This window comes from Streptococcus suis (assembly GCF_019794615.1).
Classification (GTDB): Bacteria; Bacillota; Bacilli; order Lactobacillales; family Streptococcaceae; genus Streptococcus; species Streptococcus suis_AI.
The window spans coordinates 1-46786 of the sequence record NZ_JAIMDU010000018.1; the positions used below are offsets into that span (position 1 = coordinate 1).

Annotated in this window: 53 protein-coding genes and 1 riboswitch; of the genes, 46 read left to right on the plus strand and 7 right to left on the minus strand. The window is 40.6% G+C overall.

The annotated features are described in order from the left end of the window. Positions 1-476: 476 nt before the first annotated feature. Positions 477-1559, minus strand: coding sequence for a DEAD/DEAH box helicase (locus tag K6V43_RS06260; protein WP_222382279.1), 1083 nt, complete (start codon positions 1557-1559; stop codon positions 477-479). Further along, complete coding sequence (locus tag K6V43_RS06265; protein ID WP_222382280.1) at positions 1549-2535, minus strand: Gfo/Idh/MocA family protein; 987 nt, start codon at positions 2533-2535, stop codon at positions 1549-1551. The genes K6V43_RS06260 and K6V43_RS06265 overlap by 11 nt, the downstream gene beginning before the upstream one ends. A 101-nt stretch (positions 2536-2636) precedes the next feature. Between K6V43_RS06265 and udk the strand changes: the two genes are divergently transcribed. From udk to K6V43_RS06300, 7 genes are all read left to right on the plus strand, one after another. After that, positions 2637-3266, plus strand: a complete 630-nt coding sequence (gene udk / locus K6V43_RS06270; protein ID WP_024403701.1) for a uridine kinase — start codon at positions 2637-2639, stop codon at positions 3264-3266. 1 nt (position 3267) lies between these two features. Further along, positions 3268-3807, plus strand: a complete 540-nt coding sequence (locus K6V43_RS06275; protein WP_222382281.1) for a PadR family transcriptional regulator — start codon at positions 3268-3270, stop codon at positions 3805-3807. A gap of 89 nt (positions 3808-3896) precedes the next feature. After that, positions 3897-4166, plus strand: coding sequence for a DUF1294 domain-containing protein (locus K6V43_RS06280; protein WP_222382282.1), 270 nt, complete (start codon positions 3897-3899; stop codon positions 4164-4166). Between the two features lie 179 nt (positions 4167-4345). Further along, entirely contained in the window at positions 4346-6214 is a 1869-nt protein-coding gene (locus tag K6V43_RS06285; RefSeq protein ID WP_222382283.1) for a hypothetical protein, read from the plus strand. Positions 6215-6353: 139 nt separating this feature from the next. Beyond that, on the plus strand, positions 6354-6851 hold the full coding sequence (locus tag K6V43_RS06290; RefSeq protein WP_222382284.1) for a GAF domain-containing protein: 498 nt from the start codon (positions 6354-6356) through the stop codon (positions 6849-6851). Beyond that, complete coding sequence (gene dnaX, locus K6V43_RS06295) at positions 6851-8518, plus strand: DNA polymerase III subunit gamma/tau (protein WP_222382285.1); 1668 nt, start codon at positions 6851-6853, stop codon at positions 8516-8518. Before K6V43_RS06290 ends, dnaX begins: the two co-directional genes overlap by 1 nt. Positions 8519-8792: 274 nt before the next feature. Further along, positions 8793-8924, plus strand: a complete 132-nt coding sequence (locus K6V43_RS06300; protein WP_238596740.1) for a DUF3272 family protein — start codon at positions 8793-8795, stop codon at positions 8922-8924. Here K6V43_RS06300 and birA read toward each other — a convergent pair. Beyond that, positions 8890-9846 carry a bifunctional biotin--[acetyl-CoA-carboxylase] ligase/biotin operon repressor BirA gene (birA, locus tag K6V43_RS06305; RefSeq protein ID WP_105126183.1) on the minus strand — a complete coding sequence of 319 codons (957 nt, stop codon included), beginning with the start codon at positions 9844-9846 and terminating at the stop codon, positions 8890-8892. The two genes, K6V43_RS06300 and birA, sit on opposite strands and share 35 nt — an antisense overlap. A 65-nt stretch (positions 9847-9911) precedes the next feature. On the opposite strand from birA, the gene K6V43_RS06310 reads away from it, so the two are divergent. From K6V43_RS06310 to K6V43_RS06350, 9 genes are all read left to right on the plus strand, one after another. Then, positions 9912-10946: a M42 family metallopeptidase gene (locus K6V43_RS06310; RefSeq protein WP_222382286.1), complete on the plus strand. Its 1035-nt coding sequence runs from the start codon at positions 9912-9914 to the stop codon at positions 10944-10946. A 1-nt stretch (position 10947) separates the two neighbouring features. Beyond that, on the plus strand, positions 10948-11685 hold the full coding sequence (locus K6V43_RS06315; RefSeq protein ID WP_222382287.1) for a hypothetical protein: 738 nt from the start codon (positions 10948-10950) through the stop codon (positions 11683-11685). An 8-nt stretch (positions 11686-11693) separates the two neighbouring features. Beyond that, positions 11694-12161, plus strand: coding sequence for a deoxycytidylate deaminase (locus K6V43_RS06320; RefSeq protein WP_024403694.1), 468 nt, complete (start codon positions 11694-11696; stop codon positions 12159-12161). A 524-nt stretch (positions 12162-12685) separates the two neighbouring features. Then, entirely contained in the window at positions 12686-13876 is a 1191-nt protein-coding gene (metK, locus tag K6V43_RS06325) for a methionine adenosyltransferase (RefSeq protein WP_222382288.1), read from the plus strand. 31 nt (positions 13877-13907) lie between these two features. After that, complete coding sequence (locus tag K6V43_RS06330; protein WP_222382289.1) at positions 13908-14519, plus strand: NAD(P)H-dependent oxidoreductase; 612 nt, start codon at positions 13908-13910, stop codon at positions 14517-14519. Positions 14520-14767: 248 nt separating this feature from the next. After that, entirely contained in the window at positions 14768-16027 is a 1260-nt protein-coding gene (murA, locus tag K6V43_RS06335; protein ID WP_172019002.1) for a UDP-N-acetylglucosamine 1-carboxyvinyltransferase, read from the plus strand. Positions 16028-16116: 89 nt separating this feature from the next. Continuing rightward, complete coding sequence (locus K6V43_RS06340; RefSeq protein ID WP_222382290.1) at positions 16117-16689, plus strand: GNAT family N-acetyltransferase; 573 nt, start codon at positions 16117-16119, stop codon at positions 16687-16689. Further along, the gene (locus K6V43_RS06345) at positions 16686-17546 is read left to right on the plus strand and encodes a methionyl aminopeptidase (protein ID WP_222382291.1); all 861 of its coding nucleotides are present in this window, start codon (positions 16686-16688) and stop codon (positions 17544-17546) included. Before K6V43_RS06340 ends, K6V43_RS06345 begins: the two co-directional genes overlap by 4 nt. A 242-nt stretch (positions 17547-17788) precedes the next feature. Further along, positions 17789-18712 carry a YihY/virulence factor BrkB family protein gene (locus tag K6V43_RS06350; RefSeq protein WP_222382292.1) on the plus strand — a complete coding sequence of 308 codons (924 nt, stop codon included), beginning with the start codon at positions 17789-17791 and terminating at the stop codon, positions 18710-18712. Positions 18713-18764: 52 nt separating this feature from the next. Here the strand turns inward: K6V43_RS06350 and K6V43_RS06355 are convergent, their stop codons facing one another. Then, positions 18765-19202, minus strand: a complete 438-nt coding sequence (locus K6V43_RS06355) for a GtrA family protein (RefSeq protein WP_222382293.1) — start codon at positions 19200-19202, stop codon at positions 18765-18767. A 28-nt stretch (positions 19203-19230) separates the two neighbouring features. Then, a riboswitch (PreQ1 riboswitch) is annotated at positions 19231-19337 on the plus strand. Between K6V43_RS06355 and K6V43_RS06360 the strand changes: the two genes are divergently transcribed. Next, a complete protein-coding gene (locus tag K6V43_RS06360) occupies positions 19335-19856 on the plus strand; it encodes a QueT transporter family protein (RefSeq protein ID WP_024392496.1) in 522 nt (173 codons plus the stop codon). It overlaps the preceding riboswitch by 3 nt. A gap of 51 nt (positions 19857-19907) precedes the next feature. On the opposite strand, the gene K6V43_RS06365 is transcribed toward K6V43_RS06360, so the two are convergent. Continuing rightward, positions 19908-20555: a deoxynucleoside kinase gene (locus K6V43_RS06365; RefSeq protein ID WP_024392497.1), complete on the minus strand. Its 648-nt coding sequence runs from the start codon at positions 20553-20555 to the stop codon at positions 19908-19910. Between the two features lie 194 nt (positions 20556-20749). On the opposite strand from K6V43_RS06365, the gene K6V43_RS06370 reads away from it, so the two are divergent. From K6V43_RS06370 to K6V43_RS06385, 4 genes are all read left to right on the plus strand, one after another. Continuing rightward, complete coding sequence (locus K6V43_RS06370) at positions 20750-22879, plus strand: Tex family protein (RefSeq protein ID WP_222382294.1); 2130 nt, start codon at positions 20750-20752, stop codon at positions 22877-22879. Then, positions 22866-23300 (plus strand): SprT family protein, encoded by a 435-nt coding sequence (locus tag K6V43_RS06375; RefSeq protein WP_222382295.1) that lies wholly within the window; start codon positions 22866-22868, stop codon positions 23298-23300. Before K6V43_RS06370 ends, K6V43_RS06375 begins: the two co-directional genes overlap by 14 nt. Before the next feature lie 69 nt (positions 23301-23369). Further along, positions 23370-24131, plus strand: coding sequence for a hypothetical protein (locus K6V43_RS06380; protein WP_172090026.1), 762 nt, complete (start codon positions 23370-23372; stop codon positions 24129-24131). Beyond that, entirely contained in the window at positions 24121-24393 is a 273-nt protein-coding gene (locus K6V43_RS06385; RefSeq protein ID WP_172071542.1) for a PspC domain-containing protein, read from the plus strand. The genes K6V43_RS06380 and K6V43_RS06385 overlap by 11 nt, the downstream gene beginning before the upstream one ends. Positions 24394-24439: 46 nt before the next feature. Here K6V43_RS06385 and manA read toward each other — a convergent pair whose 3' ends face one another. Further along, positions 24440-25381, minus strand: coding sequence for a mannose-6-phosphate isomerase, class I (gene manA, locus K6V43_RS06390; RefSeq protein ID WP_172019019.1), 942 nt, complete (start codon positions 25379-25381; stop codon positions 24440-24442). Between the two features lie 217 nt (positions 25382-25598). Between manA and hprK the strand changes: the two genes are divergently transcribed. The 5 genes from hprK (at position 25599) to K6V43_RS06415 (ending at position 29563) form a co-directional block, all read left to right on the plus strand. Then, positions 25599-26531 carry an HPr(Ser) kinase/phosphatase gene (hprK, locus tag K6V43_RS06395; RefSeq protein WP_172130312.1) on the plus strand — a complete coding sequence of 311 codons (933 nt, stop codon included), beginning with the start codon at positions 25599-25601 and terminating at the stop codon, positions 26529-26531. Between the two features lies 1 nt (position 26532). After that, positions 26533-27309, plus strand: coding sequence for a prolipoprotein diacylglyceryl transferase (gene lgt, locus K6V43_RS06400; protein WP_172130313.1), 777 nt, complete (start codon positions 26533-26535; stop codon positions 27307-27309). A 13-nt stretch (positions 27310-27322) separates the two neighbouring features. Further along, entirely contained in the window at positions 27323-27736 is a 414-nt protein-coding gene (locus K6V43_RS06405) for a DUF948 domain-containing protein (protein ID WP_172130318.1), read from the plus strand. Continuing rightward, the gene (locus K6V43_RS06410) at positions 27717-28253 is read left to right on the plus strand and encodes a YtxH domain-containing protein (protein WP_172130314.1); all 537 of its coding nucleotides are present in this window, start codon (positions 27717-27719) and stop codon (positions 28251-28253) included. The genes K6V43_RS06405 and K6V43_RS06410 overlap by 20 nt, the downstream gene beginning before the upstream one ends. A 185-nt stretch (positions 28254-28438) precedes the next feature. Further along, positions 28439-29563: an aminotransferase gene (locus K6V43_RS06415; RefSeq protein ID WP_172130315.1), complete on the plus strand. Its 1125-nt coding sequence runs from the start codon at positions 28439-28441 to the stop codon at positions 29561-29563. A 214-nt stretch (positions 29564-29777) separates the two neighbouring features. Here K6V43_RS06415 and K6V43_RS06420 read toward each other — a convergent pair whose 3' ends face one another. Then, on the minus strand, positions 29778-30959 hold the full coding sequence (locus K6V43_RS06420) for a DUF2974 domain-containing protein (RefSeq protein WP_172130316.1): 1182 nt from the start codon (positions 30957-30959) through the stop codon (positions 29778-29780). Positions 30960-31134: 175 nt separating this feature from the next. Between K6V43_RS06420 and K6V43_RS06425 the strand changes: the two genes are divergently transcribed. The 20 genes from K6V43_RS06425 (at position 31135) to K6V43_RS06520 (ending at position 46597) form a co-directional block, all read left to right on the plus strand. Further along, positions 31135-31794 carry a response regulator transcription factor gene (locus K6V43_RS06425; RefSeq protein WP_222382296.1) on the plus strand — a complete coding sequence of 220 codons (660 nt, stop codon included), beginning with the start codon at positions 31135-31137 and terminating at the stop codon, positions 31792-31794. Between the two features lie 16 nt (positions 31795-31810). After that, on the plus strand, positions 31811-32803 hold the full coding sequence (locus K6V43_RS06430) for a sensor histidine kinase (RefSeq protein WP_222382297.1): 993 nt from the start codon (positions 31811-31813) through the stop codon (positions 32801-32803). A gap of 95 nt (positions 32804-32898) precedes the next feature. After that, complete coding sequence (locus K6V43_RS06435; protein WP_222382298.1) at positions 32899-33657, plus strand: ABC transporter ATP-binding protein; 759 nt, start codon at positions 32899-32901, stop codon at positions 33655-33657. A gap of 1 nt (position 33658) precedes the next feature. Then, a complete protein-coding gene (locus K6V43_RS06440; protein ID WP_222382299.1) occupies positions 33659-35659 on the plus strand; it encodes an FtsX-like permease family protein in 2001 nt (666 codons plus the stop codon). A gap of 234 nt (positions 35660-35893) precedes the next feature. Next, entirely contained in the window at positions 35894-37129 is a 1236-nt protein-coding gene (locus K6V43_RS06445; protein ID WP_222382315.1) for an ammonium transporter, read from the plus strand. A 14-nt stretch (positions 37130-37143) separates the two neighbouring features. Next, entirely contained in the window at positions 37144-37485 is a 342-nt protein-coding gene (locus tag K6V43_RS06450; RefSeq protein WP_024391727.1) for a P-II family nitrogen regulator, read from the plus strand. Positions 37486-38071: 586 nt separating this feature from the next. After that, entirely contained in the window at positions 38072-38236 is a 165-nt protein-coding gene (locus K6V43_RS06455; RefSeq protein ID WP_222382300.1) for a hypothetical protein, read from the plus strand. After that, positions 38233-38550, plus strand: coding sequence for a PadR family transcriptional regulator (locus K6V43_RS06460; protein WP_024391725.1), 318 nt, complete (start codon positions 38233-38235; stop codon positions 38548-38550). The genes K6V43_RS06455 and K6V43_RS06460 overlap by 4 nt, the downstream gene beginning before the upstream one ends. 1 nt (position 38551) lies before the next feature. Then, positions 38552-39346, plus strand: coding sequence for a DUF1129 domain-containing protein (locus tag K6V43_RS06465; RefSeq protein ID WP_024396847.1), 795 nt, complete (start codon positions 38552-38554; stop codon positions 39344-39346). 48 nt (positions 39347-39394) lie between these two features. After that, on the plus strand, positions 39395-39631 hold the full coding sequence (locus K6V43_RS06470) for a DUF2829 domain-containing protein (RefSeq protein ID WP_004194840.1): 237 nt from the start codon (positions 39395-39397) through the stop codon (positions 39629-39631). Then, the gene (locus tag K6V43_RS06475) at positions 39624-40322 is read left to right on the plus strand and encodes a 3-oxoacyl-ACP reductase (RefSeq protein ID WP_024391723.1); all 699 of its coding nucleotides are present in this window, start codon (positions 39624-39626) and stop codon (positions 40320-40322) included. Before K6V43_RS06470 ends, K6V43_RS06475 begins: the two co-directional genes overlap by 8 nt. Before the next feature lie 11 nt (positions 40323-40333). Beyond that, entirely contained in the window at positions 40334-40885 is a 552-nt protein-coding gene (locus tag K6V43_RS06480; protein ID WP_222382301.1) for a GNAT family N-acetyltransferase, read from the plus strand. Continuing rightward, positions 40882-41355: an ASCH domain-containing protein gene (locus K6V43_RS06485; RefSeq protein ID WP_222382303.1), complete on the plus strand. Its 474-nt coding sequence runs from the start codon at positions 40882-40884 to the stop codon at positions 41353-41355. The genes K6V43_RS06480 and K6V43_RS06485 overlap by 4 nt, the downstream gene beginning before the upstream one ends. 64 nt (positions 41356-41419) lie before the next feature. Continuing rightward, complete coding sequence (locus K6V43_RS06490) at positions 41420-41734, plus strand: hypothetical protein (protein WP_222382305.1); 315 nt, start codon at positions 41420-41422, stop codon at positions 41732-41734. Positions 41735-42047: 313 nt separating this feature from the next. After that, complete coding sequence (gene glmU, locus K6V43_RS06495; protein ID WP_222382307.1) at positions 42048-43430, plus strand: bifunctional UDP-N-acetylglucosamine diphosphorylase/glucosamine-1-phosphate N-acetyltransferase GlmU; 1383 nt, start codon at positions 42048-42050, stop codon at positions 43428-43430. Between the two features lie 8 nt (positions 43431-43438). Further along, a complete protein-coding gene (locus K6V43_RS06500; protein WP_222382309.1) occupies positions 43439-43984 on the plus strand; it encodes an NUDIX hydrolase in 546 nt (181 codons plus the stop codon). A gap of 8 nt (positions 43985-43992) precedes the next feature. After that, positions 43993-44313 carry a cell wall synthase accessory phosphoprotein MacP gene (macP, locus tag K6V43_RS06505; protein WP_024391718.1) on the plus strand — a complete coding sequence of 107 codons (321 nt, stop codon included), beginning with the start codon at positions 43993-43995 and terminating at the stop codon, positions 44311-44313. A gap of 8 nt (positions 44314-44321) precedes the next feature. Continuing rightward, a complete protein-coding gene (locus K6V43_RS06510; RefSeq protein WP_222382311.1) occupies positions 44322-45011 on the plus strand; it encodes a 5'-methylthioadenosine/adenosylhomocysteine nucleosidase in 690 nt (229 codons plus the stop codon). 198 nt (positions 45012-45209) lie between these two features. Then, complete coding sequence (locus tag K6V43_RS06515) at positions 45210-46055, plus strand: pyridoxamine kinase (protein WP_222382313.1); 846 nt, start codon at positions 45210-45212, stop codon at positions 46053-46055. Further along, a complete protein-coding gene (locus K6V43_RS06520) occupies positions 46052-46597 on the plus strand; it encodes an ECF transporter S component (RefSeq protein WP_024403660.1) in 546 nt (181 codons plus the stop codon). Before K6V43_RS06515 ends, K6V43_RS06520 begins: the two co-directional genes overlap by 4 nt. The last annotated feature ends 189 nt before the right edge of the window (positions 46598-46786 follow it).

Sequence of the window (46786 nt, forward strand, 5' to 3'; positions counted from 1 at the left end):
ACAGGACTTTGGAGCCTTTTTCAATATACTTTGTTATTGGGCGCTTACTCTTCATACTCTTCGAAAATCAAAATTATCCGTCGTCAAGAGCCTTGATGAGTGAAAAGCTCCGGTGGAGCTTTTCAGCCTGTTAACTTGAATCAAGATGGTAACAGAGTTCTATCTTCGACTTCGTTTCCTAGGCTAGTTTTGATTTTCATTGAGTATCACTCTTCGAAAATCAAAATTATCCGTCGTCAAGAGCCTTGATGAGTGAAAAGTTCGAGTGGAGCTTTTCAGTCTATTGCCTTGAAATAAGAAAGTAACAGTGTAATATCATCGCAGGTTTAATGATACAACCACAGTTAGTTCGCAATATTTGCAGCCTTCAAGATCTCCAAGATAGCTGAAACTAGGCTACTTTTGATTTTCATTGTGTAATACATTGATAGTTATCCTGTTGATAAATAGCCTCGCACTAATAGAAAGTGAAAAGATTATACTTTATAGAGCTCTTGATTTTTTAAGATGACTTCTTGGACAGAAGTATATTTTTTTAGTTGTTTGAGTTCATTTGAATTTGAAACAAGGGTAATAACCACTCCATCCTTACCCATTCGACCGGTTCGACCAGCCCGATGTGTATAGGCTTCTTGGTCAAAAGGAACCTCAAAATTGAGGACGCATTCTAAATTATCGATATCAATCCCACGAGCTACTAAATCTGTGGCTAGTAAGAGCTGGATCTGGTGGTCTTTAAATCGATCAATAATGACCTTTCTAAACTTGACATTGACATCAGAAGCGAGAGAAATTGCATTGGCTCCGTTGTAGTTTAGTCGTTCTTCAGTTGCACCAAGATCAGATAAGCTATTAAAGAAGACCAATGCTCGAAAATCTGGCACATTTGCAAATTTTCTCAACAAGTTTTGTCGATCACGTTTTTCAACCATCAGGTAATAGTGCTGAATATTGTCTAATTTTTGCTCCGATAAATCAATTGTTTCAACAGTAGGTGAAATCTTTTGCCGATCAAATTTAGCAGTTGCACTCATATAGATCAATTGATGATTGCGAGGAACATAGTTGATAATTTTTTCTACAAAATGATATTGAGAATCAGAGAATAGCTGATCAAATTCATCTAAGATGATGGTATTGACATTCATCATCTTTATTTTTTTTAATTTAATCAATTCAAAGACGCGACCAGGTGTACCAATTAAGATTTCTGGTCCTTTTTTTAATCGTTCAATTTGTCGTTTTTGACTGGATCCTGATAAAAATAACTGTGCTTGTAATCCGATAGTTTCGGACCAGCCTTTACACACTTCAAAAATCTGCCCAGCTAATTCTGTATTTGGAGCCAGAATCAATAATTGCTGGGATTTCTTTGGGGTAAGAGCAAGTAGGCTTGGCCAGAGGTAGGCTAGTGTCTTTCCTGTTCCAGTTGGACTGATTGCAAGTAAGTCTTTTCCTGTAAAAATCGGCTCAAATGCTTGTTGTTGAATATCAGTCAAGCTATCAAAGCCAGCTTTTTCCAGCATTTCTTGCCAAACAGAAGGGAAATTAGTTTTCATGAGTATCCGCCTTAAATGTAATTCCTGCGTCTTGACGCATCAGATAGAGGGTCCGGTGAACATCTGAAGCAACATCTAACCACTGATCTGCCAATGGGTGATTTGCCTCTTCGATGACTTGTGCAAAATGCATGGCTTCTTCAATCATGGATTGGTCCTTCGAAGCCAGAGGGAGTTGGTATTGCTCCCCATTATTTTTTGTAAAAATAGCAGAGCTGATATGCTGACAAGCGTTCAAGGTCAAAGTACCCTCGCTAGTATAGATTTCGCTAGGTAGATGACTGGTCATATTTTTTCCTGCTTGAATACCCACAGTAAAGTTTTCATAGACTAGCTGTCCAACCCCATTTAAATCAACACTAGATGGTAATTGTTGGGCGACGTAGCGAGCTGTATGTGGGGCACCGATAAGACCTATGGCGGCATAAACAGCATAGACGCCAAGATCCATGAGTGCGCCACCTGAAAAATCAGCTGAAAAGATATTCGGAGTATTTCCAGCTAGCAATTCAGGCATTTTTGAAGAATATTTGGCATAAGAAAAATGCCCACCGATAATGGATTTATCTGCCAAGAATTGTCGAATCGTCTGAAAGGATTCTTCTTGGAAGTTTCGTGCTGCTTCAAACAAGAATAGCCCTTTCTCAGAGGCAATTTGGCGTAAATCTTTAAATTCTGCTGGAGTTGATACCATTGGCTTTTCAACAATAGCGTGTTTTCCAGCCAAGAGTACGGCCTTTGCCTGCTGGTAGTGCAAGGAATTTGGACTAGCAATGTAGACAAGTTCAATTTCAGAAGATAAAAATGATGAAAAATCAGTAAATAAGTCTACCTTCTCATATGGTTTTGCAAAGGATTCAGCTGTATCATAGTTTCGAGAAAAAACAGCTCTAAATTGATATTTATTCGTTTGAAGGGCTGCTTTAATAAACTGGTGAGTGATAGGAGAAGTGCCAATTATTCCAAAATCTATCATAAAGTCTCATTTCTGTTGTGTTATTTTTTCCATTATAGCACGTTTCATGATAAAATAGTATTGAAAAAAGGGTGATAAACATGAAAAAGAAGGAGATGATAATGACTCAAAAACCAATAATTATTGGCGTAACCGGAGGATCTGGTGGGGGTAAAACAAGTGTCTCTCGTGCTATTTTGAATAATTTTCCAAATGCACGAATCTCAATGATTGAGCATGACTCTTACTATAAAAATCAGTCCCACTTAACCTTTGAAGAACGGATATTGACCAATTATGACCATCCACTAGCCTTTGATACAGACTTGATGATCTATCATTTGAGTGAATTACTGGCTGGGCGTTCAGTGGATATTCCGATATATGATTATACTCAGCATACACGGTCAGAAAGGACTTATCGTCAAGAACCTCAGGATGTATTTATTGTAGAGGGAATTTTAGTACTGGAAGACAAACGTCTTCGGGATTTAATGGACATCAAAGTATTTGTGGATACTGATGATGACATTCGTATTATCCGCCGTATCAAACGTGATATGGAGGAGCGTGGCCGTAGCTTAGATAGTATCATAGAGCAATATACATCTGTTGTAAAACCGATGTACCACCAGTTTATTGAGCCGACTAAGCGTTACGCGGATATCGTGATACCTGAAGGTGTATCTAATGTGGTAGCTATCGACTTGATTAATACTAAGGTGGAGAGTATATTAAGAGAGCGTGGTTAGAATGCCGAAGGATAGAATTTTACCTCATATTATATTAGGTATCTTGGAAACTAGTGATCAAAGAATCACTGGAAAACAGATTACGGATTTTGTTCAAAGAGACTTAGGAGAATTTTGGCAAGTGGCTCACAGCCAAGTTTACCCTGAACTCAAACGGATGACTGATGATGGGTGGATTACGTGTCATGCGGTTCCTGGTAATGAAAAAGAGAAACAGTATGAGATGACTGATAAGGGACGGGAAGTATTGGAGCAATGGTTATCCGTTCCGAATGAAACTACTCCACAACAAAAAGATGTTTTCTCATTAAAAATGTTTTTCATAGAGGATCGTGATGATCCAAGGGTGTCTGAACTTTTGACCTACCAGATTGAAGTGATTGAGAAGCACTTGAAACATTTGGAAAGTCGTAAAATGGAGTTGTTCGCTCAAAAAGATAATGAGCTTAGTCATTATGGACGATATATCATTATGACACGGGCGATTGAGCGCAATCGGACCCAATTGCAATGGTTGCAGGAAACGTTGCAAAGTCTATAAAGCGATTCATTTTTTGAGTCGTTTTTTTCTTGCTCTTCGATTTTAAATGTGATAAAGTTAGGAATAAATGTTACTGATATGGAGGGAATATGTCTGTAAAGCAGGGATTTGCATTGTTCCTAATGATTTGGAACCTGGTCGTTTTTTTGGTCTATGGACTTGACAAGGGAAAGGCTCGAAAGGGTTCTTACCGAATTTCAGAAAAGACCTTGTTGTTGATGACCTATGTTGGTGGTGGTCTAGGTGCTTGGGCTGGGGGTACCCATTTTCGTCATAAAACTCAGAAAAAGTATTTTCAACTAGCCTGGGCCGTAGGTGTCTTGATTGATGCAGTGATTATGTACTGGATGTGGAAATAGGCGAAAGCCTTTTTCTTTTACTGAAAATATGAAAGAACCCAGGAAATCGATGAAAATCACGAATCTTCCACTAAATTACCGACTATTTCTTGACAATATACTTTTTTTTTTTTTAGTATAATGATAAACGTGCCTTTTGGCATAAAAAAGAAATGTAGGCATTTCAAATGGAGGTTTATATGATGAAACGCAAAGAACGGATTAACCGAGCAAGGTTGCACAAATTAGCCAGACTAGGAATTGGATTGGCCGCTGTTACAGTTTTAGGAGGTGTAGCCTCTCCTATAGGCGACGATCTATTTAGTAACTCTTCTGTTGTCTATGCTCAACAGACCGAAGCTGTCATTCGTATAACCAATTACGATGATGCTAACAATGTAAATTTAGGTAACTATGAAAAAGTTCTCAGTCCGGGTGAGGTAGTGGTTTTGACGCCGCCATCAATTCCTGGATACACTTATGTTGGAGATAATTATTCCTTTGAGATTAGTTATGACGACCTAGTTAATACATATGGTGGACATACGCTTACAGTTAATCACTATGTTAAAGATGAAACTCCAAAACAGCCAGAACAACAAAGTCTCCCCTATACAGTTGAATGGTATTTAGATGGTCAATACTATCGTGGCTACACAATGAATATCGAGCCTGGAGAGTTACATGACCGTGGTGTTGCTGATAAAGGTAGTATTCCAATATGGAGTGATTTCGCAGATGTGGCAGAAAATAGTCCGGGGAACTATAAAATTACTTATGAGAAAGTAGCGGCTGGTGAAAACTATTATCGCTTTGACTTGGTGAGTAAGGACAAAGCAACGGTTCCGTATACCATTGAGTTAGTAGACCAAGACGGTCAAGTTCTCCAAACCATTCAACAGAGCGGAGTTGAAGGAACGGAAGTGACATTTGATTTTCCAGTAATATCAGGTTATAGAATAGGTAAGACTGAAGGATTTGAATCAGGGACGGTTGGGAAAAATGGGTCTTTTAGACTAGTTGCTAACAAGACTGTTAAGGTATACTATGACAAAGCTCCTTCTATTGACTCGTTAATTAGACCTGAACAACGTGTGGAATATCAGAATGTTTTTGATGCTTTCCATAGGACTGTCTTGAAAGCTTTTGAAGTCTATAAGAAGGAGTTGGGAGTTGATGATATTACGTATGAAGCGAATGATTTAGAGAAAATATTTGCAGACAGTAATTTATCTGTACTCCATTCGGAATTAGTATTGGTGAAACCTTTATTTGATAAACCAGTAGGCCTAGTATTGACAGATCAAGATATTATCAATGCTGTTGGTTGGACTCCTGAATACTGGGATTATCAAATCGCCTACCATAAAGAAATTACTCAGAAACTTGAAGAAGCATTGGCTAACATTGCTGCATCAAAGGCAACTACGACAGATCCAGTAGATCAACCGATTACGATTAAGGCTGTCTATACTGAGGAACAAATTGAGCCTGGTCAAAAGGTTGATGTCTTGAAAGAAATCAAGTATACACTCAAACCAGGGGAGAGTGTTGTTCTAGAACCTCTAACATTTGAAGGTTGGACATCACGAGTAGTTCAAGAAAGTCAAACAGTTACTTACGAAGGAGCTAAGGCAAGACCTAACAAAGAATACTACTTCTATTACATAGAAGAGGGGATAACACCGACAGACAAGCCAGTTACCCCTCCAACTGAAACTCCTTCAGTCGAGTCACCAGTTACCCCACCTGCTGACAGCAAGCCGACAGAGACAAGTCCAGTTACCAATCAGTCAACACAAAATCAACCAGCCCAAACAGGTGATCTTGTTTCCCAAACTGATAAGAAACCAGTCAGTCAGACTGCTCAAGAAAGTCAGTTGGTACAGCCTCAAGCCAAACAGGCAAGTGTCAAACCTCAACAAGAGACAGCACAACAGGCTAAGAGTTTACCGGCAACAGGTGAGGCAGGCTCAATTTTGGGCTTGGCTGGCCTAGGATTTACAGGGCTATCTGGTATTCACTATGCTCTTCGACCACGGAAACGTGAACGTTCTACTAGAAAATAAATAAGTTATTGATTGAAAGAACCACTTATAACGAACAGTATAAAACGTATATACTGCTCAGCTAAGGCGGTTCTTTTTCGCAAGCCTTATTTTTGACTTCCTTCTGTTACCTGCTCTCAATCTGTGCTATAATAATTCCATGAATACAAAAGAAAAAATTTCAAACTATCAATTATTGTTGGCCCAATTGGAGGCTCTTTTAGAGGGAGAAACCAATGCTTTAGCCAATCTATCAAATGCTTCTGCGTTGCTCAATCAAGCTCTACCAAACTCTGTCTTTACAGGATTTTACTTGTATGATGGTAGTGAATTGATTTTGGGGCCTTTTCAGGGTGGCGTTTCCTGTGTTCATATTGCACTTGGAAAAGGAGTCTGCGGTGAGTCAGCTTCTAAGCGCCAGACGATTATCGTAGAGGATGTTCGTTTGCATGACAATTATATTTCCTGCGATGCGACAGCTCTTTCGGAAATTGTGGTGCCAATGGTGAAAAACGACCAATTATTGGGTGTTTTGGATTTGGATTCGAGGTTGGTCGCTGATTACGATACCATTGACCAGGAATACCTTGAGCAGTTCGTTGCGCTCTTAGTGGAGAAGACGGACTGGAATTTTGCTATGTTTGGAGAAAAACGCTAATGTACCAAGCTTTATATAGGAAGTACCGAAGCCAGACCTTTGGGGAGATGGTGGGGCAGGAGGTGGTTGCGACCACGCTCAAACAGGCCATTGAACAGGGGAAAATCAGTCATGCCTATCTCTTTTCAGGTCCTCGTGGTACGGGTAAGACATCGGCAGCTAAGATTTTTGCCAAGGCCATGAACTGTCCTAATCAGGTTGGAGGCGAGCCTTGTAACGATTGTTATATCTGTCAGGCTATTACGGAAGGTAGCCTGGAAGATGTGATTGAGATTGATGCTGCTTCCAACAATGGTGTGGATGAAATTCGTGATATTCGTGATAAATCGACCTATGCACCTAGTCTTGCGACCTATAAGGTCTATATCATCGACGAGGTCCACATGCTGTCTACTGGTGCCTTCAACGCCCTCTTGAAGACCTTGGAAGAGCCAACTGAAAATGTGGTCTTTATTCTAGCAACGACGGAATTGCACAAAATTCCTGCCACCATTCTGTCAAGGGTGCAACGATTTGAATTTAAGTCCATCAAGGTGACGGACATTCAGGAGCACTTGGCTGCAATTTTGACCAAGGAAGGGCTAATCTTTGACGAGCAGGCTCTGACGATCATTGCGCGCCGGGCAGAAGGGGGGATGCGGGATGCCCTATCCATTTTGGATCAGGCTCTCAGCCTTAGTCAGGACCAGCAAGTGACCTTGGAAATTGCTGAGGAAATTACGGGTTCTATCAGCTTGCGTGCCTTGGATGACTATGTGGCAAGTCTGCGTCAAGGGGATAGTGTCACAGCTCTCCAGCATCTACAAACCTTGTTTGACCAAGGAAAGAGTATGAGCCGTTTTGCGACAGATCTTTTGCACTATTTGAGAGATGTCCTTATCGTGCAGACGGGTGGTGAGGATACGCATTTAACAACAGGTTTTTCAGAAAATCTAGCTCTTGAGCAGGCACGGATTTTTACCATGATTGAGATGGTGACCAGGGCTTTGGCGGACATCAAGTCCAGTCCTCAACCGAAGATTTACGCTGAAATGATGACCATTCGTTTGGTTGAAGATAGTTCTCCTTCGGGGGCAATGGCAGAGCTGCCAGCTGATTTACTGGGTCAACTAGCCAGTCTGCAACAACAAGTTGCGGATTTACAGAAACAACTAGGTCAATTATCTAGTCAACCAAGTGCTGTTAAGCCAGTTTCACGCAAGCCGCAGGCTCCGAAGAAGTACCGATTGGATACCAGCAAGGTTCATGCTATTTTGCAGGAAGCTATGGAAAATCCAACCTTGGCGCGTGAAAATTTGACGCGTTTACAAAATGCATGGGGGGAAATCATCGAGAGCTTATCTGGAGCAGATCAGGCTTTGCTAGTCGGTTCACAACCTGTAGCTGCCAATGAAAACCATGCCATATTAGCTTTTGATTCCCCGCTGAATGCTGAACAGACCATGAAGCGTGACAATCTCAATACCATGTTTGGAAATATTCTCAGCAAGGCAGCTGGTTTTTCACCACAGATTTTAGCCATTGCTCAAGAGGATTGGATTAGCATTCGAGCAGAATTTTCGGCTAAGGCAAAAGGGCAAAAAACACAAGAAATCGAAACAGAAAACAGCCCAGTTCCAGAAAAATTTGGATTTCTGGCCGACGCAGTTGAAATTCGAAATGATTGAGCGCTTGGTTTGACCACTTCTACAGCAATATCGGTCTCTGGACGGATGCGCAATCTGTTTGGATGATTTATACTATGACTAATCCTAAATATTTTTCATAATCTCCTTACAAAAGCACCAGACATTCTGGTGTTTTTGTTTTTGCAGCGCCATAATTTTACATAGAAAGCATATAAAAAATCAGCCGAAGGACTGATTTTTTGGTATAATCTATCTTATGAAACTTTCTCAATTTCTTTTTTTAGCCATTACGACAATATTAGCAGTATACTTTATGAATGCCTCTATTTTGACAGGCGATTATTTAATAGCTGGAATTTATGCTTATATTGGCTATCGAAACCTCCATTTTGCTTATAAAGTAACGAAATTTATTCAACTGGTTGAGAAGCAGTCCAGGAAGTAAGACTGATTTCCCCGCTAGAGATTGTCTTTGCTTTTCCATTCTCTAGTTGAATCACTAAATTTCCTGTATCGGTAACGGCGATTGCTCTGCCTTTAAATTCAATCTGATTTTCTACAAAGCTCACTTGTTGACCGACAACAAGTGATTTTTCTTTGTAAAGTGTGATTAATTCATGTTCATCTGTTTCAAGAAATGCTTTCCAGATGGCTATGATGAGTTGATTGCGGGTAAAGGGTGGTTGTTCCTCAAATAGGTTGCCTGCAGTATGGTGTAGTTCTTTTGGAAAATCGTCAATATGAACATTGATGCCGACACCGATAATGACGTCAGTTACTGTTTGACTTTCCATCGAAGAAATTGCTTCGGTTAATATTCCAGCCACTTTTTTGCGTCCAAGATAGATGTCGTTGACCCATTTGATTTGAACATCCAAGTCGCAGAGGGACTGGATGGCTTTTACCACAGCAGCCGCAGCTAATATAGTGTAGGGTTTGAATGCAAGAAATGGGACATTGGGCGATAGACGAAGTGACATATAAATACCACCAGATTTTGAGGCGTAAAATGGTCGACCGAATCGTCCTTTGGCTTTGTTTTGGTGTGGTGCAAGGTAGAGGGCTGGGCTACTATGTCCTAGTTCAATCCCTTGCTTAGCATCCAGTTGGGTGGAGTCACTGCTTCCATTGAGATGGACTGGTAGGTTAAGTTCCTGTGCAATCAATTCAGGTAAGAGTAAGTCACCTTCAGCCAGTTTATAGCCACGGTTTCGGGCTGCTTCAATGGTTAAACCGAGGGTTTCTAATTGGCGAATAGCCTTCCATATGGATGTTCGTGAAATGCCTAGCTCCTGAGCCATGTCTTCACCGCTGATGTAGTCCTCTTTTTCTTTCAAAAGAAGATAGATTTTTTGATAGGTTTTCATAACTTCATTATAGCAAAAAAATCGCTTAAAACGTGATATAATAGATTACAAATAAGGAGGTTTTCATGAAGACACTTGATTACATTGTGACATTGACTCAAACTCCGTCACCAACTGGCTATACGACGGATATTATGAACTACATCAAATCAGAGGTTGAAGGTTTCGGTTATGAGGCGACTAAAACACCAAAAGGTGGTGTTTTGGTAACGGTACCGGGGAATAATGATGAGGAGCACCGTATTTTGACAGCTCACCTGGATACATTGGGTGCTATGGTTCGGGCAATCAAACCAGATGGTCGTCTAAAAATGGATTTGGTGGGTGGTTTTGGTTATCCTTCCATTGAAGGTGAAAACTGCTTGATACATTGTGCTAAAAATGGTAAGACCTTCACAGGTACCATCCTTATGCATCAAACGTCTGTCCATGTCTATCGTGATGCTAGTACAGCAGAGCGCAACCAGACCAATATGGAAATACGGTTGGACGAAAAAGTGACCACTGCAGATGAAGTGCGTGCCTTGGGTATTGAAGTTGGTGATTTTATTTCCTTCGATCCAAGAACAATTGTGACAGAAACTGGGTTTATTAAGAGCCGCCATTTGGATGATAAGGTTTCTGCAGCTATTTTGATTCATTTGTTGAAGGTTTATAAAGAAGATGGGATTGTTTTACCTTATACCACTCATTTTTATTTTTCAAATAACGAAGAGATTGGTTATGGTGCTAATTCAAGTTTACCAGATCGGGTTGTGGAGTATCTGGCTGTGGATATGGGAGCGATGGGTGATGACCAGCAGACGGACGAGTACACGGTTTCGATTTGTGTAAAAGATGCTTCAGGTCCTTATCACTATGAACTTCGTCAGCATTTAGTTTCTCTTGCTGAGAGAGAGGCAATTCCATATAAGCTGGATATCTATCCTTACTATGGTTCGGATGCATCGGCTGCTATGCATGCGGGTGCAGATGTTAAGCATGCCTTACTGGGAGCAGGCATTGAGTCTAGTCACTCATATGAACGAACTCATTTGGATTCAGTTGATGCGACTGAGCGGATGGTAGATGCTTATTTGAAATCGTCAATGGTAGACTAATATGAATGAAACCCGTTTTTTAGAGTTATTTAATGACCTGGATAAGGTTTTAAGGAAGGTCTGTGGTTTAGCAGATGGAGACTATGCGGACGTTGGTTCGATGTTAACAAAAGCTAAAGAATTAAGCCCCCATAATCCCATTGAGGCAAACTGGGACAAACTGTATGTTGCCCGTCAGTTACGGAATTTAATGGTTCATGAAAAACGAACAGGACTGAAAGAGGTGGCTCAGCCGTCACAAGAATTGATTGATGTGTTGGAAAAAGTTATTTCCCAATACCAAGAGCCAGTTACCATTGCTCGTTATCTACAAAGGACACAAAAAATCAAACCAATTGTTTTTGATGGTCAGGATAAATTAATAAAGGCTTTAGAAATTGTAGATCGTCAGCATTTTTCTAAGTTTCCGATTTTTTCGGGAAGAGCCTATCAAGGTTTGGTTTCTGACAAGGGCCTGACCAATTGGTTAGCCAAAGCCAGTAAAGAGGCTGGTTCTATTCGTGAGAAATTGGTGGAAGCCAGTTTAGCAGATGTTCTTGTTTTTGAAGAAGATAGCATCCAGGTTATCGTTCTCCCTTCCTCAGAAACACTTTATCGAGTGATCAATTATTTTGAGGGCCGTAAGCGTACGACCATTCTTGTGAGTCGTCAAAAGAGTGGGAAAATAGATTCTCCAGAGGATGTCATTGGTATCATTACAGCCCAAGATTTAGCTGAAATTTATGGAATGGTGGATTAGGAGGTCTTATGTCAACAAATCGTTTAGCTTGGGATGAGTATTTTGCGGCACAAGCACTTTTGATTGCAAATCGGGCGACCTGTAAGAGAGCCAAGGTCGGTGCAGTTTTGGTTAAGGACAATAAGGTTATCGCAACAGGCTATAATGGGTCTGTTTCAGGAACTGAACATTGTTTGGATCAGGAATGTCTCATGATTGATGGTCATTGCGCTAGAACCCTGCATGCGGAAGTCAATGCCATTTTACAAGGAGCGGAGCGGGGGATTCCAAAAGGTTTTACTGCCTATGTGACCCATTTTCCATGTCTCAACTGTTCCAAACAATTGCTTCAAGTAGGTTGCAAGCGGGTGGTCTACATTAATGAATACCGTATGGATGACTATGCGCGGTATTTATATAATGAAAAAGGGTGTGAGCTTGTTCATCTACCGTTAGAGGTGGTGAAACAGGCGATTGCTGATGCAGAGTTTATTTAGACATTAGGGTGATTGTTTGTACAATCACCTCTTTATTTTTTAGAAAATGCTAGGATAGATACTGAATGTATGCTATACTAGAAACGTTATTAAGTCCCGAAAAGGTAGTTATCAGACTAGTTAATTTTCGCAGACATAATTGGAAATTATTGCTTTCTCGTTATGTATCTGGAAATTTTCCTTTGCTCAAGACAAAAGTCTTTCGCAAATAACTAGTCTCCGACTAGTTATTGATTGCTATTTTAAAAAAGGAGGAAGTTATCAGAGTATGGTAACTTCTTTTTTATTTTTCAATAAAGAACTGCACATACAGGAAGAACTATGATATACTAGAAACGTTATTAAGTCCCGAAAAGGTAGTTATCAGACTAGTTAATTTTCGTAGATATACTTGGAAGTTATTGCTTTCTCGTTATGTATCTGGAAATTTTCCTTTGCTCAAGACAAAAGTCTTTCGCAAAGAACTAGTCGGAGACTAGTTCTTTGTAACCTTGATAACAATTTATTTTAAGGGGGACATTTTTATGTCAGAACGTAAATTGTTTACGTCTGAATCTGTTTCGGAAGGTCATCCGGATAAGATTGCAGACCAGATTTCAGATGCGATTTTGGATGCTATTTTAGCACAAGATCCTGAGGCGCACGTGGCGGCTGAGACGGCTGTTTACACTGGTAGTGTTCATGTGTTTGGAGAAATTTCTACCACTGCCTATGTAGATATTAATCGTGTAGTACGTGATACGATTGCGGAGATTGGCTACACCAAAGGGGAATACGGTTTCGCTGCAGAATCAGTAGGAGTTCATCCTTCACTTGTAGAGCAGTCTCCAGATATTGCGCAAGGTGTTAATGAAGCCTTGGAGGCTCGTCAAGATGCTAGTCTAGATCCATTAGATTTAATTGGTGCAGGTGACCAGGGGCTCATGTTTGGTTTTGCGGTTGATGAAACTCCTGAACTTATGCCATTGCCAATTTCACTTAGTCACAAATTGGTGCGTCGTTTGGCCGAGTTGAGAAAATCTGGTGAAATTGCTTATCTCCGTCCAGATGCTAAGTCACAGGTAACAGTTGAATACGATGAAGACAATCAACCTGTTCGTGTGGATACAGTCGTTATTTCGACCCAGCATGATCCAGAAGTTAGCCAGGAGCAAATTCGTCAGGATGTCATTGAACGTGTGATCAAGGAAATCATTCCAGCTCAATATTTGGATGACCAAACCAACTACTTTATAAACCCAACTGGCCGTTTTGTTATTGGTGGACCTCAAGGGGACTCTGGTTTGACAGGTCGTAAGATTATCGTTGATACCTATGGTGGTTATTCTCGTCATGGCGGTGGTGCCTTCTCTGGTAAGGATGCGACAAAAGTGGACCGTTCTGCATCTTATGCGGCACGCTACATCGCAAAAAATATCGTCGCAGCTGGTTTGGCTAAAAAGGCGGAAGTTCAATTGGCTTACGCTATCGGTGTTGCTCATCCAGTTTCTGTTCGTATTGATACATTTGGTACAAGTACAGTGGCTGAGAGCAAATTAGAAGCAGCTGTTCGTCAGATTTTCGACTTGCGCCCAGCAGGTATTATTCAAATGTTGGACCTCAAACGTCCGATTTACAAGCAAACTGCAGCCTATGGTCACATGGGACGTACGGATATTGATGTTCCATGGGAGAGATTGGATAAGGTAGAAGAGTTGAAAGCAGCTGTTTTGTAGGTACATATTTATTGTTTGGATGAGGAAATTTATGAAAGCCTTACTTGTTTTTGCACATCCGAGAAAAGAAAGTTTTACCCACGCCCTCGTTCATAGAGTAACAGAGGCTTTGGTAGCAAATGGAGCAGAAGTAACTGTCCGAGATTTGTATGAATTGGCTTTTGATCCAGTTCTTCGAGGAGAAGATACTATTCACATTGAAAATGGAAAATTTGTACGAGAAGCAACTAGTTTTCCGCCAGATGTCCAAACAGAAATGGATCTGATTGCAGAGAGTGATTTGCTTGTTTATATTTTTCCAAGTTGGTGGAATGGTATGCCTGCGATAATGAAGGGTTATGTAGACCGTGTATTTCAGCACGGATTTGCTTATAGTTTTGAATCCGATGAGCCTCGCAAGCTCTTCTCAACAAAGAAAGCTATTTTCTTTACTCCTACAGGGCAACCACAAAATGCGGATGGAAGTCTGACACCGATAGATCAGGCAATGAAATTTCTAACTTCAGATTGGCTCTTCAACAGTAATGATGCACAAGTCATTGATCATGTTTTTTATGGTCGAGTGCCTTATTTGACGAGTGAGGAATTAGAAGTTTATCTGAAGGATGCAGAAGAGAGGATACATAATGTGTTTTTGAAATAAACAGGTATTCTTATCAAATAGTATATAAATATAAAGGACTTGTCTAGAAGGCAAGCCTTTTTAAACACTCAATAACTAGCTTTTTCATAAACTTTGTGTTAGAATGAAACGTATGCCTTTTTATACGTATAACAATCAATTGTAGCTACAACTTTCTTTCAGTGAATATTGAATTTTATAGGAAGTTTGAAATCTTAACTGAATTGATTCTGTTGGTCAGTAGGCAAATTAAGAAAGTGAATATTAGTATGAGAAAAATTGTAATTAATGGTGGAAAAGTACTGAAAGGCTCAGTTACTGTTAGTGGAGCAAAAAATTCAGTAGTTGCCTTAATTCCAGCCATAATTCTTGCGGACGATATTGTTACTTTGGATGGAGTACCTGCCATTTCCGATGTAGATAGTCTAGTCGATATTATGGAAACAATGGGTGCGATTGTAAAGCGCGATGGTGAGACACTTGAGATTGACCCTCGTGGTGTAAAAGACATGCCTATGCCGTTTGGCAAAATTAATAGTTTGCGTGCATCCTACTATTTTTACGGTTCCCTCCTTGGTCGCTTTGGTCAAGCTGTTGTTGGCTTGCCAGGTGGTTGTGATCTGGGACCGCGTCCGATTGATTTGCACTTGAAAGCATTCGCGGCGATGGGTGCTGAGACTACGTATGAAGGTGACTACATGCGTTTGGCAACTAATGGTCAGCGTATTCAAGGGGCACATATCTTCATGGATGTTGTCAGCGTCGGTGCGACAATTAATACTATCTTAGCAGCTGTCAAAGCAGAAGGCCGTACAGTTATTGAAAATGCGGCGCGTGAACCTGAAATCATTGACGTGGCAACCTTATTGAATAATATGGGAGCTCGAATTCGTGGTGCAGGTACGGATATCATCACAATTGATGGTGTAGAGTATCTAAAAGGAACTCGTCACCAAGTCATTCCAGACCGTATTGAAGCAGGGACTTATATCGCCTTAGCTGCTGCAGTTGGTGAAGGAATTACAGTAGATAATGTCCTTTACGAACATTTGGAGAGCTATATCGCTAAGTTGGAAGAAATGGGTGTTCGCATGACCATTTCTGAAGACAGTATTTTTGTTGAAAAGCAAGAGAAATTGAAGGCGGTAAGTGTGAAAACTTCACCTTATCCAGGTTTTGCGACAGACTTGCAGCAACCCATCACACCTTTATTGCTTAAGGCAGAAGGGACTGGTACGATTGTTGATACGATTTATGAAAAACGTGTTGGACATGTGCAGGAATTGGCTAATCTTGGAGCAAGAATTTCAACGCGCAGTAATCATATCGCCTTTGAAGGACCAAACCAATTGACAGGTACCTCAGTCAAAGCCACAGATTTACGCGCTGGTGCCGCAATGGTTATCGCTGGTTTAATGGCTCAAGGGCGTACAGAAATTACAAACATTGAGTTTATTCTACGGGGATATTCAAATATTATTGAAAAATTAACAGAACTTGGTGCAGACATTCAGTTGATTGAGGACTAGTTGATTTAGTAGGGAGTTATATCCTTAAATAGTAACTAATAATAAAACAAACTGGGGCTGGGAGCAATTCTTAGCCCCTTGGGTACACTATGACACTTTGGATACAGTTAGCTAAATTTGCATGTTTTGAAACGGATCGTTTGTATTTAAGACCATTTTCTTTTGAAGATGGAGAAAGTTTCTATGAAATTGTATCAAATCCCGAAAATCTTCCTTTTATCTTTCCAGCTTTGGAGGACAGAAATATTGCTTTTTCGACAATGGTTGAAAAATTTATCCGTTCGCCGTTAGGAAATTGGGCAATAGTGGATAAAATTTCTGGTCGAATGATTGGTGCGCTTTGTTTTGAGAAGTTGGAGGAACGTCAACTTTCTGCGGAGCTCAGCTATTTCCTAAAAAAAGACTACTGGGGTCAAGGACTCATGACGGAAGCGGTGCGGACTTTAGTCTATCTAGCTTTTTACGAGTTTGGCATGAGAGAATTGACGATTGTCACCCATGAGGAAAATGTGGCCAGTCAAAGGGTGGCTAGAAAAGCTGGTTTTGTGCAAATTAACCACTATCGTGGAAGTGACCGTTATAGTCATAGAATGAGAAATTACTTGAAATTTAGCTTGAAGAAGGCAGATTTTAATTTAGAAATGTATGAGGACAATCAATGATTACAATTAAATCACAACGTGAAATTGATGCGATGAGCCGAGCCGGGGAAGTTTTGTCTGGTATTCATATCGGTTTGCGTGAGATAATCAAGCCTGGCGTGGACATGTGGGAAGTCGAAGAATATGTCCGTAAAACGTGTAAGGAAAAGAATGTCTTGCCACTCCAAATTGGTGTTGATGGAGAATTGATGGATTATCCTTATGCGACTTGTTGTGGATTGAATGATGAAGTGGCTCATGCTTTCCCACGTCACTATAAGCTTAGAGAAGGTGACTTGTTGAAAGTTGACATGGTTCTTAGTGAGCCTCTGGACAAGTCTGTTATGGATGTGTCTAAACTCAATTTTAATGATGTTAAGGCCATGAAGAAAATCACTCAGACCTACCGTGGTGGATGTGCAGATTCCTGCTGGGCGTACGCTGTTGGTCAAGTCTCAGAAGAAGTTCAAAACTTGATGGACGTGACCAAGGAGTGTTTGTATCGTGGGATAGAGCAAGCAGTTGTTGGTAATCGTATCGGTGATATTGGTGCCGCTATTCAAGAATATGCTGAAGGTCTTGGATATGGTGTTGTTCGTGACTTAGTGGGTCACGGCGTTGGACCAACCTTCCATGAAGAGCCAATGGTTCCTCATTATGGGACCAAAGGTCGTGGACTTCGTTTGCGTGAGGGCATGGTCTTGACAATCGAGCCCATGATTAATACCGGAACTTGGGAAATTGATACAGATATGAAGACTGGCTGGGCTCATAAAACACTTGATGGTGGTTTGTCTTGTCAATATGAGCACCAATTTGTGATTACAAAAGATGGTCCACTTATCTTGACTAGTCAAGGTGAAGAAGGAACTTATTAATACTCTTTGAAAATCAAAAGCCGACGTTGTTGACTTGATGTGATGAGTGAAAGTCTCCAGTGTAGCCTTTCAGCCTGTTACCTTGAAATTCAATAGTAACAGGGTTCTGTCTGCATCAGAGCGAAACGAACTACGTTCGCCTATTTCCAACCTCCAAAGGTTCAGGGAACCTTTGGAGCAAGTCTGATTTTGATTTTCATTGAGTATAAATCAATTATAGAAGGAAGTATGAGGTTGAATGAATGAGGAAAGTCAAAAAACTAGAAGGACTGAAAACATTCTTTTCAACCTTTTTTTCCTATTATAAATCGGCGGAAATTGAGATAACGAGTGTGGCGGTAGCTTATTATCTTCTGATTTCCATTTTTCCGATTCTGTTGACCTTAGCCAATTTATTGCCTTATTTTCCTTTTGATGTTGATGCGATTCTATCAGTATTAGCAGAATTTATTCCTGAAAAAATCTATCCGACTGTTTCAAATTTTGTGACCAATATTCTAACTAAACCCTCAAGTTCTTGGTTAGGTATTGCTATTCTTACGACTTTATGGACCCTTTCAAATAGTATGATGATTTTACAAAAGGCTGTTAACAAGGCATATGGTATGGAAAATCATCGTGATGTCATTGTTGGTCGGCTAGTAGGTATCTTTTTGGGGATTGGTTTGCAAATAATCATAGGATTGAGCATAGTGAGTGTGACATTTGGTCAAGCCATTTTTTCTTATTTAGATAAATATTTTAATCTTGAAAATGGTTGGTTGGATATTTTTTTAGGACAAACACAACCGATTGCCTACCTAGCACTGTTTGCGGCACTGATTATGTTCTATTATTTTTTGCCAAATGTTCGAATACCTAAAATTTGGTATGTTTTCCCTGGGGCTGGTTTTGTTCTATTTATTATGGCAACAACTGGGAAGTTGTTTTCGCTATATTTGGATAACTATGCAAATAAATTATTAGATTTTCGTTCGGCAACAGCAGTAATATTTCTTGTATTTATGGTCTGGTTTATTTTTATGGCCCAGATTCTAATCATAGGTGCAGTCGTTAATGCAAGTGTTCATAAATTAAAATTAGGTGATATCCAGTCAAGAGACGGAGATATTGTTTCAATCTTTAAGCGAGCTAAAGCAAAATATAAAAAAACGAGTAACCCCTAGTTGGAGGGTACTCGTTTTTTATAGGTAGTTTGACAGTCGCATATTCTTTTCTTCATTTCTTACTGTTAAATACAAACAGTTTACTCAAAACATAATTGAGTACAATCACTAAGACTTGTGAGAAGAGTGTTGCGATGGCATTGACAAGGGAAAGGTCATTGTTTACAAATTGACCGATAATACCTGGGAAAGCCTGTACTAAGAAAAATGCCAAAAGCATATCTAGTCCCATAGTAACAAGTCTGGCAGATACAAACTTAAGAAGTCTTTTTTCCCATCCCCTAGATTCTTGCCGAAAGACGATTTGGTCATTTGTAATAAATGCAAATAATATGGCGATAACATTGGCAAGAAAAGCAACGACGACCACTTGATTGAGAAAGGCAAATAATAGGATACGGGCGACCATATACACTAAGGTTGTAGTGACACCAAAAATTAAATAAAGGATAACTTCGTTCTGGAGTGTTTTTTTCATTATATTTTTCATACGTCAAGTCTATCATTTTTTAATAAAATATGCTATACTTATCAACGTTGTTGACAGTTATGTGCAACAACCCTTGGGGCTTACTCACTTTACCCAAGCATATTACAAGCATTTTGCTAAAGGAGAATCAGGATGAATACATCTAAATGGTCCGCCCGTGATTTGGCGGAAGTTGCTCTTGTTGCTGCAATTTATATTGCACTAACTGTTACCCCACCTTTAAATGCCATTTCGTTTGGTGCTGTACAGTTCCGAATTTCAGAAATGTTGAATTTTTTAGGTTTTTATCATAAAAAATATATTCTTGCTGTGACGATTGGATGTATGATTTCCAATCTGATGGTATATGGGGTTGTAGATCTACTGGTTGGTGGACTCTCTACCTTACTCTTTGTAAGTATCGGTGTCCTTTTGTTTGAACGCTATAAAAAAGAATATCTTTTTAATGGCTGGATGAACAAAGCATTTTTCTATTTTTCATTTTTCTTTGCTGCAACGATGTTTACTATTGCATTAGAACTAAACATCATGTATCAAGCACCGTTCTTCTTGACTTGGCTAACAACAGGTTTAGGTGAATTGTTATCCCTGTTAATTGGGGCAGTTGTTATTGAATCAGTGATGAAACGTATTCCAGGATACACACGCTTATAATAAAAAAACAATCCGAGCTATGATTGCTTGGATTGTTTTCTATTTAGAGAATTATTTTTCTAAAAGCCCCAATCGGTTTAATTCATGATCAATAGTCATAAGCACAGTTTCTAAATCTTCTGGATTGTTTACAAAATCGAACTGGTTTCCATCAATTCGGATTTTAGGAGAAGCTTTATAATCTTGGTACCAACTTGGATAGGCAGAATGGACCTGTTTATAATACTCAAGAAGTTCAGGATTTGCCGTTACCTGTTCATAGGAGCGACCACGCAGCTGGATTCGACTCAACATGGTTTCAAGAGATACATCGATGTAAACCAATAAATCTGGAGATTTCTTAGGCATCCCTTCTAGTTCCTCTAGCATATTTGCTAATAATTCTTTATAGATTTCTAGCTCCATTTTTGTGACATTACCATTTTGATAATTAAGAGTTAGAAACAACTCATCCTCAAAAATAGAACGATCTAGAATATTATTATCTGCTCGGTAGGCCTCTTTAATGGATTGGAATCGTTTGTTTAAAAAATATATCTGTAATAAAAATGCGTATTTCTCAGGATCTTGGTAGTACAAGTCCAAAACAGGATTTTGATCAACGGCTTCATAAAAAACATCGGTTCCAAGATGTTCTCCGAGAGCTGTAGCTAATGAGCTTTTTCCTGCTCCAATCGTTCCGGCTAATACAATCAACATAATGCTCCTCTCTTTTTCTAACGTTCTCATTGTATAAAAATATGGTATGGTTTTCAAGAATTAGACACGAATCCATTCAAAAAAAATTCCCCCCAAAATTTCTAGTAGGTGTCATAAACCTGAGGTAAAAGAGAATTTTAAAGCTCCTTTTTTCTGTTGTCAACCAAGGCCGATTTCGTGCTATAATAGTGTTTATGGAAGAAAAATATTTGAAAATTGCCCAAGAATTGGGCGTTAGTTTAAAACAAATTGATACAGTCTTGACGCTCACTGCAGAGGGAAATACCATTCCTTTTATTGCCCGCTATCGTAAGGAAGCAACAGGAAATCTCGACGAAGTGGTCATCAAATCGATTATTGATCGTGACAAGGCATTAACGGCTCTGGCTGAGCGTAAGGCAACGGTTCTAGCAAAGATTGAAGAACAAGGGAAATTAACCGATCAGCTCCGTCAAGCGATTGAAGAAGCAGAAAAGTTAGCGGATGTGGAAGAACTGTATTTACCTTATAAAGAAAAACGTCGCACAAAGGCTACAATAGCTCGTGAAGCTGGATTATTCCCACTAGCACGTCTTATTTTACAGAACGTAGCAGATCTGGAAAATCAAGCAGCTCATTTTGTTTGTGAAGGTTTTGATACGGCTGAAGCTTGTCTTGTAGGTGCGGTTGATATTCTTGTAGAAGCCATTTCGGAAGATCCAAAGCTCCGTGCATGGACCTATCATGAAATTCAAACAAATTCGAGTCTCTATTCTGAATTAAAAGACCAAGCTGCTGATGAAAAGTTTGTGTTCCAAATGTATTACGATTTTTCTGAAAAAGTTGCGAAAATGCAGGGTTATCGTACCTTAGCTTTGAATCGTGGAGAAAAAGTGGGCGTTCTTAAAGTTCATTTTGAACACAATTTGGATAAGATAATTCGTTTCTTTGAAGTTCGTTTTCCGCAGAAAAATGCTTATATAGCAGATGCAATCAATCAGGCAGTTAAGAAAAAAATTATCCCAGCAATGGAGCGTCGCGTTCGGACAGAGTTGACAGAAAGTGCAGAAGAAGGGGCGATTGCTCTCTTTTCAGACAATCTTCGGAACTTGCTTCTCGTTCCACCATTAAAAGGAAAAATGGTCTTGGGTTTCGACCCTGCCTTTCGTACTGGTGCTAAGTTAGCTGTCGTAGATCAGACTGGTAAGCTACTGACGACACAAGTGATTCATCCAGTCAAGCCAGCTTCTCAGGCCCAGATTGCTCAGGCAAAGGAAGAGTTGGCCAACTTAATTGGTCAATACCAGGTGGAAATTATTGCTATCGGGAATGGGACGGCTAGCCGAGAATCGGAAGCCTTCGTTGCTGATTTGTTGAAAGATTTTCCGACGGTTTCTTACGTGATTGTTAATGAAAGTGGAGCTTCTGTCTACTCCGCATCTGAACTGGCTCGAACTGAATTTCCAGACCTAACGGTAGAAAAACGCTCTGCTATTTCCATCGCACGCCGTCTGCAAGACCCATTGGCTGAGTTGGTTAAAATTGATCCAAAATCGATTGGTGTTGGACAGTATCAACATGATGTCAATCAAAAACTTTTGTCTGACAGTCTAGATTTTGTCGTTGATACAGTTGTTAACCAGGTCGGGGTCAATGTCAATACTGCAAGTCCTGCCCTCCTTTCGCATGTGGCTGGTCTCAATAAAACTATTTCAGAAAATATTGTCAAGTATCGTGAAGAAAATGGTGCTCTGGCTTCTCGTCAACAGCTTAAAAAAGTTCCTCGCTTGGGAGATAAGGCTTTTGAACAGGCAGCTGGTTTCTTGCGTATTCCAGATGGAACAAACTTTTTAGACAATACTGGTGTGCACCCAGAGTCATATAAGGCTGTAGAGATGTTGTTGAAACTGCTAGAAATTGACCACTTAGATGTTGCTTCGCAGGAAAAATTAAAACAAATTTCTATTGCAGGGATGGCGGAGGAAATTGGTGTCGGTCAGGAAACGTTGAAAGATATTATCGCTGACTTGCTCAAGCCTGGGCGTGATTTACGTGATGAATTTGCAGCGCCAGTTCTTCGTCAAGATGTTCTTGATTTTAAGGATTTGCAAATTGGTCAGAAGTTGGAAGGTGTGGTCCGGAATGTGGTAGACTTTGGTGCTTTCGTGGACATTGGTATTCACGAAGATGGGCTGATTCATATATCAAACATGAGTAAGAATTTCATCAAGCATCCAAGTCAAGTTGTATCTGTTGGTGATTTGGTGACAGTTTGGGTTCATAAACTTGATCAGCAACGTGAGAAGGTTAATTTGACCTTGGTGGCTCCCCGTGAATCTCACTGAGTATGTTCAGCAGGTATCTCTAGAGGACTTTGGTAAAGAATTTCGACATGTAGCTCTTTGGAATAGCCGATTACGGTCGACAGGTGGTCGTTTTTTTCCTAAAGATGGCCACTTGGACTTTAATCCCAAGCATTTGGAGGAGCAAGGTTTAGAAGTCTTTCGGAAGATTGTCCGCCATGAGCTCTGCCATTACCATCTTTACTATGAGAAGAAAGGTTATCGGCATGGAGATACGGATTTCAAGAAACTGCTGGCTGCGGTGGACGGCCTGCGCTATGCTCCTAAACTGGAACAAGCTACCAAGCCTAGTCTGCTTTATATCTGTCAGTCCTGTGGACAAGTCTACCAGCGCAAGCGCCGCATTGACCTAAAAAAATACCGATGTGGGAAGTGTCACGGAAAGCTCGTTTTGAAACAATAGAGAATCAGTCCTTGGGCTGATTTTTTTGTTGGGAAATATGGTATACTAGTATGGAATTGAGGTGAGTCTATGGCGCAAAAGAGAGAAGAACGCTTAATTGAGTTATATGAAAAAGGTGTCCTGACCAAGGAAGAGGCTCGCGCCTGTTTTAAGGAAATGAATCAAGAACCAGACTTTCTTTTTGTGGAAGAAAAAGCAAAATTGAATTTTACCTTACCAAGTTTTAAGGTCTTTGCTTCCTCAAAGCTGAAACAGGCTTATTCATTTGATGGAATTGAATCACTCTTTCTAAAATTATCCGAGGGGCGGCTGACTCTAACCAAGTCTAAGAATGAACAGATCACCTTAGAAATTGTTTATAATCAAGATGCGCCAGAAGACAAGCTCCCCCGTCTTTATGTTGAAAAGAAAGGACTATATTTCAACAGTAGTTTGGCCTGTCGCTTGACCATTAGCTTACCCCAGGAATGGATGTCAGTACTAGATGTAGAACTTGGTCAAGCAGATGCCCGGTTAGACTACTTGCCGTTTGAAGATATTTCTATCCGCAGCTCAAGAGATAAAAAACAACAGGATATTCGCTTGACAACCTGCGGTGGCTACCCACAACATTTGTATGTGCAATTAGCACACGCGCCCTTCACCTTACAAACAGGGAAGGGGCAGGGAATTCGAGGTCAGATTGAGTCTCAATCAGGTCAGGTTTTAGTCAATCGGAAAAAGAAAAATAGTCCTTATCAATTTGAAAAATCAGGAAATGATTTACTCTTTATAAAAGCACAGACTGGTCAAGGTGCTTTTTATGTGAAAGGAATAAAAGATGTCAATTGATTTGTATAGAGTAAGAAAGGGAAAAGTTGTGTCTGGCGTTCTTGCTGGCATTGCTCATAAATTAGGATGGGAAGCATGGCTTGTTCGAGCCCTCTTTATAGCAGGTCTTCTATTTGGAAAATCTTTTATCTTGTTAGTCGCCCTTTACGCAGCAGCAGTTTACTTCTTACCATATAAGGAAGATAAGGATGCCGAGAAATATGGAACTGGCCCGCGTAAGATAAAAGATGCTGAGAAAATACATAAATCTTGGTTTGAATAATGCAAAAAAACTTGAGTTTAAAATGAAGCTCAAGTTTTTTGTATGCTTAGTTTGCGTGACTAGCTATTAATTCTAGTTGTCCGGTAAAGGTCCAGTCTGTCACATCGGCTGGTAAGATAAAGTGGGTTCCTTTTTGAAGTGGGTAGCTGGTTTCACCGACTTGGATGGCACCTTCCCCTTCGATGACACTGACAAGCAGGTAAGGAACGGTCTGTTCCATTTTGATTTTTTGCTGGATATTCCATTTATATACGGTAAAGAAGGGATTGGCAACAAGGACTGTCGAATCAAGATGATCGATTTTAAGCTTGGCAGGTGTTGAGTTAGCAACAGGTCCGATGGTCAGCACGTCAATCGATTTCTCAATGTGTAGTTCACGGAGGTTGCCTGCATCGTCTCGGCGGTCAAAGTCATAGACACGGTAGGTTGTATCGCTAGATTGTTGGGTTTCTAGTATCATGATACCTTTACCGATGGCGTGCATGGTGCCGCTTGGTACAAAGAAGAAATCACCCTTTTTGACGGGTACATGGGTCAATAGCTTGTCCCAATCTCCAGCTTCGATTTGCTGGCGGAGTTCTTCTTTGGATTGGGCATTGTGGCCATAAATGATTTCAGCCCCGTCCTCAGCTTCTAAAATGTACCAACATTCTGTTTTGCCAAGCTCCCCTTCGTGAGCCAAGCCATAGCTATCATCGGGATGGACTTGAACGCTAAGCCAATCATCTGCATCAAGGATTTTGGTTAATAATGGAAAGACATTATCTGTGGGATTGCCAAATAAATGTTTTTCATTCTGATAGAGGTCATCCAGTCCTCTTCCTTTATATTGACCATTTGAGACAGTTGTTACGCCGTTTGGGTGGGCTGAGATGGCCCAACACTCACCAGTCTTTTCACTAGGAATATCGTAGTGGTAGTTGGTTTTCAGGCGTTGACCACCCCAAATTTTTTCGTGCATTACCGGTGTGAGAAACAAGGGTTCCATGATTTTCTCCTTCATAATAAGAATTCTACTATATAAAGTATAACAGATTTGTTAGAAATATGTAGCAATGGGAGGGAAGCGTATTTAATCTGTGGAAGTTTTGCAAATTTTGTGAGAAAAAGAAAGAAACTCATTCTTTTTACCAAATCAGCCACTTGTTTTTCCCCCAACCCCTAGCTTATGGTATAATATAATAAAACTGAAAGTGAGGGAACAAATGACCGTTTATGTAAAAGATCTGGTCGATAATCTGCGGATTGAATGTGCTTACAGTACGGAAGAGCTCCTGAAAAAGCCTATTACAACGGCAGACATTACCCGTCCAGGATTGGAAATGACTGGCTACTTTGATTACTATGCTCCAGAACGGATTCAGCTGATAGGGATGAAGGAGTGGTCTTACTTGATGGCTATGACTGCACATAACCGTTATCAGGTCCTTTCTCAAATGTTCCAACCAGAGACGCCTGTAGTCATTGTTGCGCGTGGATTAGCTATCCCTGAGGAGATGTATAAGGCGGCGAAAGAAAAGCAAATTGCGATCTGTAGCAGTAAAACAGCTACCAGTCGTCTCTCAGGCGAATTGTCCTCTTACTTGGATAGCCGTTTAGCACAACGAACCAGTGTACATGGTGTCTTGATGGATATCTATGGGATGGGGGTTCTTATTCAAGGGGATTCTGGTATTGGTAAGAGTGAGACAGGTCTAGAGTTGGTTAAACGAGGACACCGATTGGTGGCTGATGACCGAGTTGATGTCTTTGCCAAAGATGATGTTACCCTTTGGGGTGAGCCTGCAGAAATTCTTCGTCATTTATTGGAAATTAGAGGAGTTGGGATTATTGATGTGATGAGTCTATATGGTGCAAGTGCCGTTAAAGATTCATCAGAAGTGCAATTAGCTGTCTACCTTGAAAATTTTGAAACTGGCAAGGTGTTTGACCGATTGGGAAATTCTGGTGATACGATTGAGATTGCTGGGATAGCGATTCCTCAAATTCGTATACCTGTAAAAACAGGACGAAATATTTCTGTAGTGATTGAAGCAGCTGCAATGAATTACCGAGCAAAACAAATGGGATTTGATGCGACAAAATTATTTGAGGAGCGTCTTTCTAATTTAATTGAACACAATAGGAGTGAAAACTAAGATGGATCCAGTTGCAATTACATTAGGCCCCCTAGAGATTCGTTGGTATGCCGTCTGTATTTTACTTGGTTTAATGCTCGGAGTTTATTTAGCAGTAAAAGAGGCTCCGCGCAAGAAAATCCTTCAAGATGATATTTTGGATTTTATCTTGATTGCCTTTCCACTTTCCATTGTTGGAGCGAGAATATATTACGTTGCCTTTTCTTGGAGCGACTATAAAGACAATATCTTATCCGTTTTTGCGATTTGGAATGGCGGAATTGCTATCTATGGTGGTTTGATTACGGGAGCCATCATCTTGTATTTCTTTACACAGTACCGCTTTATCAAAACACTAGATTTTCTAGATGTCGTTGCGCCATCGGTCATGTTGGCTCAGGCGATTGGTCGTTGGGGAAATTTCTTCAACCAAGAAGCTTATGGTAAAGCTGTTGATAGCCTTAATTATTTACCAGGATTCATACGTGATCAGATGTATATAGACGGTGCTTATCGTCAACCAACCTTCCTATTTGAATCGTTGTGGAACTTATTGGGATTTGTAGTGATTTGTATATTACGCAGACGTCCTAAACTTCTCAAACAGGGAGAAATCACAGCTTTCTATCTCATTTGGTATGGTATCGGTCGATTACTGATAGAAGGAATGCGGACAGATAGTCTCATGTTCTTGGGCGTACGCGTCTCACAATGGTTGTCTGGAATTCTGATCCTCGTTGGTATTATCATGGTTGTGCTACGGAGAAGAAAGTCAACAGTTCCGTACTATCTATCGTAAAGGAGAAAATATGATTATTGAAATTTCAGTGTTGATTATTGCCTTGTCCATCGCGTCTGTGGCAGTATATATTGTATTATTGTTAAAAAAATTGGGGACAGTAACGGACGAAGCGCAACAGACCCTAAAGGTCTTGACTAGCGATGTGAATGTAACACTCTACCAGACCAATGAGCTATTAGCTAAAACCAATGTCTTGGTAGAAGATGTCAATGGAAAAGTTTCTACTCTTGATCCGCTATTTGTAGCAGTAGCAGACTTGTCAACTTCTGTATCTGATTTAAATGCGTCAGCTAGAGATTTAACAGTAAAAGCTAAATCTGCTGGTGCAAATACTGTTAAGGCAGGCGGAGCACTCTCCGCCCTGTCAACGATCTCATCACTCTTAGGTAAGAAAGGAGAAAAAAATGGTAAGAAAATCAAGTAGTGTACTAACCAGTCTCTTATTGGGAGCAGCGGGAGGTGCAGCGGCTGCTGCATTTCTAGCAAGCAAAACTGGTAAAGCGGTCAAAGAAAAGGTAGTCAATTTTGCAAATGATTACAAGGAAAATCATGATGAAATCAATGCTGATTTCGTGAACAAAGCCCAAGATCTAGGAAAACAAGCATCTGAACGGTTCACTGAAGTGAAAACACAACTTGAAACTGGTGAACTGACAGTTGAAGACTTGGTCAAATCTGGCAAGGAAAAATCTTTGGAAACCTTTGAACAAATCAAAGAAAAAATTGCAGAACAAAATCTTTCTACAGCAGATATTCTGGATGCAATTAAAGCTAAAACCGCTAAAGCACCAACAGTTGATGTAACGGCTGATGATATTGAAGATGCTGTGGTAGTTTCAGAGGATATTGAAATTGATATTGATTCTGTTGTTGTTGAACCTACTGTGGAGGAAGTAACTGAAGCACCAACAAATGATAGCGAAGAGTCTCACAACCTCTAAAATAATAGTCAAAGAATCAATTTAGCATTGCTAAATTGGTTCTTTCTTTTGACAAGAAATTGGTTCATTTGTGAGAGAAGGAGTAATTTTGCCACAAAACCCTTCCAAAATACTATTATTTCCAGTATTGAAATAATCATTTCATGTTACAATGATTGATAGAGAATATTAGAAAGAAGATTAAGATGAAATTACCACGTTTTGGGGTTGAAGAATGGCTGAATGTCCATGAAAAAAATGCAAAATATGATATCGCAGGGGTTTCCATCAAATCATTAACCTTAGATGAACTTTTTGAGTTGACCAATACTTCTGCAGCGACATTTTACAAGGAACTGGGAAAGACAAAATTGGATTATGGCTGGATTGAGGGGTCTCCAGGGTTTAAGAAATCAGTCAGTCAACTCTATCGTACAATCGGACCAGAACATATCTTACAGACTAATGGTGCTACTGGAGCAAATTTTCTAGCCCTCTTTAGTCTAATTGAACCAGGTGATCATATTATTTCGCTCTATCCCACTTACCAACAGCTCTATGATATTCCAAAATCACTAGGTGCAGAGCTTGAATACTGGCAGATTAAAGAAGAATTGAATTGGTTACCAGATTTAGATGATTTACGTCAATTAATTCGCCCTCAGACAAAGATGATTTGTTTAAATAATGCCAATAATCCTACGGGTGCGGTAATGGATGATGTTTTCCTAAAAGAAGTGGCTACAATTGCGGCCAGTGTTGGTGCCTATGTACTAGTTGATGAAATTTACACATCGTTTTCGGAAAACAACAATTCTTCAATTGTAGACCTGTATGAAAATGGCATAGCAGTCAACAGTTTGTCCAAAACCTACTCCTTAGCAGGTATTCGTATTGGCTGGGTTGCTGCAAATGAGAAGGTCATTTCCATTTTACGTGATTATAGGGATTACACCTTGATTTGCGCAGGTGTATTCGATGATATGGTGGCTCAGCTTGCTTTGGACAATCGCCAGGCAATTTTAAAAAGAAACCGCCGCATTATCCACGAAAATCTATCCATTTTGGACCATTGGATATCTATGCAACCTAGGGCATCCTACATAAAACCTGCCTTTGTCTCAACTTCATTTGTTAAATTGGATGTTCCCATTCCGATTGAGGAATTTTCTTTGAACCTATTAGAAAAATATGGGGTATTGGTTGTACCTGGAAGTCGATTTGAAAAAGAGGGGTATGTTCGCATTGGATATGCCTGTGACCAAGAGACACTGAAAAAAGGATTGGAGCTATTAGGAAATGCTTTAGCAGCATACGACAAAAGTCATTGAAAATCAACTAGAATCGAAGATCTATTGACAACTCATCACAAATGATATGAGTTCTTCTCAGTCTCTAGCACCTTTGGGCATTCTTTTTAAGGTAATAGGCAGCAATATAGCACTAGAACTTTTCACTCATCGAGAATCTTGACGAGGGAGTATGTAGATTTTCAAACAGTATAATCTTAAAATACACAAACAAAGCTAGCTTAGAGAACCTAAACTAGCTTTTATTTTTATTGATAGTTGGGAGAGTAAAGAGTTCATTCCAATCAGGGAAATTTAGGTCGGGTTTTGGGAGGCGATTATTCCATCCTTCTAGCCAGATTTGATAACGGGTATCAAAGAGCATGCGAATGAGTTTATCCATCATCTCGGCTTCTTGAGGGGAAAATTCTTTTCTTAATCGATCAATGTCCTGTAATTTTTGCAAGGGATTGATGACAAAGTCACTAAAGCGTTCGATGCCAGCTTGAATGAAAATGCCAAAAAATAGATCGAAAAAGGCCTGTAATTCTTCCTCTGTTAAACTAGCAGTCCATGCTTTTAAGGTACGGTCAATTTGCAAACTTTCTTCAGTAAGTGCTGGGGCGGTCCGGAAATCGCACCCATCTACCTCCCAAGAAAAGCTGATGTGTTGTAATAAACCGATTGTGCGACTGCTCACTATTTGCGCTTTTTCTGGTGTTTCCAACATCATCCCTACAATGGAATTTTGAGGAATAATCGGTACAATTTTTTGTTCGATTCCCAAATACCCATCCGACGTCAAATGCTGTTTATGAAGTCCTGGAGCGTCAAAAGCGTAAACAATCAAAATATTTTGTTGAAGGGTTGGTGGAAGTTGAGAAGTAGCATAAATTGCTAAATTACCACCCTTCGAGTGGCCTGAAACATAAAAATCAGAATGTTGAGCAGCCATGATATCCTGCAAATAGCGACTGGCAGCTTGTTGTGCAGGAATTTCCTTCATATAGGTCATATGGAAATCTTCCTTCCACCCAATGATGGTATCGTCGGTGCCACGGAAACAGGTCAACACTGTATCCCTATCCAAGTGATAGCTAACTGCTGCAAATTGTTGTTGTAAATCAATCTGATAATCATTAACATAGGCAAATGCTTTCAAGTATTTATAGCGTTTTGAGCTAGCCATTAATTCAAAAAGAGTTAAGCGGCTCTTTGTGACCATGGTAAAAGGAGGAAATTTTTGATTGTATTTTTCATTGAAAGCATCAAATAATTTATCAATACGAATACCAGAACTGTCGAATTCTGTCGGAACAAGATCGTCAAAGGGGAGATAAGATAATTCTGTTAAGGCTAGAATATCTAATTTATTAATGGCTTGATCATAGAAACTATCATATTGGATATTTTTAATGTAATCTAGTAAATTTGGCATAAAAACCTCAAGTTTTCTTATAGATAAATAGTATAACCTAATCATGCATAGATGACAACTATTCGTATAGTAATTTGGCCATTTTCATAAAAATTTCACATTCATTTCCACCGAATAAATTTGCATAAATTTTATGGAATAGGCTATAATAATAGAAGAGTGAAAGGAGACACAGATGCAGAAGATTTTTCTAGTCGAAGATGATAAAACCATTAGCCAATTGGTCGCTAAAAACTTGACGAACTGGGGGTATCAGGTTCAAGAAGTAAAGGATTTTCAGACGATTTTGAAGCAAATCGACGATTTTCAACCTCACTTGATTATTCTTGATATCAGTCTTCCTTTCTTTAATGGGTATTATTGGTGTCAGGAAATCCGTAAGACCTCTCGTGTTCCCATCATGTTTTTGTCTTCGCATGATCAGCCGATGGATATTGTCATGGCAATTAATATGGGAGCGGATGACTTTGTGACCAAACCCTTTGAAATGACAGTACTTTTGGCAAAAATACAAGGACTTTTGAGAAGAACCTATGATTTTGTTGGTGAGCAGAGTTTACTCTGGTTTGAAGAGGTTGCACTTGATTTAAAAACTATGCAGATCTCCTATACAGAAGCTGTTGAAGAATTGACTCGTAATGAATTTCAGATTTTACGAGTACTTTTTGAGCATGGCAAAGAAGTCGTTAGTCGCGAGGAACTGATGCGTGAGTTATGGAACAGTGATATCTTTGTCGATGATAATACCTTATCAGTAAATATTGCCCGATTGCGCAAAAAATTGACAGAACTGGGCTTGCCAGACCTCATTGCGACCAAGAAAGGAGTCGGCTAGGGCCTAGTGTGGATCCATGAATAAAGATGATTTTCGTAGCGTTTTTTATCAATTTCTAGGTTCTTGGCTTGGCCATCGTTGGATTTTTCTCCTTGCCTTTATCGTTTTTTCGGGGATTATTCTAGGATTCGGCTCTCTTTTTGAAATAGACATCAATTTAATCATTTATGCCCTTACCCTTCTCAGTCTCTGCTGGTTTCTTGCTCTTTTGTTCGACCTTCTTGTCGAGTTTTCTCGTTTTAGAAAAATCTGGCGTGGTCAGAAGGTCGCGTCAATGACAGCTAGTGAGCGTTGCTTACAGGAGAAGTTGGAGAGAATGGAAGTTGAAAATAAATCACTCTTTGAAAAGCAGCGAAAGGACCAGGCTGAATTAGATGATTACTATACCCTCTGGGTCCATCAAATGAAAACACCTATAGCAGCCAGCCACCTCTTAATCAATGAAATTGAGACCAGTCAAATTCGTCACCAACTAGAATCAGAGTTGTTCAAGATAGAGCAGTATACTGGTTTGGTCTTGAATTACTTGCGACTCCAGTCTTTCCATGATGATTTAGTCATTGAACCTGTTCATTTAGATGAGCTCATCAGGACTCTGGTGAAGAAATATTCTCTCTTTTTTATACAGTCTAACAATCGTTTGGACTTAGGACAACTGGATCGGATTGTAAGGACTGATAAACGGTGGCTAGGACTTCTGATTGAGCAAATTTTATCCAATGCCCTCAAGTATTGTCAGGAAGGGACCATTTCGATTGTTTTGGACGGAGATGATTTGGTCATTGGTGATACAGGAATCGGGATTGCAGAGAGTGATTTGGAACGGGTCTTTGAACGTGGTTTTTCAGGATTCAATGGTCATAGAACACAGCAATCTTCGGGACTTGGGCTTTATCTTTCACGTAAAATCGCAGCGGAGCTGGGCTATTCCCTAAAACTAAGCTCCAAAGTGGGTCAGGGAACCGAAGTTCGAATCGGGATCAAGGAGGTTGAACTTGTCATAGACTAGTCTTACAAATTTGTCACTTTAATGAAAGCTTGAGCTATGGCAGCTTATATTGGCATAAGCTAGAATGGAGGTAGAAAAAGAAAGGGAGTGATGTTATGACCGTCTTAGATGTTCAGCATGTGCAAAAGATTTATAGTTCACGCTTTAAGGCAGGGCAAGTAGAGGCCTTAAAAGATATTCATTTTACTGTAGAAGAGGGAGAATATGTCGCTATCATGGGTGAGTCTGGCTCAGGGAAGTCGACCTTGCTCAATATTTTGGCCACCCTCGATAAGCCAACGCGAGGCAAGGTTTTGCTGAACGGTTTGGATACACAGTCTATCAAGAGCAAGGAAGTAGCAGCCTTTCGTCGGGAGAGATTGGGCTTTGTATTCCAGGACTTTAACCTCTTGGATACCTTATCCGTCAAGGACAATGTTCTCCTGCCATTAGTTCTTTCTCGCTTTCCGATAGATGAGATGAACAAGCGTTTGGTACATACACTCAATAGTCTTGAAATTGGGACCTTGCAGGAGAAAATGCCATACGAAATCTCAGGAGGTCAGCAACAACGAGTTGCGGTGGCGCGTGCTATTATCACACGACCAGAAATTCTTCTAGCAGATGAGCCGACTGGTGCCTTAGATTCCAAATCGTCAGCAACCTTACTGGATATTTTTGAACAAATTAATCAGCAGGGGCAAACGATTCTGATGGTAACCCATTCGACAGCTGCAGCAAGTCGGGCAAAACGGGTTTTATTTATCAAAGATGGTATTCTCTATAACCAAATCTACCGAGGTGAGCGGACCAGTCAAGAGATGTTTCAGTTGATATCAGATACTCTGACTCTTATGGCGAATCGAGGTGAGTAGTATGTTTGGACTATGCTTTCGATTGGCGCTAACCAATCTAAAAAAGAACCGTCGTCTCTACTACCCATACGCAATAATGACCATTGTTTCCACAGCCATTTCTTATATATTTGCATCATTAGCTTTTCATCCTGATTTAGGTCAAGTCAAGGGAGCAAATGGAGTGACCCAAGTGTTGGGGTTTGGTATGATTGTGGTCATGTTAGCAGTTGCTATTATGGTTTTTTATGCCAATAGTTTTGTCATGAAGCAACGGTCAAAAGAGTTCGGTGTCTATAGTATTCTGGGTTTGGAGAAAAAACACCTTCTTTTGATGACTTTCCTAGAAAATGTGGTCTACTCAACTAGCACTATTTTGACCGGCCTCCTTTTAGGACTGGCCCTGGACAAACTTTTCTATGCGCTCTTGCTTAAGACCATGCAAATGCCAGTTGTTTTGACATCCGTCTTTCAATTGAAAAATGTGGCAATTGTACTTGCCTATCTCTATGGAATTTTCATTTTAGTCAGCCTAGTTAATATCGGAAAGCTAGGCTTGACTGACTCTCTCAAGTTGGTTCAGGGCAAGAAGCGTGGGGATAAGAAAACAGGATTCCTCTGGTTGCAAACTCTTTTGGCTCTTATTTTACTGGGGGCAGGCTATGCTATTGCCCAACTAGTGACGAGTCCTATACAGGCTATTCCAAGCTTCTTCGGAGCAACTCTTCTGGTTATCCTTGGAACTTATTTGCTCTTCCAAGCAGGTGTTATCAGTCTATTAAACTGGCTCAAGCGCCGTCAGACCTATTATTATAAGCCAGACAATTTTATTTCTGTATCTAACTTGATTTTCCGTATGCGGAAAAATGCTCTGGGTCTTGCTACGATCACCATTTTATCCACTATGTTTTTAGTGACCATGGTTGGAGGACTTAATATTTACATCGGTGGTAAGGATTATATCGCCAACCAGAACCCAAATGATTATTCGATTGATGTTGTCATGGAACCTACCACTTCAAAGACACAAGTGGAGGAGTGGGCGGATACTATCTTGGAAGAGGCGGGGATTCCTGTGGAAAGTAAGGTAGTCTATCCCTACCAACAAGCCTATTTTTCTGAAGTGACCCATCAGCAAGTAAGATTTTTGACGGATGAAAAAGCAGCTAGTATAGATTTCTCTGCCCTTGGTATTGGGTTTATCCTTGATCAAGCCAGCTATGAAAAGATGACTGGTCAAAAACTGGAGTTAGCAGCTGACCAAGTGGCCATTTATAGTAAGGGAGTCCAGTTTCAAGCTGGTCAAACCCTCACCTTTGATGAAAAGGGGATGGAAGTTGCCCAAGTCTTGCCTAAGAATGTGACCTTGGGCCAGCTACCTGACCATATGTCTTTCAATGTCAGTCAATACTTGGTCGTTGTGGTTCAAGATTTGACGATATTTGAAAATCAAGCTGAGAATCACTATTATATGGGCTTTGAAAGCAGTTTGTCAGAAGAAGAACAGATAGAACGCTATGATGCTTTCGTATTTGGAAACTTTGAAAGCGAACTGTGGAGTTCTAATTTTCTTCCAGATGGTACCAACTCAATCAGTCTGTCCTATCGTGCTTATGCCATGCGTACATTCTTCAGTTTTGCTGGCTCACTTTTCTTCATTGGGCTCTTGCTATCGCTCACCTTCCTGATGGCGGTGGTATTGGTTATCTATTTCAAACAGATTTCAGAAGGTTATGAAGACAGAGATCGCTTTATCATCATGACCAAGGTTGGTCTGGATGAGAATCAAGCAAGACAGTCCATCCGTAAGCAGTTGTTGATGGTATTTTTCCTTCCAATCTTCCTGGCTATAGTTCATCTTGGTTTTGCCTATAAGATGTTATCCGCCATCCTTGTTTCAATTGGTGTCGTAAATATGGAATTAATGTTACACGTAACGATAGGAATTTGTGTGGTCTATTTCTTACTCTACTTGATGGTTTTTGCAATAACAACACGAACTTATAAACAAATTGTTTCCTAAAAACTTGGGGTTTTCCCAAGTTTTTTGATATTTCTAACATAACGTGGAACATTTTTAGAATTTTCAGTCAATTTAATGTTTACAGATTAAGAGGATAGTGATATTGTATGTAGCATAACAAAAAAGTTCATTCTATAGTTGTTTAGTGTCATCGTACTTGCCTTTTATAAAAAATGAAGACAGTAAGATAAGTGCTAACAATTAAGGGATAGAAAAGGAGATGTGCTTATGAAAATTGAAGGATCAAGTATTGCCTTTATAGTGATTTGTACAGGTTTGGTATTTTTAATGACACCAGCCCTTGCTTTCTTCTATGGTGGTCTCGAGAGGCGGAAAAATGTCATCTCAACGATGATGATGTCTGTTGTCTCTCTAGCCCTAGCAACGGTGATGTGGTTCACTGTTGGTTACTCTCTATCATTTTCAGGGGATGGAAATCTTATTGGTAATCTTGGACATGCGTTTTTCCAAGGCGTCAGTGATTCAGAGAGTACAAGGGGCTTGACGATTCCGGATTCACTTTTCGCAGTTTTTCAGATGATGTTTTCTATCATTACTGTTGGTATTTTAACCGGTTCTGTTGCGGGACGGATGCGATTTAAACCTCTCTTAATCTTCATAATTGGTTGGCTTCTTTTAGTTTACTATCCATTTGCCCATATGGTTTGGGATGAAGGGTTACTTGCTCAGTGGGGTACAATTGACTTTGCTGGTGGTGATGTTGTCCATATTACATCAGGGGTAAGTGGCTTGGTTTTGGCTTTGGTAGTTGGCAAGCGCAGGGACTTTAATCGCCTTGAATACCGTCCACATAATGTACCATTTGTCCTATTGGGGGCAGGCTTACTTTGGTTCGGTTGGTTTGGTTTCAACGCAGGTTCTGCCTTAGCAGCCGATGGTTTGGCTGTTCATGCCTTGGTAACGACACATTTGTCAGCTGCAGCGGCCATGTTCTCATGGATTTTGTTAGAATATATAAAGAACGGAAAACCATCACTTGTAGGTGCTTCAACAGGATTAGTAGCTGGATTGGTTGCTATTACGCCCGGGGCTGGTTTTGTATCAACGTGGAGTGCAGTGATTATCGGATTATTGGTTAGTCCAGTTTGTTTCTATGCAATTGCGATTGTGAAACATAAACTTGGTTACGATGATGCCTTAGATGCTTTTGGCTGTCATGGTGTCGGTGGTATTTTTGGCGGTATCGTAACAGGACTGTTTACTACTCCTGAATTGGCTCTCGACCCTGAAAATATTGGCTTGATTTATGGGAATCCACGCCTGTTCTTGGTAACCATCGCAGCGATTGTCTTTACAATTGTTTGGTCTGCAGGTATGACATTTGTTCTCATCAAGGGAATCTCATTCTTCATGCCACTCCGCGTTTCAGATAGAGAAGAAGCAATTGGTTTGGATGATACAGAACATGGTGAGACAGCTTATCCAACATTTATGGGCTTAGATTCATAAGAGAGGTGTTTTTGATGAAAAAAATAGAAGCAATTATTCGTACAGAGAAATTAGAAGATCTTAAGGTTGCCATAACTAGTGCAGGAGTTGCAAAGGGAATGACGATTTCACAAGTTCTGGGTTTTGGAAATCAAAAAGGTTTTGCGGAATTCGTTCGTGGCCAAAAGGTGACTCCAACCATGCTTGCTAAGGTAAAAGCAGAGATTGTTGTTGAAGATGCCGCAGTTGAAGAAGTTGTTGATGTCATCACTACTGTAGTCCGAACTGGGGAAGTCGGTGATGGTAAAATATTTATTCAGCCAATCGATGATGTTGTTCGCATCCGTACAGGGGAACGTGGTCGTGATGCAATTTAGAACTTGGATTCACTGCTCAGCACTTTCATTTAAGTAAGCTTTTCAACACTAGTTCTTGACAAAATACAGTTAGTGTTCTCTCAAAAAACAGTGTAGATCGCTTTCTTATCTAAAAGTTTATCATAGGTGAATATTGGTTCTTAGAAATAGATATGAAGAACTTGGGGCAACCCAAGTTCTTTTTTCACAGGTTCTAAGATAGGTTTCTACCGCAACTTTTTATCTTCCCCCTTCAACAGTCTCTCCCCAGAATGTTTGTACACAAACTGCGTTTGTTTAATTTCCCACCTCCAACAATCTCCCAGATTGTTTGTACACAAACTGCGTTTGTTTTATTTACCACCTTCAACAGTCTCTCCCCAGACTGTTGAAGCAATCTATCACTGTGCTGAGATGTTAACGCAAACTTTTAGAAGTGATGTTTTTTTTTGAATATTTTTTACTATATTGTTTTACATACTAGTTATCTTGTGTTATACTATAGATACAAAACTAATAGGTAAAACAAACTAGTGATAAAAGACAAATAAAATCACTTTTATTTTTATCAGACTAGTAGGCATTACAAACTAGATAGGAGTATAACATGAAATTGGATAGGGAGAAACGTGAAAACTGGGAAGTGGTAGCCATCACGCTTGTGACGGCCATTATAACTGGCTGGGCCTTGGATTCTATTTTGATCTTAGGCATCATGTTGGCGTCAGGCTTGCTGTTTGGATTTTTTGCAGAGGAAGAGGAGGACTTATGAAAGAAACCCAGATGCTCAAGGGGGTCCTGGATGGCTGTGTATTGCAAATAATCAGCCAGAAGGAGATTTATGGTTATGAGTTGGTCCAAGAGTTGAGAAATCAGGGCTTTGAAAACATGGTCGGAGGGACAGTCTATCCCCTCCTTCAGAAGTTAGAAAAAAATAGCCTGATTTTTAGTCAGAATAAGCCCTCGCCAGACGGGCCAGATAGAAAGTATTTTTATCTGACAGACCAGGGAAAGGCTTATCTAGAGAGTTTTTGGAGCCAGTGGACGGAATTGGTCCAAAAGGTTCAGCGATTGAAAGGAGAGTAGGATGAGCAAACAAATGGAATACCGCAAGCAGATTGAAGTGATTGAAAACCAGCTGACCAAGGAAAACAAGGAGTATATGGGCCGTATCAATGGCTACATGATGATTGCCTCTGTCTTTCACAGGCAGGAAGAAGCAGTGACTGCCCAGCTCCTATCCATTTACCAAGATGTTCTGGAAGCTCAAAAAGACGGGCTTTCAGCGGAGGATTTTCTGGGCAAAGACAGCAAGCAGATGGCGGATGACCTACTCAGCTACCTCCCTCCGATTGGTTTCGTGGAAGTCGCAAACCTGAGTGGCCTCATGCTCATCATTTACCTTGGTAGCCAATGGCTCATGGATTTTGCAGGGACAGGAACCATCTCTCTCAACTGGCTGGACCTGATATGCGACGCGCTACTTAGCCTCCTCCTCCCCGCTGGGATTTTCCTCATTATTCGCGGTCTCATTTACCAGACCAGCAAAATCAAGGTTTGGGCAAGCTTTCTCTGCATCCCTCTTCTTTTTCTCCTGATTTGTGGACTTCGTCTCTGGGCAATGCCCAAGGAACCTGACCTAGTCTTGACTGGCTGGGGGCTTCTAGTGCCACTCACCTTGCTCGGTCTCGCTCTGCTATTTTTCCAAAAGGAAAAATTAGTCCGCTATGTCTTTTTACCGACCTATCTCTTCATGATTGTTGGCGGTGTGGTAAATATGGTCATGACCGTTCCAGTTTGGCTCAATCTGATGTTGGTCATTCTTCCAGCGATGGCCTTTTGGATTGGAACTGCGGTTTTGTTGGTGAGAAAGGGTAAGTAAAGAGTTGATATTTTTGGTATAATAAAGAAAAATATAGGGAGTAAAACCATGACATTTGAAGAGATTTTACCAGGCTTGAAGGCCAAGAAAAAGTATGTTCGCACAGGCTGGGGCGGGGCGGAGAACTATGTCCAGCTCTTTGACACCATTGAAGTTCACGGGCAAAAGCTGGAGGCGACGCCCTATTTCCTCATCAACGTGACAGGCGAGGGCGAAGGCTTCTCCATGTGGAGCCCGACACCTTGTGACGTCCTTGCGACCGACTGGGTAGAAGTTCATGACTAAGACAGCCCTCATCACAGGCGTTTCCAGCGGCATCGGACTAGCTCAGGCGAGGATTTTTTTGGAAAATGGCTGGCGTGTCTACGGGATTGATCAGGCCAGCAAGCCTGATTTGGCAGGAGATTTCCACTTTCTACAGTTGGACCTGACAGGCGATTTAAGCCCAGTCTTTTCCTGGTGCCAGACAGTTGATGTCCTCTGTAATACCGCAGGCATTCTAGATGATTACCGACCCCACCTTGATATTGAGGAGGATGAATTAGCTCGCATCTTCGCGGTTAATTTTTTCGCGGTGACTAGACTGACCCGCCCCTATCTACAGCAAATGGTGGACAGACAGTCGGGCATCATTATCAATATGTGCTCCATTGCCTCCAGTCTAGCAGGAGGAGGGGGCTCAGCCTATACTGCTTCCAAGCACGCTTTAGCAGGCTTTACCAAGCAGTTGGCTTTGGACTATGCCAAGGACAAGGTCCAGGTCTTCGGTATCGCCCCAGGTGCCGTCCAAACAGGCATGACCCAGAAGGACTTTGAGCCTGGTGGTCTGGCGGATTGGGTGGCAGACCAGACCCCTATCGGACGCTGGTCCCAACCCAGCGAAATCGCAGAGCTGACCTTTATGCTGGCTACTGGCAAACTGGCTTCCATGCAAGGCCAAATTATCACCATTGACGGTGGCTGGAGTTTGAAGTAGGGAGGAAAATTATGATTCTAGAAACCAATCGTCTGTTGATCCGCCCGTGGTGTGAAGCAGATGCAGCAGATTTATTTGTTTATGCCAGCCACCCAGATGTTGGCCCAGCAGCAGGATGGCCTGCTCATCAGAGTGTTGAAGAAAGTCGAGAGATTATCAATACTGTTCTCAGCCAACCAGAAACCTATGCCCTTGTTCACAAAGAAACAGGACAGGTGATTGGAAGTATCGGACTGATGATTGGCAAGCAAGGTGGTCTTGATTTGCCTGATTCAGAGGCCGAGATTGGTTATTGGATTGGTCATTCATTTTGGGGACAGGGATTGGTGCCAGAGGCTAGTCAAGTTTTACTGGATTACGGCTTTTCCCAATTGAATTTAGAGAAAATATGGTGTCGTGCCTTTGTAGAAAATAGCAAATCATTACGTGTCCAAGAAAAACTGGGCTTTGTATACCAATACCTCATGGAAGATGTGCATTTCCCACTCATTGATGAAGTCCGTAGCGAACGAGTGAATCTGCTGACAAGAGAGGAATGGCAGACTAGGAAGGAGCACCCATGACACCAACACAACTCTGGCAAAACTTTCTTGCAATCAATCCCCAAGCAGGTCCTGAGCCAGAGGCCTGGGCCTTTGGGGCGGAAGCTGATCGACTGGCTGATTTGGTAGCTAAGGGCATTAAAACTTCGACCAGCTCTGCCTATGCCCTCTACGCAGTGGAGGGAGAAGAAATCCCAAGAGCTGGTGGCTATGACATCATTCTGGACGGACAAGGTCAGGCTGTGTGCATTATCCAGACCACCAAGGTCTATGTGACGCCCTTTTCCCAAGTGACGGAAGAACATGCCTATAAGGAGGGCGAGTTCCGTCAGGAAGGTGACTTGTCTGACATAAAAGCGAAAAGTCTGATCCACTGGCGACAGGTCCATGAAGAGCTTTTCACTATCTGGCTGGAAGAAGCAGGCCTGTCCTTCTCAGAAGATATGCTAGTCGTCTGTGAAGAATTTGAATTGGTTTACCCTAAAAACTAGGCTCTTGCTTGATTATTTTAGTTATTTATATTATAATAATATAAAATTAAACAAGGAGGTTCCTATGAATAAGGAACGTGTCATTAATTTATTGGACCAGCTTTCTTCTATTCTTGCTGGAAAAGAGGAGGAGTTTGGCAAAGAGAAGACAGGGAAGTTGCAGTCGGCCTTGCTTGTTGCCAAGGAAGATGTGGCTAGTAAGGAAGGAGTGGCTTTGGCAAATAGTTTGTCAGGCTTTGTGCAGACCATTTCTAATGCTAGTTTGCCTGGCGCCAATCTCCGTTTTACAGACCAAGAACGCCCTGTTTGGGAAGAGTTTAAAGCCTTGACAGAGAAAGCAAGAGAAGATGGTCAACGAGGCCTTCATTTAACAATCTAAGGAGCTCAGGCTCCTTTTTCTATCCTAGATTGTAGCATCTTTCTTGAACCTGGCATCAAAACAGTCCAGTGGTTTTAGGCTATTCAGTGAAGTGCCTCAGCCTAAACCTAGAAAGGTAAAAGTGAGGAAAAAGTTGGGAAGTTGGCGGTAGTAGGTTCACATCATTCAGGGACTACAGTTAGCCCAGACTAGATGCTTGGAAGTGAGAGGGATACTTTGCATTTTGTCGAGTTCTCTTTCACTTCTTCCGCTATTTTCCAAAAAATTCAAAATTTGCTATAATAGTGGTATTACGAAGAAAAGAGAATTATTTATGAGCAATAACTATGCAATTATTCTAGCGGCGGGTAAGGGTACTCGCATGAAGTCTGATTTGCCAAAGGTCTTACACAAAGTGGCAGGAATTACCATGTTGGAGCATGTCAAACGGGCTGTAGATGCTATGGAACCTGCTAAAACAGTAACCATTGTCGGTCACAAGGCAGAGCTGGTGCAGACTGTTCTCGAAGGTCAGTCAGAGTTTGCCCTTCAATCTGAACAGTTGGGGACAGGCCACGCCGTTATGATGGCTGAGCCAGCTCTTGCAGGTTTGGAAGGTCAGACCCTTGTTATCGCAGGGGATACGCCGCTGATTACAGGAGAAAGCTTGAAGAATCTCATTAACTTCCATGTCAGCCACAAGAATGTTGCGACTATCTTGACAGCTCAGGCTGATAACCCATTCGGATATGGTCGGATTATTCGCAATGCTGATGGGGAAGTGCAAAAAATTGTTGAGCAAAAAGATGCCAACGATTTTGAAAAACAAGTGAAAGAAATCAATACAGGAACCTACTTGTTTGATAATAAACGTCTTTTTGAAGCGCTTAAAGATATTAATACGGACAATGCCCAAGGTGAGTACTATCTGACAGATGTTATTTCAATTTTCCGTCAGGCAGGCGAAAAGGTTGGTGCCTATGTATTGCGTGATTTTGATGAAAGTTTGGGTGTCAATGACCGTGTCGCTCTTGCGACTGCAGAAGCTGTGATGCGCAAACGAATCAATGAAAAACACATGGTCAATGGTGTGACATTTATCAACCCAGATGCTACCTATATTGATATTGATGTTGAGATTGGCGCAGAAGCTGTTATCGAAGCTAATGTTGTCTTGAAAGGGCAAACGGTGATTGGTGAACGTACTGTTTTAACCAATGGTACTCGTGTACGTGATGCGAAAATTGCAGCAGATGTAGTTATCAGCAACTCAGACATTGAAGAATCTGTCATTGAAGAAGGTGTGACGGTAGGACCATACGCCCATATTCGTCCAGGTAGTCTTTTGAAAAAAGATGTACACGTTGGAAACTTTGTTGAGGTTAAGGCTTCAACTTTAGGAGAAGGAACAAAATCTGGTCATTTGACCTACCTGGGAAATGCAACGATTGGCAATAATGTTAACGTTGGTGCTGGCTCCATCACTGTCAATTACGACGGTAAAAATAAATATAAAACAACTGTCGGTGATAATGCTTTTGTTGGTTCTAATTCTACGATTATTGCCCCAGTAACTATTGGGGACAACGCCTTGCTTGCTGCTGGATCAGTGATTACAAAAGATATTCCAAAAGATGCTATCGGTATTGGTCGTGGTCGCCAAGAAAATAAAGAAGGTTATGCGACACGTTTCCCCTTCCATCCAAGTCAAAAATAGGTAATCGTATGAATTTTGAAGAAAAAACCATTGAGCGGACAGAAATTTTTAAAGGACACATTTTTGATGTAGTAGTAGATGATGTTGCCTTGCTAAATGGTGGAACTGGTAAGCGTGAACTCATTTTCCACAAGGGAGCAGTTTGCGTTTTAGCCGTTACCCCAGAAGGTAAAATGATTTTGGTCAAACAGTATCGGAAAGCGATTGAACGCGCCATTTATGAGATTCCGGCAGGAAAGTTGGAATTAGGAGAAGAAGATACGCTAGAAGATGCTGCCTTGCGAGAATTAGAAGAAGAGACAGGTTATACCAGTGACAAACTGACATTGCTAGCAGATTTCTATTCAGCCATCGGTTTTTGTAATGAGCGAATTCGCCTTTATTTAGCAGATAACCTTATCAAGGTTGAAAATCCTCGTCCAATGGATGAAGATGAGGTTATCGAATTACATGAGGTAACCTTGGAAGAGGCTTTGAACTTGATGGCTACTGGCGAGATTTGTGATGCTAAGACGATTATGGCTGTGCAATATTTACAGCTCATGAGAAAGTAGGTTAAGGCATGAGGAAGCCCTTGTTAACGGATGATATTTTAGAGAAAGTGAAAAAGAATCAGTATTCAGGTCAATCAAATCAATTTGGACATTATAGTCCAAATCAAGATGTATCAATGGATGACAATTTATTTGAGCCTTATCTAGAAGAAGAGTATCAAGGGTATGAGGAAGGCCAAACCATCCGAATTCCAGTCAAACCCAGTGTGGTAAAAAGTCGTCGTATTGAAACCATCAAGAGAGAAGAATTCCGTAGTAAAGTGAATAAAATCCTCTTGTGGGTCATCATCTTGCTGATTATCTTTATCATTGCAGTATTATTTATTTAGGAGAAGAGATGAAATTTGGAATTATCGCAGCCATGCCTCAAGAACTAAAGATATTAGTTGAGTATCTACAAGATAAAGCAGAAACCAATGTCTTGGGTCGAACTTACTATCAGGGACGAATCGGTCAACATGATGTCGTTCTTGTTCAGTCAGGTATCGGTAAGGTTATGTCAGCTATGTCTGTAGCGATTTTGGCAGATCGTTTTTCGGTTGATGTCATTGTCAATACTGGCTCAGCTGGTGCTGTTGCTGACGGTATTGCCATCGGTGATGTGGTTGTAGCGAATCAATTGGCATACCACGATGTCGATGTGACAGCTTTTGGCTATGCTTACGGGCAAATGGCAGGGCAGGAATTGTATTATCCAGCAGACCAAGCCTTGTTAGAACAGCTCAGAACCGTTTTAGCAGAGCAGGAAATGATTAGCCATGTGGGTCTGATTGTGACAGGTGACAGTTTTATCGCAGGTCAGGAGAGAATCGCTACGATCAAAACTCATTTCCCAGAAGTCCTTGCCGTAGAGATGGAAGGAGCAGCTATCGCTCAAGCAGCTGTCAATACAGGCAAGCCATTCTTGGTTATCCGTGCCATAAGTGATACAGCTCAGGGAGATGCCAATATCACCTTTGATGAATTTATCATTCAAGCAGGAGAACGTTCTGCCCAGACCCTGATTGCCTTTCTGGAGAAAAATTAAGCAGATTTTGACAACAATACATTGAAAAGGATGACAGTAGCAAAATGTTGTTACTGTTTTTCTTGTGTAAAAATTTGAGACTGGTGTTGTAAGGTTTCAGCTATCTGTCCCCATACAGTTGTGAATATGTAATGTTGAAAAATATATGATAATCATTTACAATTTTGTTTATGAAAAATAATTTAGGAGGAAGATTTGATGCAACGATTATTGCTTGCAAATGATTTGCCTGGTGTGGGCAAGGTTGCCCTAGCCACTAGCATCCCAATTGCAGCAGCTTGTCAGGTAGAAACAATGCTTTTACCTACAGTTCTTTTATCCTCACACACAGGCGGTTTCCCAGATGTTGTCATTGAAGATATGACTGACTTGAATCGAGCCTATTTTAGACAGTGGAAGAAATTGAATGTAAAAGTAGCGGGAATTCTGTCAGGTTATTGTAGAAATCCCCAGCAACTTAGACAATTGGCAATGTACGCCAAGCAAACTGAGACACCATTGATTGTAGATCCGATTCTGGGTGACAATGGACGATTGTATACAGGTTTTACATCATCCTATGTAGAAGCCATGAAAGAATTGACTCAGTCGGCCAAGCTCATTCTTCCGAATATTACAGAAGCTTCTCTTTTAACTGGAAGAAATTATTTGGGAGATTCCTACGATATTCATGATATTGAGGATTTAGTAAAATCTTTGGCAGAGCAGGTGTCGGCAGATATTGTACTGACAGGGATTTCCTTTGATGATAGCCAAATAGGTGTAGCCTATTTTCAGCAGGAAACAGGGGGAATTACTACCTATTTGTCTAAAAAATATCCAGCAAATTTCTTTGGAACAGGTGACATTCTATCTACCTTGTTAGCAGTAGCAACTATTGAACAAATCAATCTCCATCAAGCCATCCCTCTTGCTTTAGAATTTATTGACAAAAGTTTAAGGCAAACCCTGTCATTGAATCGAGACCTAAAGTTAGGGATTTATTTTGAACCATTTTTAGCAGAATTACAACAGGCATTTCAAACATTAAAGGAGAAATTATGAAACAGAATCAATTACGTCAATTAACCGAAGTTAGTTTATTTGCAGCCCTTATTTGTGTGGTTGTCTTCTTTATTCGCATTCCTTTCGGAAGTCAATTTGTCCATCTAGGCAATGCTCTAGTGGTTGTGGGTGTTCTACTATTTGGAGCCAAAAAAGGAGCTGTGGCGGCATCTCTTGGTCTAGGCATCTTTGATTTACTTTCTGGCTATGCTTCAGTCGCTTGGATTACCATTTTAGAATCGCTCATCGTCTGCTTCATTTTGCATTTGTTTTACGAGAAATTCCTCAAGGAAAATGATCGCTTAACCAATATTATTTTGGTTGGAATTGTTGCGGCAATTACAAAAATTATCTTGAACCTATTGAAGTATACATTAACGGGAAGTTTTGTCGGAGGGTTAACCTTCTCAGCTTCCTTCCTCGCAGCTTTGGGTAAAATCTTAGGAACCTATGGCACTGCAATTACAACCATCATTGCTGTACCAATCCTCTATCAAGTATTCAAAGGTTTATATAATGGAAAACAAGGAAAGCAATCGTAATAAAAAAAGAAAACTTGAGGAAATTCTCCAATGTCATTAAGTTAAGCATTTAAGCAGCTAAAGAAACTATTCCCGTCTGAGTAGTTGATGACAAGACGGGAATAGTTTTTGTATTTAGGGCGCACAAAAAGGAAGGTTTTTAACCCTATTTTTCAACTATTATGTTACTCTATAAGTGAAGCTTACGGG

Coding starts and splice junctions, on each gene's coding strand:
- K6V43_RS06510 (WP_222382311.1), top strand. CDS start 44,322: ATGAAATTTGGAATTATCGCAGCCATGCCTCAAGAACTAAAGATATTA.
- K6V43_RS06320 (WP_024403694.1), top strand. CDS start 11,694: ATGTCAACAAATCGTTTAGCTTGGGATGAGTATTTTGCGGCACAAGCA.
- K6V43_RS06340 (WP_222382290.1), top strand. CDS start 16,117: ATGACACTTTGGATACAGTTAGCTAAATTTGCATGTTTTGAAACGGAT.
- udk (WP_024403701.1), top strand. CDS start 2,637: ATGACTCAAAAACCAATAATTATTGGCGTAACCGGAGGATCTGGTGGG.
- K6V43_RS06310 (WP_222382286.1), top strand. CDS start 9,912: ATGAAGACACTTGATTACATTGTGACATTGACTCAAACTCCGTCACCA.
- K6V43_RS06420 (WP_172130316.1), bottom strand. CDS start 30,959: ATGCCAAATTTACTAGATTACATTAAAAATATCCAATATGATAGTTTC.
- K6V43_RS06415 (WP_172130315.1), top strand. CDS start 28,439: ATGAAATTACCACGTTTTGGGGTTGAAGAATGGCTGAATGTCCATGAA.
- K6V43_RS06470 (WP_004194840.1), top strand. CDS start 39,395: ATGACATTTGAAGAGATTTTACCAGGCTTGAAGGCCAAGAAAAAGTAT.
- macP (WP_024391718.1), top strand. CDS start 43,993: ATGAGGAAGCCCTTGTTAACGGATGATATTTTAGAGAAAGTGAAAAAG.
- K6V43_RS06465 (WP_024396847.1), top strand. CDS start 38,552: ATGAGCAAACAAATGGAATACCGCAAGCAGATTGAAGTGATTGAAAAC.
- K6V43_RS06260 (WP_222382279.1), bottom strand. CDS start 1,559: ATGAAAACTAATTTCCCTTCTGTTTGGCAAGAAATGCTGGAAAAAGCT.
- K6V43_RS06280 (WP_222382282.1), top strand. CDS start 3,897: ATGTCTGTAAAGCAGGGATTTGCATTGTTCCTAATGATTTGGAACCTG.
- K6V43_RS06455 (WP_222382300.1), top strand. CDS start 38,072: ATGAAATTGGATAGGGAGAAACGTGAAAACTGGGAAGTGGTAGCCATC.
- K6V43_RS06370 (WP_222382294.1), top strand. CDS start 20,750: ATGGAAGAAAAATATTTGAAAATTGCCCAAGAATTGGGCGTTAGTTTA.
- glmU (WP_222382307.1), top strand. CDS start 42,048: ATGAGCAATAACTATGCAATTATTCTAGCGGCGGGTAAGGGTACTCGC.
- K6V43_RS06410 (WP_172130314.1), top strand. CDS start 27,717: ATGGTAAGAAAATCAAGTAGTGTACTAACCAGTCTCTTATTGGGAGCA.
- K6V43_RS06480 (WP_222382301.1), top strand. CDS start 40,334: ATGATTCTAGAAACCAATCGTCTGTTGATCCGCCCGTGGTGTGAAGCA.
- K6V43_RS06515 (WP_222382313.1), top strand. CDS start 45,210: ATGCAACGATTATTGCTTGCAAATGATTTGCCTGGTGTGGGCAAGGTT.
- murA (WP_172019002.1), top strand. CDS start 14,768: ATGAGAAAAATTGTAATTAATGGTGGAAAAGTACTGAAAGGCTCAGTT.
- K6V43_RS06385 (WP_172071542.1), top strand. CDS start 24,121: ATGTCAATTGATTTGTATAGAGTAAGAAAGGGAAAAGTTGTGTCTGGC.
- K6V43_RS06500 (WP_222382309.1), top strand. CDS start 43,439: ATGAATTTTGAAGAAAAAACCATTGAGCGGACAGAAATTTTTAAAGGA.
- K6V43_RS06485 (WP_222382303.1), top strand. CDS start 40,882: ATGACACCAACACAACTCTGGCAAAACTTTCTTGCAATCAATCCCCAA.
- K6V43_RS06275 (WP_222382281.1), top strand. CDS start 3,268: ATGCCGAAGGATAGAATTTTACCTCATATTATATTAGGTATCTTGGAA.
- hprK (WP_172130312.1), top strand. CDS start 25,599: ATGACCGTTTATGTAAAAGATCTGGTCGATAATCTGCGGATTGAATGT.
- dnaX (WP_222382285.1), top strand. CDS start 6,851: ATGTACCAAGCTTTATATAGGAAGTACCGAAGCCAGACCTTTGGGGAG.
- K6V43_RS06300 (WP_238596740.1), top strand. CDS start 8,793: ATGAATGCCTCTATTTTGACAGGCGATTATTTAATAGCTGGAATTTAT.
- K6V43_RS06265 (WP_222382280.1), bottom strand. CDS start 2,535: ATGATAGATTTTGGAATAATTGGCACTTCTCCTATCACTCACCAGTTT.
- K6V43_RS06490 (WP_222382305.1), top strand. CDS start 41,420: ATGAATAAGGAACGTGTCATTAATTTATTGGACCAGCTTTCTTCTATT.
- K6V43_RS06440 (WP_222382299.1), top strand. CDS start 33,659: ATGTTTGGACTATGCTTTCGATTGGCGCTAACCAATCTAAAAAAGAAC.
- K6V43_RS06290 (WP_222382284.1), top strand. CDS start 6,354: ATGAATACAAAAGAAAAAATTTCAAACTATCAATTATTGTTGGCCCAA.
- K6V43_RS06460 (WP_024391725.1), top strand. CDS start 38,233: ATGAAAGAAACCCAGATGCTCAAGGGGGTCCTGGATGGCTGTGTATTG.
- K6V43_RS06345 (WP_222382291.1), top strand. CDS start 16,686: ATGATTACAATTAAATCACAACGTGAAATTGATGCGATGAGCCGAGCC.
- K6V43_RS06435 (WP_222382298.1), top strand. CDS start 32,899: ATGACCGTCTTAGATGTTCAGCATGTGCAAAAGATTTATAGTTCACGC.
- K6V43_RS06475 (WP_024391723.1), top strand. CDS start 39,624: ATGACTAAGACAGCCCTCATCACAGGCGTTTCCAGCGGCATCGGACTA.
- manA (WP_172019019.1), bottom strand. CDS start 25,381: ATGGAACCCTTGTTTCTCACACCGGTAATGCACGAAAAAATTTGGGGT.
- K6V43_RS06315 (WP_222382287.1), top strand. CDS start 10,948: ATGAATGAAACCCGTTTTTTAGAGTTATTTAATGACCTGGATAAGGTT.
- K6V43_RS06360 (WP_024392496.1), top strand. CDS start 19,335: ATGAATACATCTAAATGGTCCGCCCGTGATTTGGCGGAAGTTGCTCTT.
- metK (WP_222382288.1), top strand. CDS start 12,686: ATGTCAGAACGTAAATTGTTTACGTCTGAATCTGTTTCGGAAGGTCAT.
- K6V43_RS06355 (WP_222382293.1), bottom strand. CDS start 19,202: ATGAAAAATATAATGAAAAAAACACTCCAGAACGAAGTTATCCTTTAT.
- K6V43_RS06380 (WP_172090026.1), top strand. CDS start 23,370: ATGGCGCAAAAGAGAGAAGAACGCTTAATTGAGTTATATGAAAAAGGT.
- K6V43_RS06450 (WP_024391727.1), top strand. CDS start 37,144: ATGAAAAAAATAGAAGCAATTATTCGTACAGAGAAATTAGAAGATCTT.
- birA (WP_105126183.1), bottom strand. CDS start 9,846: ATGAAAACCTATCAAAAAATCTATCTTCTTTTGAAAGAAAAAGAGGAC.
- lgt (WP_172130313.1), top strand. CDS start 26,533: ATGGATCCAGTTGCAATTACATTAGGCCCCCTAGAGATTCGTTGGTAT.
- K6V43_RS06350 (WP_222382292.1), top strand. CDS start 17,789: ATGAGGAAAGTCAAAAAACTAGAAGGACTGAAAACATTCTTTTCAACC.
- K6V43_RS06425 (WP_222382296.1), top strand. CDS start 31,135: ATGCAGAAGATTTTTCTAGTCGAAGATGATAAAACCATTAGCCAATTG.
- K6V43_RS06285 (WP_222382283.1), top strand. CDS start 4,346: ATGATGAAACGCAAAGAACGGATTAACCGAGCAAGGTTGCACAAATTA.
- K6V43_RS06430 (WP_222382297.1), top strand. CDS start 31,811: ATGAATAAAGATGATTTTCGTAGCGTTTTTTATCAATTTCTAGGTTCT.
- K6V43_RS06330 (WP_222382289.1), top strand. CDS start 13,908: ATGAAAGCCTTACTTGTTTTTGCACATCCGAGAAAAGAAAGTTTTACC.
- K6V43_RS06520 (WP_024403660.1), top strand. CDS start 46,052: ATGAAACAGAATCAATTACGTCAATTAACCGAAGTTAGTTTATTTGCA.
- K6V43_RS06365 (WP_024392497.1), bottom strand. CDS start 20,555: ATGTTGATTGTATTAGCCGGAACGATTGGAGCAGGAAAAAGCTCATTA.